The following is a 57671-nucleotide window of genomic DNA, read 5'->3' as shown; positions in this document are numbered from 1 at the left end:
AATCCCGATGCCCCGCCCCATGAAAAGGAAGGGATAAAGTTCCTTGGGAATCCATCTCCAAAAACATTGGCCCCAACTCCAACTACAGTTCCTGTGTTGAACATGGTATTGATGCCACACTTGGCATGGTCACCCATCATCAGTCCACAAAACTGCAATCCGGTATTGGAAAATCCGCCACGGGTATAATCCCACACTTTGACGGGTGCATAGTTGTTTTTGAGATTGGAGGTGTTGGTGTCTGCACCGAGATTGCACCATTCCCCGATGACAGCATTGCCCAAAAATCCATCATGGCCTTTGTTGCTGTAACCAAAAATCACCGAATTGGAAATCTCTCCACCCACTTTGGAAAAAGGTCCTACTGTGGTGTCACCCCTTAACTTGGCTCCCATATTCACAGTCGATCCTTCGCACAAAGCAAATGGTCCTCTAATCAATGCGCCTTCCTGAACTTCAGAATTCTTACCAATATAAATCGGCCCTCCCTCTGCATTAAGTACTGCTGCTTTGATTTTAGCACCTTCTTCGACAAATACCTGTGAAGGATTGTACACTATGGTGTGCGGATCTGAAATTTCTTTGGATATTCTCCCTGAGGTAATCAGTTCAAAGTCTTTTTGGAGTTCAGCCGCATTGTACTGAAAAATGTTCCAGGTCTTTTGGATGGAAATAAAGTCTGATTCATATTGAATCGCCTCATTTTTTTTTGCTTGCTCAGGTTGAAAAAGAGCTGGCTGCTCCGAATGGCAGGCAATCAGCATATTCTGTGACCAAAGGGATTGATTGGTTTTCAGACCTGCGACCATTTCCCAAAGTTCCTTATCAGGGCAAATTGCCCCGTTGACCATCAATGCGGGGGAATCGTTTTTGGGATATTTCTCTGAAAGATAATCTTGGGTATGAAAGCCTGATTTTAAATCAGAATATTTCTCCCACTTTTCTGAAATCTTCAAAATCCCTACCCTGATATCTGCAATAGGGCGGGTAAAAGTAAAAGGCAATAGCGAACCCCTGATTGCGGGGTCATCAAATAAAATCAAATTGTCCATGACACAAAAATAAAAAAGTCTCCCGGAAAACAACTTCCGGGAGACCTAAACCTGTTCACCTTAGAGATGAAATTATTTCTTGGCGTATCTCTTGTTGAATTTCTCAACCCTACCTGCAGTATCCAACAACATCTTCTTACCAGTGTAGAAAGGATGTGAATTGGAGCTTACTTCTATCTTGTAAACCGGATATTGCTTTCCGTCTTCCCACTCAATGGTCTCACTTGTTTCGATTGTAGACTTTGTGATGAATTTGTAATCACTTGAGGTATCGAAAAATACGACGTCTCTGTAGTTTGGATGAATGTCTTTTTTCATTGTATTGCTATTTATCTTGGATCGCTTTTTTGAAATGAGGCACAAAGTTATTTCTTTTTTGAAATGTATCCAAATTGAATGGATTAATTATTAAATAATATGACAATCCAAATGATTTCTGATATCTAATTTCCTTTGATTACAGTGTTGGAAGTCGGGAGACCGAAGATTGCATGATTCGAAATTTTAACCAGCTTTTAAATTGATTTTTTTAAATAAATGAAGGAAATTAACTCTTGTATTATGGGGAAATTCCCAAAAAACATTTTAAGGAAATAAAATGTGATTAGTAGATTTAAAAGACCTTCAAAACATATCAACTAGTAAATACAAAAAAATTAAAACTTTAATTATAATCCAACAAAATCATCCTTTTCACTAAATTAGTCCTATGGAAAATAAGGAACAAAACAACATGGTCAAAGAACCTTATTCCCATTACGGATTGTATACCTATGCAGATTACCTGACATGGGACATAGACCATATGGTAGAACTGATCAAAGGAAAAGTATTTAGGCAAGCAGCTGCGGCACCTAGAAGAATTCATCAGGAAATCTCTATAAGAATCTCATCACAATTATTTGCCTTACTTAAAGGCAAAGGTTGCAAAGTTTTCTCAGCCCCCTTCGATGTACGCCTTCCTGCGAAATCCAAAAAGCATGAAGACATTACCACTGTAGTGCAACCGGATATCTGTGTAGTGTGTGATCCGGAAAAGCTGGATGATTTAGGCTGTGTCGGTGCACCTGACCTGATTATGGAAATTCTATCCCCAAGCAATAATAAAAAAGAGCTCCAGAACAAATATGAGGTATATGAGGAAAGTGGTGTCAGGGAATATTGGATCATCCATCCATATGAGAAAACACTTTTGATCTATACGCTGACTGACGGAAAATATATTCCTTCCAAACTTTTTACTTTGGGGGATCATGTGACATCTGGATGTATAGATGGGTTTGTTTTGGATTTGGAGGAATTGTTTACTGGGCTTGATTGATAATGAATTCTTCTTATTATTAATTTGATCCGATTTAAAAACTCCTGCTGAACAAGGTGACCGAAGGCCCGGTAAACTCCATGGATGGATGCCTGGCTACAGGTACATAACGATCACCGAAATTATACCTGTCAAGTGCATGTCTAGTCAGGTTCCGGGCACTTCTCCTATATTGACTGGAAGCTATACCTAAGCCTATATTGGTAAAGATCAAAGGCATCAATAGGTTGCTTGGGGTGGAGGACTGGAACTGAGGAGAAATAATATAAGCAATCACCACAATATCCACCGCCAAACCAGTCATATCTAAGCCAAAACTGATTTTTTGTTGGTTCAGGGCTTTTCGATAATCTGCATAAACTTCTGGTTTTTCTTCCATCAGGGTTCTTATCCTCGCTTTATCCAATAGATTTGGACCATCATAGATATCAATTTTTTCTCCAAAGAAGTTTTGTCTGAAATCCATTTTCAGATAAACACTTCCCAATTGGTCCTGATTAACCAAATAATTGTGGTTTTCAATAAGGCCATTGATTTTTCTGACCCCTTGCCTGTTCATTTGCCTTCCGATCCCCGATGTGATTCCACCACCAATAGTCATAAAGAACCAATTTCTTACAATATCATTGCTCAGCCCGCTTCTGTTGTTATACACATAACCCAAGGCACCAAGAACTAGTGCTTGCCCACCAATCCCAAGAAAAGTACCTGAGATAGTCTTGGTATGGGTTTGCCCAAATAAATTGGCATCACCCGGCATGATCTCCATATATGCCCTCACCTCCCTGGAACCAGCCTTAGACCCTTCAATAAAATAAACAGGATTTCCAAAAAAGTTTTCCCTTAAACTGATGATTGGATAATCCTTGTATTTGCTTTCAGAGAAATATTCAAAGTTTGTGTCTTGGCCGTGCGATACTATTGAAAAAAAACATAAAAATAATACACTCAAGATTTTTCTGGATTTGAATAAAAATTGGGAATTGAAATGAAGAATACGGAAAGTCTTCAAAATGTTACTCCCAAAAAAAGATATACCAGTCTGATTATTTAACATACCAATAACAAATGATTAATATAACTTTTAACTAATATCAACTATAAATATAAAAAAATTAAAACCTTAATTAGAAACCCGACAAATTTAATTTTTTCCTAAATTGGAACTATGGAAAATGAGGAAGAAAATAACATAGTCAAAGAACCTTATTCGGGTTATGGGCTCTATTCCTATGCCGATTATCTGACTTGGGACATTGACCATATGGTCGAACTGATAAAAGGAAAAGTTTTTAAACAGGCAGCAGCGGCTCCAAGAAGAATCCATCAGGAACTGATAGTGAAAATAATTACAAGACTTGGAAATCTCTTAGCAGGAAAAACTTGTAAAGCCTATATCGCCCCCTTCGATGTTCGCCTTCCCGTCAAATCCAAAAAACATGAGGACATCCGAACCGTGGTACAGCCCGATATCTGTGTAATATGTGATCCGGAAAAACTGGATGAATTGGGCTGTGTGGGTGCTCCTGACCTGATTATGGAAATCCTCTCCCCAAGCAACAATAAAAAAGAACTTCAAAATAAATATGAAGTGTATGAGGAAAGCGGAGTCTTAGAGTATTGGATTATCCACCCTTATGAGAAAACACTTTTGGTATATACACTGTCCGACGGAAAATATATTCCTTCCAAACTTTTTACTTTGGGGGATCATGTGACATCTGGATGTATAGATGGGTTTGTGTTGGATTTGGAGGAATTGTTTGAGGGACTTGATGAGATTTAATTCTTTTTTTGGAAATTAAATAATTCAACAACAATAAATCTGTATATTGAATAATCGAAGTATCTGAGTTTTCTTAACCTCTTATTTGTTTTAAAACGTTGTTTTATAATATGAATGAAATATTAGAAAAATATAATCAGTTATCACCAGACCTTCAGAAACAAGTGAATGATTTCCTTGATTTCATGTTGGAAAAATACAAAGTTGAAAAAGCCTTTGATATGAAAAGTTGGAAAAATAAAATCTTAAATATTTCAACTTGGACAGATGAAGACGTCAAAGCATTTGATGAAGGTAGGCAGCATTTTAGTCAATGGAAGGTAGAAGAATGGTAGTTGATACTGGAATATTTATTGAAAATTGATCGAGTTTAGGGATATTTTTATCGCTGCAACTGCAATGATGCACGATTTGCCAGTCTTGACGAAAAATAAAAAACACTTTTCTAGAGTAAAAGGATTAATGATAAAGTAATATCTTTTTGAGGTTATTGGTAGTGATTGGAATGAAAAAATAATTTTTGTTAAATTTTTATTGATCAGCATCAATATTAGAAAATTTCATTTACTTTGTATTTCAAAGTACTTTTAAAATGAAAAATGCTGAAAAAGAATTAGCCGAAATCAAATCCATGATGGAGCGGAGTACCCGCTTTCTGTCATTGAGCGGACTGTCCGGAGTGTTGGCCGGAATCTATGCCCTTATAGGTGCCACTATTGCCTATTTTTGGATTTATTTCCCGAATCCACCTTATGGATTTCGTACCACCTTTATTGATGATTCCGTTGTTTTCCCCAAACTCATTGTATTGGCTTTGATCATTTTATCGCTGTCCATAGGAAGTGCATACCTTCTTAGTCAAAAGAAAAGTAAACGCATCGCCACCAAGCTTTGGAATCCGGCAGGAAAGCGATTCTTACAAGCTCTGTTCGTTCCGGTTTTGGTCGGAGGGATTTTTTGTTTGGCCTTGGTACTTAGGGGTTATCTGATTGTAGTCGCACCTTCCACATTGATTTTTTACGGTTTAGCTTTGGTCAATGCCTCCCAATTCACACTGGGTGACATCAAATATTTGGGATATGGCCAACTGATTCTAGGGATTATCTCTGCTTTCTTTCCCGGTTACGGATTGATCACTTGGGCTCTTGGATTTGGCGTGCTACATGTGATTTATGGATCGATGATGTATTATAAATACGACAGATAACGTGAAGGGGAATTACGATAAGGCTTTTGAAAATGTCATCCGGCTGCGGATCATGTCCATCCTGATGGTCAATGAGCAGTTTGATTTCAATTCATTCAAAGAGCTGTTGGAAGTGACTGATGGCAACCTTGCCTCTCACTTAAAAAATCTTGAGAATTCGGAATATATCATGGTAGAAAAATCATTTCAAGGCAGAAAGCCCCTGACAAATTATTCAGCGACTGATACTGGCAAGGAGGCTTTTAAATTACACCTTGAGTTTCTGGAAAATCTAATCAAGGAAAATAAACCTTAAAAAAATTTAAACACTTACTTTGAAATACAAAGTACTTTCAATCAATCTTATCATCTAAAACAAACAAAGCAATGAATCCTTCACCTTCAACCCATCCACTGTCCATCAAAGAATTGCTTCTACCTGCCGCACTTGGCGCAAGCCTTCCCTTGGCTTGTCTTCTTTTCTTGATCCTAACCAAAGAGGATATCTTCGAATCCTGGATGTATTACCCTCTTACCATTATTCCAATTGGAGGAGCATTAGCTGGAGCGTTTTTTTACCTGATGGGCTTCCAATGGTTTCCTACCGGAAACAGGAAACTGATCGCCATCATTTTCAGCACCATACTATACTTCGTAGCGATTTGGATCAGCGCAGTGATGGCTTTCGCAATCACCGGACATTGGGATTAAACTAAACCAAAACTTCACTTGCCTCTAACTATTAACATTTCAAATCATGGATCAAAATTCAAAAACACCCGCCTTAAAACCTGAGACTTTCGGTTTTGCAAAATCTGCCAGCATCAAATTATTGATCATTGGATTGATAGCCTTGGCCTTATTGATTCCTCAATCTTTCACCTTGGACTTGATTGAAGAAAGGCAACTTCGACTTTATGAAGCAGAAGAAGACATCCGGGGGAAATGGTCCCGGGAACAAACTCTCTTAGGCCCCTATTTGAGCTTGCCATACTTTGAATTGAAAGAAATAGTATCAAATGGTGAAAAGAAACTGGTTAAAGAACATAAAACAAAATACATCCTTCCCGAACAATTAAACTTGTCCGGAAACATTGAAGCACAATTATTACATAGAGGGATTTTTGATGTGGTTGTTTACACCAATACACTTTCATTTGACGCAAGTTTCGACTCGCTTGAATTGGAGAAGATGAATCTTCAAGCTGAAAATATATTATGGAATCAAGCCAGCATAATGATTGGCATCAGTGATCTGAGGGGAATCAGCGGAAGTCCACATTTCAAGGTCAATGAAAAAAGCTTGGTTATGGAGCCATTTTCTGTAGGAAAAGGAGAAAACAAAGGACTGCTGTCCAAAATTCACCTTGATTCCAATAATTCATCCCTAAGATTTTCTGGCGAAATGATCTTGAAAGGAAGCAAGGATTTTTCGATAATTCCTTTGGGTAAGACAACTAAATTGAATCTGACCGGAAATTGGCCGAGTCCAAGTTTTCAAGGTGAATTCCTACCGGAATCCCGAGAGATTACAGAAGCAGGATTTGAAAGCAATTGGAATATTTTGCATTTCAATAGGCCTTTTGGGCAAGAATTTGAAGGATATATTCCCGATTTAAGTCAAAGTGCCTTTGGACTTTCCTTGGTTAATCCTGTAGATCAATACCAACAAAGCACACGAACATCCAAATATGCCATACTAATAATCACATTGAGTTTCCTGGCGTTATACTTAATGGAACTGTTTACAAAATCACAAATCCATCCTATTCAATATACACTTATCGGATTTGCATTGGTATTATACTACACATTGCTAATTGCCCTTTCCGAGCACCTTGGATTTAGTAATGCATATTGGATAGCGAGTTTAGCTACAATAATTCTTCTTGGACTATATTCCCGTTCAATTTTTAATAAACTTAAAGAATCCGGAATCTTCTCAGCCATACTTTCCATATTCTACATCTTCATATTTATCATAATCAAACAACAAGATTTCGCATTGTTGATCGGAAGTATTGGGTTGTTTATCGCATTAGCCATTACCATGTTTATTTCCAGAAAAATAAACTTTTCTCATCTGGAAAATCAGAACCCCATCTGGTCAAATAAACCTGAAGGTCAAATTTCCCAATAAAAAATCCCTTAACTACAACCCTTCAACCCATGAAAGATTCCATCCAATCGCTTTGGGAAAATCCCAATCTACTCGAGAAACATTATCGAAAAAATAAATCCGAATTTAAGCGGGAATTTGTCCTACTCTATCCTAATTTTAAGGGGAAAGCAACCGCTGAATTTTGGAAGGAAAGGTTAAGCTACGATTCCGATTCCATCTCATGGGGAACTAAGAAAGAATTAGGGTTAGTAGCCCTTCTATCCCTTATTTCAGGCATATTCGCTAAATTCCCTGCAATCTTCTCTATTGATGAGGAATTCTTTTATCCAAGGAATACCAGCATCATAGTGTTCACTGCTTTAACAGTCTATTTTGTCAAAAAAAATAAATTATCCGTCAACAAAACAATCTGGATTTCAGCTTCGGTTTTGATCAGTTTGGTATACATCAATTTACTTCCAAACAATCCTGAAAGTAACACCTTGACATTGGCCTGCATCCATTTACCTCTGTTGCTTTGGGGAATGTTTGGATTATCTTTTTTGGGCAATGAACCTCATGGCTTTCTGAAAAGACTTGAATTTCTTCGATTCAATGGAGATTTGGCAGTGATGTCAGGGCTTTTGCTGATTGCAGGGGGGCTGATGACCGGGATTACTTTGGGCCTGTTTGAGTTGATAGGTCTAAAAATTCAGGAATTTTACTTTCAATACATCGTGATTTTCGGATTACCCATGGTTCCGATTATTGCTGCTTTTCTAACCCAAAACAATCCTCAATTGGTAAATAAAGTCTCCCCTGTCATTGCCAAACTGTTCAGTCCTTTGGTTTTGGTGATGCTTGTAGTTTATTTATCCGCTATTGTCATCTCAGGCAAGGACCCTTATAACGACCGGGAATTTCTTTTGATTTTTAACCTTTTATTGATTGGCGTGATGGTGTTGATCTTCTTTTCGGTAGCCGAAAGTGCCAACAGGCGGCAAAATCAATTTTGGGCCTGGATTCTTCTATTGTTGGCTATAATCACTTCAATAGTAAATTTGATCGCACTTTCAGCAATCATCTACCGCATTTCGGAATGGGGATTCACTCCTAATAGGGTGGCTGTGTTGGGTGCCAATGTTCTCATGCTCGTCCATCTTTTGATAGTCACAAAAAAACTTCTGGAATCTGCTATGAATAGAACTGAATCCTCAGCTGTTGGACAATCAATTGTGAAGTTTATTCCAGTTTACCTGATTTGGGCTATTTTAATGGTTTTTATACTTCCTCTTATTTTTGGATTTCAATAAAAAAAGCCAGAAACCAACCATAAGGGAGGTTTTCTGGCTTTTTACTTTCATGTTTACCAAACGTTATTTATTATTTCTCAAAAACAATTCCTTCCGGATTCGCCCCAAGTTCTTCCAAACTTTGACTGATGGATTTTACCATTGCTTCGGGTCCACACACATAAAACTCCTGTGAAAAATCGTTTACATGTTCTTTAAGAAAATCTTTGTCAATCCGTCCAAATTTATGGCCTGCCTTCACTTCCTGATCCAAAACAGAAATAAAATCCTTTCCTAACAAATCACTGAAATAGGACTCAAGGATTACGTCTTTACCGGTTTTGTTGGCAAAAAACAAACGGTTGCCTTTTATTTCACCTTTGGCCTGAAGGGATTTGAATATGGCTATAAATGGGGTAATTCCTGCACCTCCTGCTATAAATGTACCTTTACCTTTATATTGGATCGCTCCCCAAGCGTCATCAATTATTAATTCATTTCCTACCGAAAGTGAATCCAGTTTATTGGTAACCCCGTCATGGTCACGATATGATTTGATCACAAATTCCAAATGCTCATCTTCAGGTAAGGATGTGAATGTAAATGGCCGCTTTTCTTCTTTCCAGACTTCTTCGTTGATTGCCACCTCAGTAGCCTGTCCGGGTACAAAATCATAGTCTTGGGGCTTTTCTACTTTGAATAATTTGACATCATGGGTTAGAGGTTCAATATTTAAAATTTTCACAATATCTGACATGTTTATATTTTTTGGTCCTATAATAATAAACGACCCTGAGAGATTTTGTTTGGTTTTATATCCTAAAAGCCCAAAAGTAAGATCCTTTCATTTTCCCTTACTTTTTTTAGCTTTACAGCTTTAGAGCTTAACACCTAATGAAAAAACTACTCCTTTTCATTTCCGCCTTTTGGATACTCTTTGGAAACCAAACTTTTGGTCAGGGGGCCTATGTCCCATACAACCGGGATTATTACCACATATTAGAAAGATATGAGATCAAAAATGGTGTCAATAATGAGAGCTTTCAGACAGGTTTCAAACCATTTAGAAGGGATCATTTAGCTAGATTCTTAGATTCATTGGCATATATTCCTTCAAAAGAGGCTTTGGTACATTATTCCCAAGCTGACCAGTTTAATTTTGATTATCTGAGAAATGACAATTGGGAATTTATCAGCGGGGAAACAGAGAATTCCAAAAACCCCATATTTAAAAAGCTTTACAGAAAACCCTCAGACTTTTTGCACTATCGGGATGAAGTTTTTGATGTTCATCTCAATCCAGTCCTTTACCTATCTGCAGGATTTGAACCTGGGCAGGAAAATATGAGGTTCAGAAACTCAAGAGGCGTGGAATTGAGGGGAAGCATTGATAGAAAAGTGGCCTTTTACACCTATTTCACCACAACACAAACTATTTTCCCCTCTTGGGTAAAAGAATATACCGAACATAATGGGGCAGTTCCGGGGGAAGGTTTTTGGAAAAGATATGAAGGTGAGGGCTATGGTTATTTCTCAGCCATGGGACATATCAGTTTTAATTTTACCAAACATATTAAAGCACAATTGGGGCATGACAGGAATTTCATTGGAGAAGGCTACCGTTCCATGATATTATCTGATTTCTCAAACCCCTATGCCTTTGTCAAGATCAATACCAAAATCTGGCGATTCCAACTGACCAACCTTTGGGCGCAGCAGACGGCAGATATTATCCTTGATGGTCAGGGAAGACCTACGGATGGCCGCTACCCCCAAAAATGGTTTTCCCTCTATCGATTGGGTACCAACATTGGCAAAAACTTTAATTTGGGTTTATTCCAATCGGTTATGAAAAACCAATTTGATTGGAATTATTTGAACCCCATTATTTTCTATAGATGGGTAGAACATCAATTGGGCACTCCTGATAAAGTGATGATGGGCACTGATTTCAAATGGAATTTTAGGCCCGGCATGCAACTTTACGGACAGTTTGCTTTGGATGAATTTGTCTTTGGAGAATTCTTTGGAATCGATGGGAAAAACTCCAGTAGAAATAAACATGCTATTCAGGCTGGATACAAATACATAGAAGTTTTTGGAGCGAGGAACTTGGACCTTCAATTGGAATACAATCAGGTAAGACCTTATACCTTTCAGGAAAAATTCGATTTCCAATCTTACACCAATTACCGAACCCCACTGACACATCCATTGGGTGCCAACTTCAGGGAAGTGATAGGAATACTCAGATACCAGCCTGAATTTCTGCCAAGACTGTTTGGGACATTTACAGGGCTGTATCAGTTTTATGGGGATGATCCTTCCCCTGATGTGAATTATGGCAAAGATCTTCTTAAAAACAGAACCAATCCTAACACTGGAATCGGACTCTTCGGCAATGTCATTGGTCAGGGAATAGAAAACAGGGTGGTCATGGCCAATCTAAATCTTAGCTATATGATCAAGCAGAACGTGTTCTTGGATTTCAGCCAAAGTTACAGAAGGAGAACCGCACAGGATTTATCAGCTCCGGAATCCACTACTTTTACCCAATTTTCTTTGAGGATGAATATGGTAAGGAATGATTTTAATTTTTAGAGATTGTACAAAGTATAAAGTACCAAGTACCAAGAGGAGCCTTCTTTTGGATATGGAACTTGAATTGCGTTATATTCCTTAACTTGCGCGAAAATCAGAAAGTAGAGCATGAACACTTATCTCCGGATCTTATCATACGCAAGGCCTTACCGTCGATATTTTCCAATTTATGTGATTTATACGCTTTTGGCAATCATTTTCGGATTGCTGAATTTTACCCTTTTAAAGCCGCTTTTTGATGTCATCTTTGAACAGGTCGAACCTGCTGATTTGACCAAATTCCTGGAAAAGCCGGAATTTTCATTTTCCATTGATTATTTCCTCCACTTATTCAACTATTACTTTTTACATATTTCAGAAACCTATGGCAAGTTTGGCACCCTACTTTATGTCTGCATTATTATCGTAATATCGGTTTTCCTGGCCAATCTTTTCACCTACCTGTCAGGGGTTGTTTTGGCCAAAGTAAGGGCAGAAGTTATCAAAAAAATGAGAATGAATATTTTTGAGCAGGTCACCCAAATGCACATTGGCTATTTCTCTAATGAAAGAAAAGGCGACCTGATGTCCAAAATGACCAATGACATTCAGGAAGTGGAAAACAGTATTGTCCAATCCCTTCGTGTGGTTTTCAAAGAACCGGCGACCATCATACTTTATTTTGCTGTTCTTTTTTTTATGTCTGTCAAATTGACCCTTTTCACCATCATATTGATCCCTGTATCGGGTGCAATCATCGGGGGAATTACTAGAAGGTTAAAGAAAAATGCTATAGAAAGTCAGGAATCATTGGGCAGGATAGTCAATATTCTTGACGAGACCATTGGTGGTATGCGTGTTATTAAAGCTTTTGGGGCTCAAAAATATATCAGGAATAAATTTGATTCAGAAACAGACTTTTATTCTGATGTGAATATTTCAATGGCCAGAAAAAATGAACTGGCCTCCCCCATTTCCCAGTTTTTGGGTGTATCGGTGGTTGCAGGTATTTTGGTCTATGGGGGCAGTTTGGTATTGAGCAATAATTCTGATTTGGGTGCTTCGGACTTTATCACTTATATCATCATCTTCACTCAGGTATTGAATCCTGCCAAGGAAATCTCAAGGGCAGCTAGCAGTATCCAAAGAGGTCTTGCCTCTGCAGATAGGATTTTTGAAGTAGTGGATACCCCTAGTAATATTAACAACATTGAAAAGCCTATACTAATCGATGCATTCCATGGGTCAATAGTTTTCGATCAAGTATCATTCAGTTATGAGAAAGATCAGATTCTCAAAGACATCAGTTTCAAACTAGAGAAAGGCAAAACCATTGCTTTGGTGGGGCCCTCAGGAGGTGGCAAATCCACACTTGCCGATTTGGTTCCGCGTTTTTATGACCCTTCTGGGGGATCGATCACTATTGACGGAAGAGAATTAAAAACCATAGAAATTGGAAGTCTCAGAAAACAGATGGGGATTGTCACCCAAGAATCCATTCTGTTCAATGACACCGTATTCAACAATATTGCCTTTGGACTTGAGGGCATTTCTGAACAAAAAGTAATAGAAGCAGCCACAATTGCCAATGCACATGAATTCATAATACAATTGGAAAATGGTTACCATACGTCTATCGGGGAAAGAGGTTCCAAACTTTCGGGAGGACAGCGGCAAAGGTTGAGCATTGCAAGGGCGGTTTTGAAAAATCCACCCATCCTGATTCTGGACGAGGCAACTTCGGCTTTGGACTCTCAATCCGAAAAATTGGTGCAAGAAGCACTGACCAATCTGATGAACAATAGAACAACCCTGGTAATCGCCCATAGACTCAGCACTATCCAACATGCAGATGAAATTCTCGTTATCAAAAAAGGGCAAATTGTGCAAAGAGGAACACATCAGCAACTGATGGAGGAAGAAGGACTTTACAGGAAACTTTCCACAATGCAGTCTGTTTAGTATATTAGAGAAAAAATATTAAGACATAATCCTATGAGACAACTCAATAAAATCATGCACCTTACCGTAGCGCTCTTTTTTGCAGCTAGTTTGGTTTTTTTCCTGTCATTCAATAACCTCAAGGGGCTTTTCGGAATCGATGAACTCAACACAGGGACTGTGGTTTCATTCTTATTGGTAGGTACCGTTCTTTTCCTGATTGCTTGGGGAACCGGCAAGATGGTTAGAAACGGGTTGGAAGGAGAAATCTCTTTCAAAGAAAATGAGAAAAAGGAACTGAAGGCCAAATTATACGACTTGGAACAGGGAGTCAAACTTAAGAATATCGAAAGGAAAATTGATCAAGTGGAAGATGACAAAGACCCTTCAGGTATTAAACCCCGACAAAATTTTAAATAAGCCAATAATTTTTTGGCTAAAATTACTATCTTAGGAAACCGCTTAGGTTTCCTTTTTTTTATACCTTAAATTTTAAAATATGGTAGCAAAAACTTTTGGCAGTGCGGTTTCCGGTGTAGATGCCAAGCTTATTACAATAGAGGTAAATGTCGGTCAAGGCACTAGTTTTTACATGGTGGGACTTCCAGACAGTGCCGTTAAAGAAAGTCAACAGAGGGTAGAATCAGCACTTAAGTATTACGGTTATCGGATGCCCAGGCAAAAAGTCGTAGTCAACCTCGCTCCTGCTGACATCAGGAAAGAGGGTTCATCTTATGACTTACCCATTGCCTTGGGAATATTAAAAGCCTCTGAACAGGTACTTTTCCCTGAACTGGAAAACTATATTATCATGGGTGAACTATCACTTGATGGGAATTTGAGACCTGTTAAAGGTGCTTTACCGATTGCAATTGAAGCAAGAAAAAACGGTTTTAAGGGATTTATCCTTCCTGAAGAAAATGCTTCAGAAGCCTCTATTGTAAACAATATAGATATCATAGGAGTCAAAACCTTAGAGGATGCTATTCGTTTTTTGGAGGGTGAATTGGATATCCCACCGTTGATTACTGACACGCGGGACATTTTTTATAATTCATTGGAGCAGTTTGAATTTGATTTTGCGGACGTCCAAGGTCAGGAAAACATCAAAAGGGCCATGGAAATAGCTGCGGCAGGGGGTCATAATGTCATCATGATAGGTCCTCCCGGTGCAGGAAAAACCATGTTGGCCAAACGACTGCCTTCAATACTTCCCCCCTTATCTTTACAAGAAGCGTTGGAAACTACAAAAATCCACTCAGTGGCCGGTAAGTTGGGTAAAAATGCTTCTTTGATAGCCCAAAGACCGTTTAGGTCACCACATCATACCATCAGTGATGTGGCTTTGGTCGGTGGAGGAGGAAATCCCCAGCCAGGAGAAATCTCACTTTCTCACAATGGCGTACTCTTCCTAGATGAATTACCGGAATTCAAACGGACTGTTTTGGAAGTCATGCGACAACCTTTAGAAGAAAGGAAAGTGACCATTTCAAGGGCAAAAATCTCTGTGGATTACCCTGCTAATTTTATGTTGATTGCAAGTATGAATCCTTGCCCCTGCGGATATTATAACCACCCCGAAAAAGAATGTGTCTGCGGCCCAGGTATTGTTCAGCGCTATCTGAACAAAATCAGTGGACCATTATTGGATAGGATTGACCTACATGTGGAAGTGACACCTGTCAAGTTTGAAGAAATGACTTCCACCAGAAAATCAGAATCCAGTAAATCCATCCGAGAGCGGGTAATCATTGGCAGAGAAGTTCAGATAGAAAGATTCAAAAGCCAACCTGATATCTTTTGTAATGCCATGATGCCTTCGCATATGGTGAAGGAAATCTGTCATATCAATGAAGCAGGGAAAGCACTATTAAAAACAGCAATGGAAAGATTGGGACTGTCTGCAAGAGCTTATGACCGTATCCTCAAAGTTTCTAGAACAATAGCTGATTTAAGCCAAAGTGAAAATATAAAAGTGGAGCATCTTGCTGAGGCAATACAGTACAGAAGTCTTGATAGAGAAGGTTGGGCTGGTTAAAAATGTTTATGGGATTGAATTAAAAATTATGCCATTAATCAAATACTTTTGGGAAAATTTTCATTATTAAAAATCTTTACCTATTTTCAAACGCATACGAATGAGTTGTTTTTTAGTCACCCTTTTTAAGCTTACCCTTAATAAAATTTAAAGGCTGTTTTTGGACAGCCTTTATTTATCTAATGCCTGATTCAAATCCTCCAATAAGTCATCTAAATGCTCCAATCCTACTGAAACCCTAAGTAAGTTTTGAGGAGTTTTTGTATCTGGGCCTTCCACTGCAGCCCTTCTTTCAATCAGACTTTCTACCCCACCTAGGCTTGTTGCATTCGTAAAGTATTTCAAATGTGAAATTACCCTATCAGCGTCTTGAGCAGTTTCCGATACTTCAAAAGACAGCATGCCGCCAAAACCGGACATCTGTGCAGCTGCTGTCAGATGGTTAGGATGTGATAGCAGCCCAGGGTAATATACTTTATTTACTTTGGGATGTTGCTGCAAAAAGGTAGCCAATATCCCTGCATGTTCAGCATGCCCTTTCATACGATAAGGCAATGTTTTTATACTCCTTGTCAGCATATAACAATCAAAAGGTGAAGGAACTGCTCCTCCCACTTGCTGTACCATTTTTATCTTTTCCCATAACCCTTCTTTGGATTTTGTAATCAGGGCTCCACCAAGGATGTCACTGTGACCCCCAAGATATTTCGTAGTACTATGCATCACAATATCAGCACCCAACAACAATGGGTTTTGAAAAACGGGGGTGGCAAAGGTATTGTCACATGCCACTTTGATTTTTTTATCATTGGCAATCTCACAAATTCTTCTGATATCTGAAACCTGCAATAGTGGGTTGGAAGGAGTCTCTACCCAAATCAGATTTGTTTTTGAATTAATGGCATCCGCAACATTTTGGACATTTGTCATGTCCACAAATGTCACTTCAAGGATTCCCTTGAAAACATTAATGAGCAAACTCCTCAAACCATGGTACATGTCATCGGGAGCCACTATATGACTCCCAGGCTCTAAAGACTGAAAAACTGCCATTCCAGCAGCATTCCCCGAGGAGAAAGCCGCTGCAGCCGCTCCACGCTCCAATTTTGCCAAAACCTGCTCCAATGCAGAACGATTGGGATTATTTGCTCTGGAATATATAGGAGAGCCTTCTATATGTTCGAAAGTTGTTGAAAGCGTGATAGGTTGAACTGCAGGTCTATTTTTGTCTTCAATGATGGTACCTGCATGGATGGCAATAGTCTCTAATTTCATGGTCATGTTGTATTTAACGAATTCTGTCAACAGACCTTACCAGCATCTCGTCTTTTCTGATAAATCTATTTGCCAATAAATTCATGATCATCCCAGCAAAAATTGCCCAAAAACCGATCACAAATGCGCCATTTACCTCAGGATTGATCGTCTCATTGGCATTATGGGAAAACCAGATGATTAAACCCACATTAATGACCATGGCTAATGAATTCATCATGTTCAAAAACATCTGCCTTGTTCTGTTTTTGTATTGAAATAAACTGAATAGGGCCAATCCTATTGAAATAAATGCCAGTATGGCTATCGCAATCATAGAACTGGACGCTACTACTTCACCTGATTCAACATCGATTGTCGTCAAAGCCCAAGCTGTGAGCGTAGCCATTTGAGTCTGACTAGGGTTGACCTGATGCCAAATTGGAAATATCAATACCAAAACCATGGCCACAGCAACTAGAAACATAAAAACAGTCTGAATTCTTTGTATCATTTTTCAATTAAATTTTGACAAAGTAACAGGGTTATTTTTTGATTCGCAAGGAATGGATAAATGGTCATTTGAATTTGATAAGGAATGGTATCTTTGTAACACCAAAATGGAAAAATTCAGATACTTTCTAGAACTAGCCTACAAAGGCACGCGTTACCATGGATGGCAAATTCAGAAAAACGCGCATTCTGTACAGTCAGAATTGGAAAATGGAATCTCCACCCTATTGGGGGAACCTACTTCCATTATGGGCAGTGGAAGAACGGACACGGGGGTTCATGCGAGTCAGCAATTCGCACATTTTGATGCTTCAAAGGAATTGATTGAAAGGGATTTTATCAAAAAACTCAATGCCATTATCCCAAAAGATATTTCAGTATACTCTCTAAAAAGGGTTAAAGAAGACGCTCATACAAGATTTGATGCGCTTTGGAGAAGTTATATTTATAAGGTAAACCTTAGAAAAAATCCCTTTGAACAGGAATATTCTTGGCTGTATTATAAAAGTCCCGACATAGAAAAGATGAACGATGCTGCTTCAATACTCATGAGATATGATGATTTTCAGTGTTTCAGCAAAGTTCGAACAGATGTCACCCATTTCAATTGTAAAATAAAAGAGGCTTATTGGGAACAAATTGACCAGCAATTGTTATTCCATATAACTGCCAACAGGTTTTTGCGGGGAATGGTACGCGCCATTGTCGGCACTTTAATAGATGTGGGCACAAGCAACCTAAATATTGAGCAGTTTATTGCTATTTTGGAAAGCAAAGACAGGACTCAAGCCAAGTCTTCAGCGCCAGCCCATGGATTATACCTTTGCAAAATCATTTATCCTGAAAATTTATTTATCTAAATAAACAAACTTTTGAGCCTGGAAAAAGAAAATATCAAAAGCGGTGACATCATAGACACACAGGTATTGAGAAAACTTTACAAGTTTGTCAAACCCTACCAAAAACAATTTTTCTTTTTGGTGTTTTTGACCATAGCCCTTGCTATTCTGGCGCCTACCCGACCCTACTTTATCCAAGTAGCTATAGATGATTACGTTACCGTTGGGGATAGAAGTGGGCTTATCAGAATTATTTACTTACTCATTTTCTTGATGGTATTACAAGCCGCTGTACAGTTTGCTCATACCTACCTTTCGGGATGGATAGGTCAAGTGATCATCAAGGATATCAGAATCAAACTTTATAGACATTTGTTGAAGATGCGATTGAAATTTTTTGATAATACTCCAATAGGAAGGTTGGTCACAAGAAACATCTCAGACATAGAAACCCTAGCTGAAGTATTCAGTGAAGGCTTGGCCGCAATTATCGGCGATTTATTACAGCTGGTGACAATCCTTGCTGTGATGTTTTATGTGGACTGGAAACTCACTTTGGTGAGTTTGTGCACACTGCCATTATTGCTCATTTCTACTTACGTCTTCAAAGAGAAAATAAAATTTGCTTTCAATGAGGTGAGGAATGCGGTATCCAACTTGAATTCATTCCTACAGGAACATATCACAGGAATGAATATCGTACAGATATTCAACAGAGAACAACGGGAATATGAAAAATTCCAAGACATCAATAAGGAACATAAAAAAGCTCATATCAAATCTGTGCTCTATTATTCCATCTATTTTCCCGTAGCTGAAATCATTCAAGCCATAGGAATCGGATTGGTCGTTTGGTATGGGGCCACAGGAGTTTTTGACTTGGATATCAAAGTCGGGGTATTGATATCTTTCATCATGTACCTTCAGTTGTTTTTCAGGCCAATCCGAATGATTGCTGACAGATACAATACCTTACAAATGGGAGTGGTCAGCTCTTCGAGGATTTTTAAATTACTTGAAAGTGATGAGCAAATCCCCAATGAAGGCAACCTAAAACCTGAGAAACTGAAAGGAAATATCAAACTTGAAAATGTTTGGTTTGCCTATATTGATCAGGATTGGGTGTTGAAGAATATCAATTTTGAGGTCAAACATGGGCAAACCGTCGCTTTGGTAGGTGCAACAGGTGCCGGAAAATCATCTATTATCAACCTGATCAACCGATTTTACGAGATCAATCAAGGAATCATTAAAATTGATGATACAGATATTAGAGACTTTGAATTGGGATCATTGAGACGACACATTGGGGTGGTATTGCAGGATGTGTTCCTATTTTCAGAAACCATCTTCTACAACATCACATTAGGCAATCCTGACATCAGCAGAGAAGAAGTCATGAAAGCTGCCAAACTGGTCGGTGCCAAAAAGTTTATTGAAAGACTTCCCGGTGGCCTGGATTATAATGTCATGGAAAGAGGTGCCACACTATCAGTAGGACAACGCCAATTGATTTCATTTGTACGCGCCATGGTCTACAATCCCGAAATCATCATTCTTGATGAAGCAACCTCCTCTGTGGACACAGAAACTGAAGAGATGATACAAAAGGCGATTACCAAAATGATGAAAGGTAGAACTTCCATTGTGATTGCGCATAGGCTTTCTACCATCCAAAAAGCAGATAAAATCATTGTAATGCACCATGGTGAAATCAAAGAAATGGGAACACACGAAAGCTTGCTTGAATTGGGTGGATATTATTCCCAATTACATCAAATGCAATTAAAGACTATGGTTATTGGAGAAGGTCTTTAAAGGATGAGGGAAGCAGGATGAAGGACAAGGTAGACTTTTTGAATTTAGATTTTAGATTTGGTGAACTTCATGAAATAGGTTGACACCAAAAATTGTGAGTGGAGACACTCACTAAGGATTTTGAATGGAGACTCCCTTTTTGACAAAGAAAAAATCCCGTAGGGATGACCGAAATAATAGCCCGGCAATTTATTGCCGGGATCAAAGATAACACATCTCCAAAAATACCTTAGGTACGGCCGATTTGATGAATCCAAGTAAGGGTTTAGAGATATTTGTTCAGGAGCTTTTCCATTTCTTGTTGGAGTTTTTTGGCTTCTTTCCCAGCATCTTTTGCAAAGTCTTGATCTTTACCGGCATAAATGATCCCTCTTGATGAATTGACCAAAAGACCGCATTGGTCGTTCATCCCGTATTTGGCAACATCTTTCAGACTTCCTCCTTGCGCTCCAACACCAGGTACTAAAAAGAAATGTTCTGGTACTATTTTCCTAACCTCCGCGATCTTCTCTCCCCTTGTTGCTCCAACTACATACATCATATTATCAGGACTTCCCCAAGTGCTGCTTTTCTCCAATACTTCCTGAAAGAATAGTTTACCTGATTGTGAGGGAATCAGTTGAAAATCTGCACTGCCTTCATTGGAAGTCAAGGCCAAAAGAATTACCCATTTATTTTTAAATTCCAAAAAAGGCTTGACACTGTCTACTCCCATATAAGGAGCCACGGTAATTGAATCAAATTTCATTGCTTCAAAAAATGCTTTGGCATACAAACCCGAAGTATTTCCAATATCCCCTCTTTTGGCATCCGCAATGGTGAAAATATCCTTTGGGATAAACTCCAATGTCTTTTGAAGGCTTTCCCATCCTTTTGGCCCAAGGGCCTCATAAAATGCAATATTGGGCTTATAGGCCACTGCAAAATCAGAAGTTTGTTCGATGATTTGCTTGTTGAATTCAAAAATGGGATCTGATTCTTTCAATAGATGAGAAGGTATTTTGGAAAGGTCCGTATCAAGACCCACACACAAAAAAGATTCTTTATTTTTGATATTCTGAAAGAGTTCTTTACGATTCATGAAGTATAGATTTTCCCAAAAGTAGGGATAAAAAATATTCTAACCCCTTCCAGAAATTTAATTTCAGCGAAGATCAATAACTTCCACCTTTCCATATTTCTGTGGATTGAAAGTAAAATAAGCATCCGGCAGATCAACCTCAGTATTTACTGAATTAAATTTATATTTGAAAACGCCCCCCTGATCATCATATATTTCCCAACCTACTAAGTCTTTTTTGTTTTTGTCAACAAACAATTTGACTCTCTTGAAAGGTGCATTGGCCTTTTCAGCCAAAAGCTCTATTTCCTGAATCACGATTCCTTTTTCATTCTTTTCACCGATCAATCTATAATTATAACCTTTCTGATACATCGTGTAGACAGAAGAAGGTGTCAGTTCATCCTCCATATCACCCGCATTGTTGACTGTTACCTCTTTGTAATTCCCGGATTCTATGTATGTCCAAACTGTTTTGCCATTATTAAAAATCTCCTGCTCGGGTAATTTCAGATGGTACTTTTCACCTTTAATGGCTATTTCCCCATTTTGCGACTGACTTTTTCCATCCACCATTTCAGCATAAGAAAATTCAAAACTTGCTTCTAGGCCTTTCAAAGATTTATATTTCTGGCTTACACCATCCAAAATCGTTTTGGCCTTTGGATCCTTTTGTGCAAAAACACTAGAGGAAACCATAGCAGTTGTTAAAAAAAAGATAAGTATAAATAGGTTTTTCATTGTGATTGTAGATTATCTCCTCAGAATAAATCCAAAGGAATTACAGATTGTTCAATAACCGTTCCAAACTACCTTCATCCTGGACTAATACCTCTCTGGCTTTACTGCCTTCAAAAGGCCCCACAATTCCTGCTGCTTCCAATTGGTCAACAATCCTACCTGCACGGTTATATCCAAGTTTTAACTTTCTCTGGATCAAAGAGGTACTTCCTTGCTGATGCATTACAATCAACCTAGCCGCGTCATCAAAAAGTGGATCCCTATCAGCCAAATCAATACTTGCTAGGTTACCATCCCCATCTTCACCTTCAAACTCAGGTAAAAGATAAGCATCTGAGTAGCCTTTTTGTTCACCTATCCAATCGCAAATGGCATCGACTTCGGGAGTATCCAAAAAAGCACATTGCAAACGGGTCATTTCAGAGCCATGGGAGAGCAACATATCCCCCATACCAATCAATTGATCAGCACCTCCTGCATCCAAAATAGTTCGGCTGTCAATCTTGGAAGTCACCCGAAATGAAAGTCTTGCCGGGAAGTTTGCCTTGATGATACCCGTGATCACATTGACAGATGGTCTTTGGGTAGCCACAACGAGGTGAATCCCAATAGCCCTAGCCAATTGTGCCAAGCGGGCAATAGGAGCTTCAATCTCCTTCCCTGCGGTCATCATCAGATCAGCCAGCTCATCAATCACCAAAACGATATAGGGCATAAACCTATGACCTTTTTCAGGGTTTAGCTTGCGGGCTACAAACTTGGCGTTGTATTCTTTGAGATTCCTACAGCCGGCATCTTTGAGCAAATCATAGCGTTTATCCATCTCAATACACAGCGAATTCAAGGTATAGATTACCTTTTTGGTGTCTGTGATGATTGCTTCTTCTGCTCCGGGTAATTTGGCTAAGAAATGCCTTTCGATTTTATTAAAAAGCGTCAGCTCCACTTTTTTGGGATCCACCAAGACAAACTTCAATTGAGACGGATGCTTTTTGTACACCAATGATGCCAAAATCATATTCAATCCCACAGATTTACCCTGACCCGTAGCACCTGCCATCAGCAAATGTGGCATTTTTGCCAAATCCATCACAAAAACTTCATTGGAAATGGTCTTACCCAAAGCGACTGGCAGGTCCTTATCACTCCGCATAAACTTTTCTGTACCGATGACAGATCTAGCAGGAACCAATTCTCTGTTTTTGTTAGGGACTTCTATACCTATTGTTCCTTTACCGGGAATCGGTGCAATGATACGAATTCCCAATGCAGCCAAACTCAAAGCAATGTCATCCTCCAGATTTTTGATTTTGGAAATTTTCACCCCTGGATCAGGTACAATTTCATAAAGAGTAACGGTTGGACCAATTGTAGCTTTGATCTCTTGAATCCCGATTTTGAAATTGACCAGCGTTTCTACAATCTTATTTTTATTTTCCTCCAATTCCTGTCTAGAAACTGTGACTTTTTGGAAATCATAATCGTTGAGCAGGTCTAGGGTCGGATACTTATAATGTGGCAGATCCAGTGTCGGGTCGTAAGGGTCAAGGTTTTCAACTTCATCCGCTGTCTTTTCCTCGCCTTCTGATTTACTGACTGAAAACTTTTTTTCCTCCACACGGGATTCAATCTCAAACTCGTTGTCCTCTTCCAATAAATCTTCCCCTTCTATGTTAAAAACAGGAGAAGTGCCTATTTTTTTGTTGTCCTCTTTTTCAGATTTAATGGTCCAGCTACTGACATCTTCTTCAATTTCTTCCTCACTCAACTCTTCTTCTATTCCTAATTCATCTCTCTCTTCTTCAATTTCATCCTCAATGCTTCCTTCGAATGATGATCTTTCAGCAACTACCTCACCACCGGATCCAGTCTTGCTTTCGGTCAAAGACCAATTGAATTGATGAATATTGAAGTAAAAAACCAGAAAAATCAAAAGAGAGCCCACTATAAGGAGGATACTGCCCCAGCCCAGAAATTCATTTGACAAGAGTCCAAGTTCATATCCGAATCCACCACTCAGAAATCCGAGGGTATTGAAACCATCCGCCATCTGAACAAGGTAACCTGTGACCAATCCTATCCAAAAAACAAAGAACAATGCAAAAGCACTGTATCTCGATAAAGAAATTAAAGATTTTTTGAAGGCGAGTTTGAAGCCCAAAAGGAACAAGTAAGGGGGCAAAAGAAAGGCTGCCAATCCAAACCATCTGCGGATAAAAAGGTCAGACATTTGGGCACCGAATAATCCAAGCCAATTTCTGGTTTCAGCGGCTGTGCTCCTGATACCTTGTTCCAACTCAGAAGCGACAAGACTTTGATCAGCCTTACCGGAAAAGAGGTAACTGAAAAAAGCAAACAATAGGAAAATAGAGGCAAGAATAAAGACAATTCCCAAAGTCAATGGTATTCTCTTATCCTTGACAAAATCCATGGAAAAGCTGCTTGGTCTCTTTTCCTTAGCCTTGGTTTTAGGATCACTTTTCTTTCTAAATGTATTTGTTCTGGGTGTTTCGGAAGCCATATTGATTATTCTATCATTCCCAAATTAATGGAAGATCTCGGAAATATACAGATTTCCGAACAATCAGTCCCACAATTTGCTGAAAAGCCTGTTGCTTAAAATGTAAGCAGAAGATTCAAAATGATTTAAATTTTAACTTTTTTACCGCTCAAATATTTGGCCAAACCCTTGTTTATTTTTTTGACCAATCCAGGACCTTCATAGATCATCCCTGAATAAATTTGTACCAAAGACGCCCCCGCTTCCAATTTGTCAATGGCATCCTGTGCTGAAAATATGCCTCCAACACCAATAATAGGGAAAGCATTGTTGGACTGTTTAGCCAAAAAGCGGATCACTTCAGTACTCCTTTTTGCTAACACTTTTCCACTGACCCCTCCTGCGCCTATTTCTTGGATTTGCTTGACGTCTGTAGTCAGCGAACTCCGATCGATTGTTGTATTCGTGGCAATAACTCCATCAATTTTTGTTTCCAGAACAATTTCCACTATGTCATCCAATTGTCCCACAGTCAAATCAGGAGCGATTTTGAGAAGAATGGGTTTTGGTTTTTGCTTTCTCAAATTGGCTCTTTTTACTGCCATCAACAGCTTTTTAAGCGGTTCTTTTTCCTGTAAATCCCTGAGATTTGGAGTATTCGGTGAACTTACATTGACTACAAAATAATCCACATAGGGAAAAAGTGTCTCAAAGCAGTAGAGATAATCATCGACAGCTTTTTCATTGCTAGTCACTTTGTTTTTACCAATATTCCCACCTATCAATACATCTGAGTTTCTTTCTTTGAGACGGATAATGGCATCATCCACTCCCCCATTGTTGAAACCCATTCTATTGATCAACGAATCATCAGATGGAAGTCTGAATAGCCTCGGTTTGGGATTGCCTTCTTGGGGCTTGGGAGTGAGTGTACCTATTTCAATAAAACCAAATCCCAGCATGGCCATCTCATCTATCAATTTGGCATCTTTGTCAAAACCTGCAGCCAATCCAACCGGATTTTTGAACCTCAACCCAAATACTTCCCTTTCCAAAATTGGATTTTGATAACCGTAGATCCCTTCTATAGCGTTTTTAACCAATGGTAGGTTAAAGCTTTTTTTGATCAAGTCAAAAGTGAAATGATGGGCATCTTCTGCATTTTTTTTAAAAAGTAAAGGTTTAACGAGGGATTTGTACACTTTGCTGTCTTTTTTCAAAGCGCTAAATTAAACCAAATGGATTAAAAATAATACCTTTATTATAAGAGAATATGATTGCCTAAAATGAATTTATTCACCAATATTTCTTTTTTTTAGAAAGTTGGAAGTTGAGCGTCCGAACACATTCAAACTTTAGCTATTTAGAATATGATATTATTCTGTAACTACCTGAAAAATCCAATTCCGTTCATTAAAGGATCTTTTGATAAAGAAGAATGGAATTCCAGTAGCTGCTATTATTAATCCCGTTCCACTATGCGAAATTGTATTATCACTAAATGGTGTAATACCTACAACAACAGTTGAAATCAGAAGTTCTAACACCGTAACTGCCCCTCCAAGGGCAATTATTCCTACTCCTACTACTTTTGGTCCAATAGGGTTTGACTTAAATTTAGCAATTTCATTGATATCAACTTCCTGGCCTTTCACAAAAATTCTACCATCATTCAAGATCGCCATTTCCCCCTTAATACGCTTTCCGTCAAATGTTTTGATGATAACCCTTTTTCCATTATTGATATATTGAATATTTCCATTCGACTTATGGAACAGACCAAGCTGAAATTTTTCTACCTGTTGCCCAAACGAAAAACCTGTACCCAATAAAAAGAATAAAATGGTTAGTCTGAGTTTATACATAAAGTTTATAACAATGTGAATTCATTTCTTCGAAAACTAACTTTTTTTTTAAAGTATGCAAATCATCATATGTTATTTAACTTTTATCATTCTACCCTAAATTATCCCCGTGGATGAAACTCATTCAATACCTGCCTGAGGTAATCCCTGTCAAGATGGGTGTAGATTTCAGTGGTGGTGATGCTTTCATGGCCGAGCATCTCCTGGACAGCCCTCAAATCAGCCCCGCCTTCAATCATATGGGTAGCAAAACTATGCCGGAAAGTATGGGGGCTCACATTCTTCTTCAAACCTATCAATTCCACTTGCTTTTTGATAATCAGGAAAACCATCACCCGTGTGAGTTTTTTACCCCTTTGATTCAGGAAAACAAATTGTTCATGGCCTTTGGCCGGTGTCATGTGGTTTCGGACTTCCAAAATGTATATTTTCAAGTATTTTAAGGCATCTTTTCCAATAGGCACAAGCCGTTCTTTATTGCCTTTTCCAATAACCCTTAAAAACCCAACATCTTCATAAACATTCCCGATTTTTAAGTCCGTCAATTCCGTAACCCTCAAACCAGAACTGTAAAGCACTTCCAACATGGCTCTGTTTCGATGACCATGATTTTCACCTAAAGGAATACTTACCAAAATCTGATTGATTTCATGAAAACTTAAAGTATCCGGCAGTTTCCTCCCCAGTTTGGGTGCCTCCAAAAGCTGCGCAGGATCTTCAGAAATACTGTCCTCGTACATCAAAAAACGATAAAAAGCTTTGATTCCCGAGATGATACGGGCTTGGGTGTATTCTGAGATTTCAAGTTCGGCCAGCCCATTGACAAAATACCTCAAGTGTTGTAATTTAACCTGCGTTGGTTGTACATCTGGAAAATTATTCTCCATATACCTGCTGAGCTTTTCCATGTCCTGCTGATAGGCCAGTATGGAGTTTTTACTCAATGACCTTTCGATTTTCAGGTGATGTTGGAATTGACGGAGAAATGGGGTCCAAGTGGACATATGTTTTTTAAATTAAAATATCAATTGAATAATTGAAGGTTGCTACCTCTAGCTATATTGTCAAAATCTCTATCCATGTGCCAAAGTGGAATGTTGAAATGAATTGCAGTCCATGCAATCAAACAATCGTTGCTCTTTCTAATTGAAATACCTTTTTTCTTTAAAGAAAAAAATAATTTGGCAGCACCCTCTGCAGATAGGTAAGGATCAGTCGTGAGCTTCTGTAAAGCATCGAGTCTTTGAGCTAAATTTGTAAAATCATTTTCTGATCTACAACCCTGCAACAATTCTTGCATTATCGTCGGGCAGATGCAAACTTGATCATCAATGATCAAATCAAACATTTCTTTTGAAATAGTATCATCTGAATCATTTAAGTATGTAATCCATAATGACGTATCAATTAAAACCATAATCTTTCAAATTGTTCTCATATCCTCAAGACTACCCTCCCATTTTAATTTTCCGCGAAGGTCCGCCAATTCCTTCAATTTCAATATTCTTAAATATTGCCTCAGAGCAGTATCTACGACCTCTTTTTTTGTTTTGATCGAGGATTTTTCCAAAATCTCATCCATTAATTTTTCATCTATCTCAATATTTGTTCTCATGATGTAAATTTATATTATACACAAAAATAACACATTTTATACACATAAAAGTTTAATCCCCAAAAATCTGCATAATCGCTTTTTTACCGATAACTTTGACCTTTCAAAACCACTAACCTTCAATCACATTGAAAATCTGTATTATCAACGGTCCAAATCTCAATCTCTTAGGCAAAAGAGAACCGGAGATCTATGGCAGCACTTCTTTTGAAGATTATTTTGAAACACTGAAAACAAAGTTTTCTGATCTGGAATTACATTATTTTCAAAGCAATATTGAAGGTGAAATCATTGATAAGATTCATGAAGTTGGATTTGATTTTGATGCCGTCCTGATCAATGCCGGAGGATACACGCATACTTCTGTTGCCATTTCGGATGCGATCGCAGGAGTGACCACTCCGGTATTGGAAGTACATATTTCCAATATTTACAAAAGAGAGGAATTCCGTCACAAAAGCATCATCACAAAAGAATGTGTTGGCATGATATCTGGTCTTGGTCTTAAAGGGTATGAACTAGGCATCAGGTTTTTTCTAAAACAGTAGCTTCAGAAAATAATATCAAAATATCTTTAAGTAATAAATATCAATTTACAAAGCATTGAACGTCTAAAACATCAAGACTTTTCAAACTAATAGTTCATCAAATTTAGGAATCATGATCACATTTGCACCGGGACCTTCTAAGGTCTATGACAAGTTACCCCAATACATGCAGGACGCCTACCAAAAAGGAATTCTGAGCGCAAATCATCGTTCTGCTGTTTTCATGAATTTATACCAGGAAACGGAAACGCTCATGCGGGAGAAGCTTCATGTACCTCAGGACTACAAGTTACTTTTCACCTCCTCTGCAACAGAGAATTGGGAAATCATTTCCCAATCCATCGTGCAGTCTGCAGGATACCATATTTTTTCCGGTTCATTTGGCAAGAAATGGTTTGATTATGCAAAATACATTGAACCAAAATGCTTTGCTCATAAATTAGAAGCTGATCAAACCATTGATGTTGAAAATTTGGAAATAGGAGAAGCATATGATGTGATAGCCATTACCCAAAACGAGACTTCTAATGCCACTCAAGTGACCAATCAGACCATAGCAGCCATTGCAAATAAGTATCCTGAAAAGATGATTGCGGTGGATACCACTTCTTCAATGGGAGGAATTGAATTGGATTTTCAATTGGCAGATATTTGGTATGCTTCAGTACAGAAATGTTTTGGGCTGCCTGCAGGCTTGGGTATCTTAATCATTTCTCCTAAAGCCATTGCAAAGGCAAAGAATAAAGGCGAAAGAGGAAGATATAATAGCCTGAACTTTGTTCTTGAAAATGCAGAAAACTATCAGACGCATTACACCCCCAATGTTTTTGGAATTTATTTGTTGTATAGAGTTTTACAGGACATTCCTGAAATCCAGCATATAGACCAAAAAACAAGGGAAAGAATGAGGACTTTGGAAGACACCATTGCCAATACAGGAAAATTAAGAATGCTCATCCCAAATCCTGAAGCTAGAAGCAGCACTGTCTTGGCAATCACCGGAAGGGAAGAACTTATCTCAGAAGTCAAAAAGTCAGCAGAAAAAGAAGGAATGCAAATGGGTGGTGGATATGGTCCATTAAAGGCAAGCAGTTTTAGAATAGCAAATTTCCCTGCTATCTCTGATTCGGAATTTCAAAATCTGATCAATTTCTTAAAGAATTATTAGGCTTGATATAATTGAATATTTGTCAAAGCTTGATTCCAAGTATCAATATTTTGCCAATAAAGCACTAAAACTCCATGCTCAATTTTAAAGAAATATTTTCAGTCACTTTGATCCTTTTTTCGGTCATTGACATTCTAGGTTCCATACCGATTGTCATCAATCTCAGGAAAAAAGTAGGTCATATCCAATCGGGCAAGGCTACCCTTGCTGCAGGTGTTTTAATGATTCTGTTCTTAATAGTGGGTAAATCTATCTTAGGACTATTTGGAATTGGGGTAGAAGATTTTGCCATAGCGGGTGCTTTGATCATTTTTGCCTTGGGTGCTGAAATGATTTTAGGAATAGAGCTTTTCAAACCTGACCCAGAAGCTTCAACTACAAGTGCGTCCATAGTCCCCATTGCATTCCCATTGATAGCAGGTGCTGGCACATTAACAACCATACTGACACTAAAGGCCGAATATACACAGGTGAATATTGCTGTGGGGATAGTTATTAATCTGGCTATAGTATATGCAGTTTTGAAAAGCACTAATTGGCTGGAAAGAAAACTGGGTAAAACAGGTTTGGACGTCTTAAGGAGAATTTTCGGCATCATTCTATTATCCATTGCCATCAAGATTTTCAAAGGTGCTTTGTATACAGGTGAGATGATATGATTAATAAACCAAGTAGGTTTCATAACCAACTTGGTTTTCCTGTTTTTTCTAGGTATTCCCTAAAAAATCTACTTTTCTTTGCAACATGATTACAATCTTTACAGACGGTGCCGCCAAAGGAAATCCTGGACCAGGAGGATATGGCGTTGTTATGAAATACAATCAGCATCGAAAAGAACTATCAGGAGGTTTCCGACTCACCACCAATAATAGGATGGAACTCCTTGCTGTTATCCGTGCACTTCAAGAGTTGAAAGTAAGGGATATTCCCGTTTCCATTTACTCAGATAGTAAATATGTGGTGGATGCCATTGAAAAAGGTTGGCTTTGGGGTTGGCAAAAGAAAGGATTCAAGGACAAAAAGAATGTCGATCTTTGGAAAATTTATATCCCTTTACATGTAAGGTATAAGCCGAAGTTCGTGTGGGTAAAGGGACATGCCGGACATCTTGAAAATGAACGCTGCGACCAATTGGCAGTGTCTGCTGCAGAAATGCCCAATTTACCGGCAGATGAGGGCTATGAGAATATTTAATTTTGTATTCAGCAAAGATGGCAGTTATCTAGCTTTTCAGTGTTGGAATTACGAAGATTGCATGAATGGATAGTTTAGCCAGCTTTTATTTTAGTTACCCTCTTGACTGATGAGATAGCCGATACCCCAAAATCTGATCTATAATCCTTTGAAGAAATCGGCACACCGACATGAAAAACTCCACTTTCAATTTCAAACAATTTGCTGTGCAACAGGACAGATGTGCCATGAAAATCAGCACTGATGGGGTTGTTTTGGGAGCCTTTGCAGGTCGGGGATATCCCAAAAACATTTTGGACATCGGAACGGGTACTGGGGTTATTTCATTGATGTTGGCGCAGAGATTTCCAGAAGCGATGATTACCGGAATTGAAATTGACAAAGACGCTTCTGAACAGGCAACCGAAAATGTCCGCCAAAGTCCTTGGCCTGACAGGGTTAAAATTTTGCATCAAAGTTTTCAGGAATTCCAAAAGCAACATCAAGGCAAATTTGACCTGATTGTCAGCAATCCTCCCTATTTTCCTAAACACTTACTATCACCTGATCTAAAAAGAAACCTTGCGCTTCACAACGATAGTCTTACTTTCGGTGAACTAGCAAAAGGTATAGGAAGATTAATGGAGCAGAATGGCCATTTTTGGTTGATTTTGCCTCCAGACCAAATGAAAACAATCAATAAAATTCTAGAATTTTCGGGAATTCACACTATTGAAAAACTGGATTTAAGGGATAAACCGAATAAAAATATAATAAGGACTATACATGCTTTCTCCTATTCAAAATATGAAATAAAAAAGTCTGATATCCATATTAAAGCTGAATCAGGAGATTACTCAAAAGAATATTCGGAACTGTTAAAAGATTTTCTTACTATATTTTAGTTCATATATTAATCTCGTAGGAACAAATTGTTTTTTTAAATCCATTATTCCTGTATTTTTAGAACCAATTTTAAGAATAAATAAATGAATAAGAGTAAAATCGGTGTTATAAAATTGCTGGTCATTCTACTTGCTGTTTTTGCATCTTGTGAGGAAGAAATTATAGTTACTCCCTCCCTGATTACAGAAGAAGTAATCTACCTTAGTGGAGAGCGGGTCAGATTATTGGGAAGGGTCATCACAACTCAAAATGTCAATGCAAATGACCATGGTTTTTATGTTGCTGAAAATGAGGCATTCAATCAGCCGTTGATCATTTCTCTGGGAGAAAAAACTACCCCGGGTAGGTTTATTGGTGAAACTGAGGTCTTGAATATTGAAAGCACTTACTATGCCAAATCCTTTATCAATGTAGGTGGAGAGATTCAGTTCGGCAATGTCTTACAGCTCACCACACTATCACCTGAAGTTCAAAGCTTTGCACCAAATAATGGTCCTGTTGGAACTATCATTACTTTAACAGGAAAAAATTTCACTTCGGATACCCGTATATTAATAGGTGACAGGCCTGCCGAAATTCAGAGAATAGAATTTGAATCAAGAATAACAGCCAAAATTCCAACTGCAGGCACAGCGCCTAGGGAGAATGTGACTGTTATTGTTCAAGGCAAAGAAATTATACTTTCCCAACAATTCGAATACACCACGGGGGCATTTTCTAAACTTGCCAATCCTCCTTCATCCATCCGGCTGAATGAAAATATTTTCTTCCAGGACAATGAAGATTTATATTTGGGATTAGGAAGCGATGGCAATCAATCTTTAAATTCAAAAATCTGGAAATATAATTTAGGTAATGAGCAATGGACAGAGGCTTCTTATCAAGGAGATCCTCTTTGGTTGGCTTTTTCTACCAACAATTTTTTTGGTGGTGGAGCTAAAGAAGTTATAGCTCCCTATGTTACGAGCAGAGATTTTTGGAAAATACAGAATGGAAATTTTGAAAAATTACCGGATTTACCATTTGAGTCAATAGAATCACTCTCTTTTGAAACTGATGAAAACTTGTATGTAATTGGTGGCCTCCTTGGAAGAAATACCTTTAAATATTCTAAATCTTCTGGAGAATGGGCTAGCATCAATCCTATTCCATTTTCTGCAAATAAATCCGACCTACATTTCACCCACAAAAACAAGCTTTATGTGACCAACTCCGGCGATAAACAAATCTTTTTGTTTGATCCTGAAACGGAAGCATGGAGTTTATTCAGTACATATCCCGGAGACATTGTAAGTGGTTCAGGATTTGGAGTTAGTATAGGTGACCGTGTTTATGTAGGAATGAACAACAGGTCTCTACAGGTATGGGAACTCAATATGATTTCTGGAAATTGGGTGAAAAAAAATGATTTCATAGGCACACCTGCTGCAAGAAATGTAGGAGTATATTCAAATGCTGGGTTCATCTATCTGGTAAGAAGACTTGGTGCTACTGGTATATTAGAATTCTGGAAATTTGATCCAAATGGTCTTTAAAAATTGATATGATGAGAAAAATTTTACCATTACTATTTTTCCTTTTGCTAATAGGTATCTCTGCGATTGCGCAGCAAAAAAATATCGTGGGAAGAGATATTGGACAATTAAAAGATCTACAAATAAGTGGCAGGATCATAGATGAGATCACTGGTGAACCCTTAGTTGGAGCTACAGTTACTGTCCAAGAGATTACAAAAACAGAGATTACAAGTACCAATGGCACATTCAACCTGACATTGGATCGTGCTGAGTATACTTTGGAGATTAGGTATGTAGGCTACGAAACCGTGATATATCCATTTGTGGCTGTAGGAGATGGCAGGATAAGCCTTACGATGATTCAGGAAGACTTTACATTAGATGATGTGGTCATCTATGGCAGTGATCCTGAAAAAAACATTAGAAGTACCGATATGGGTGCCATAAGCATCAGTATGAATACATTGAAAGAATTACCCCCTTTTCTGGGAGAAGTGGATATTATTAGGAGTATTGCGACATTACCAGGTGTAAGTCAGGTTGGGGAGGCCTCTTCGGGGCTGAATGTACGTGGAGGTGGGGCTGATCAAAATCTGATTATGTTTGCAGGAGCTCCAATTTATAATCCCTCCCATCTTTTCGGCCTGTTCACGGCATTTAATCCTGACGTTGTCAATGATTTCACACTATACAAAGCAATTATCCCAACCAAATATGGAGGTAGAGGATCTTCCATATTAGACATTACTCCAAAATCAGGGAGTTTGACCAATTGGGGAGGTGATTTGATGGTCGGTACTGTTTCTGGTAAAATCGGAATTAACGGGCCTATAATTCAAGATAAAGTTTCTGCTAAAATTGGAGTTAGGGGATCTTATATTAATTGGCTACTGGGAGCACTAAACAATCCCGATCTGAGAACAAGCCAGGCTAATTTCAATGATGTGAATGGGATTCTGTATGGTGAAATCAATGACAATCACAATGTCACCTATAGCTTTTACCGTAGCTATGATGATTTTGCACTAGCCTCTGATACCACCATTTCATGGACAAATATGAGCCATACACTGGCTTATCAGGGTAAATTTTCTGAAAAGTTCTCTGTCAATGCCATAGGATTTTATACGCTTTATGATTTTACCATCTTCAATCAATCTGGGATCAATAATTTTGATCTAAAATCCGGGATTATAGATAATGGATTAAGGTTGAACTTCACTTATGCGCTGAGTGAAAGAAATAGGATTTCATTTGGAGGAGATACAAAAAACCTAACCATCAATCCAGGAGAACTGATCCCGGGAGTAGTAAATGGAGAGTCTACCATTCTTCCTCAATTAGTCCAGAGCGAATACGCAAGAGAGTCAGGTCTATACCTCCAACATGAACTTGAATTGGGGGAAAAATTTGGTTTTTCTTATGGTATGAGATATGACCTGTATCAATATTATGGACCAAGGACAGTCCGGGAATATGCTCCCAATCTTCCACTGAATTCTGGAAATGTTGTAGGTGAAAGGACTTATGGAGATGGAGAACTTATCCAGACTTATGATGGATGGGGTCCGAGAGTTTCCATGCGCTATTCTATCGATTCCAAAACCTCCATCAAAGGTGGTTATAACAAAATGTACCAATTTATCCATTTGATTTCCAACACTGCCACCATAGCTCCTACTGATGTTTGGAAATTGAGTGATCAATTTTTGAAACCACAGATTGTAGATCAGTATTCTTTAGGTATTTACAAAAACTTTAAAGGAAATATTTTTGAGACTTCAGTCGAAGTATACTACAAAGACATTCAAAATGTGGTGGAATACAAAGATGGTGCAAAGCTTTTGCTTCAGAATAATCTGGAAACAGAAATTATTCCCGGGGAAGGAAGGGCATATGGAGTTGAAGTTTATGCAAAGAAAAATCTTGGGAGAATTACCGGATGGGCCAGCTATACTTACTCTAGAGCTTTCAGAAGGGTCATCACCCCCTTCGAAGAAGAGATCATCAATGATGGGGAATGGTTCCCTGCCAATTTTGATAAACCACATGACCTTACATTGATTGGAAATTATAAAATGGCATCCAATGTTTCCCTATCTGCAACCTTCTCCTACAGTACAGGAAGACCGGTAACTTTCCCTGAAGCAAAATTTGATTTTGCGGGCAATTCCCTGGCATTTTTCAGAAACCGGAATCTTCAAAGAATCCCCGATTTTCATAGATTGGATCTTTCTTTGAATTTCCAATTGAAAGGTAAAGGGAAGTTTTATGATGGGGACTGGACTTTTGCTGTCATGAATGTTTACGGTAGAAAAAATCCATTCTCAATATTTTTCGCCGACCAGCCAGGTTCCCCTCCACAGGCCTATAGACTTGCCATACTTGGTGTGCCGCTTCCAACCTTGAGTTATTCAATGAAATTCTGATGAACATGCTAAAAAGATTGATTTATATATTACTGATAATCCCTATTTCATGTATTGATCCTTATAAGATTGATATCCCTCAAGGGGCTCAATTGCTGACAGTAGATGGATTTATTACAACTGATCCTGGACCACATCTGATCAGATTGACTAGAAGCGATACCTATGGGAGTGTTTTTGAGGGCCTGATTAGGCCTGTAATAAGAGCAACAGTTGGAATAAGAGATAGCGAGGGAAATGTCACCTTCCTCAATGAACTTGCCAATGATGGCATATATGCCACTCCGGAAGGATTTATGGCAAGAGTTGGGGTTTCATATTCCCTACAGATTGATTTACAGAATGGCAAGTCCTATACTTCTCTACCCGAAAGAGTAGAATCTGTACCTCAAATTGATTCACTTTCATACCAGTCAGTGAAATTTAATACCAATGATAGGTTAACTGATCTCATCGGCGTTCAGGTATTTGCCCACTTCCGTGATCCAAGCGATCAGACTAATTTCTACTATTGGAGAAATGGCCCCTCCACATTTGTATTGGTAGCAAACCCCGAATTGCATACTTTATCCCCTAATCATCCTACCAATCCAAGGGGTCCGGATCCTAAGGACTGCTGTGCGACTTGTTACGTACAGGATGAATCAAGAATCCAAAGATTTACACTTGCTTCCGATGATAATTTTAATGGACTATCTCAAAGACTCCCCGTACTATTTATTGAAGATGATGGATTGAGATTCAAACAAACATATAGAGCAGAAATACAACAAATATCTGTTTCAAGTGATGCGCATAGGTTTCTAAGGTTGATAGAGCAACAGACAAACCTTACCGGAAGTGTATTTGACAATCCTCCAGCAAATATCAGGGGAAATATAATTAGCCTTGATGATCCGGATGAGGTGGTATTGGGGTATTTTATGGCAGGGTCGGTAGATAAAAAACAAGTCTATATTGAAAAAAATAAACTTGAATTTCTTCAAACTCCTAGGATAATTCCAGATGATTGTCTTACTGTAAGCGGGGCTCAACTGAGTCCCCCATCAGATTGGAACCCATAATAATATTTATTCCAATCGTATCAATTACAATAGGTATTCATAAAGGTGTCCAGAAAAGATAGGGTAAGAAAAAGTTAGAAACAGACTTTTTCTTACCCTATACAATTAATACAGGATCAATGTAAGATCTAAATTAGTATCACGATTAAATCAATAATGATATTGCATTTCAAGTGGCCTCAAACAATCATTCACTAAACTGCTCTGATTTTTTCTTCAAATTCAATTCCTGTTTTTTCTAAAGCCTCCAAAATGGGCTCATAAATCTCGGGGAGAACTGGGACATGTAAGCCCCTTACAATGATTTTACCATCCAAAAAGAGGTCTACAGCAATTGCTAAAGGTAGACCCACTGTCTTCGCCATTGCTGTATATTCCTGATTTTCCCCTTTGCATACCAAACTTGACACTACTTCCTTCATGCCCTTGGGAGTTTCAATCCCCAGTAAATGCTGCATCACTATCATATCCCTGTCTTGAAAATCCAGTTTCCATTTTTCTTTCAAAATCTCTTCCAAAATTGCCGCCGGGCTTCCATCAGTCTTTGGTAATGGCTCATTTGAAAACATCCCCAACCATTCTATTTTTCCGAGAATTTCATCATTTATCCATGGCAGAAGATCCTGAAGCTTTTCCTCCAAATTTTTTGTCTCATGATAAGGCAAAAAAGAATTGAAAAACATCCTGTGTGAAAACCAAGAAGGCAATTCCATCTTAAAGGAATCGTCTGTAATCCCTAATTGTACAAAAACATCCCAACTTTCACAAAAACCAGTTCTTCTTAAAGTCCCTCTTAACAAAGTAGAGATATCATCAAGCCCATAAATCTTTCTATAGCTCAAAGAATCTCTGTTTGGATATCCTTCAAAATCTCCCACTTCGTCAAAGCTGATGTTTTCCAGTCTCTTATAAAGCATGTGATAGGGAATATATTTGAGCTCTCCATTTTGGATAAACCGAGATGTTCCCTGACCAGCAAGAACAACATTTCTAGGGTTCCAAGTGAATTTATATTTCCAAGGATTATTCTCACTTTCTGGTGCTAGCAACCCTCCTGTATAGGACTTGAAAGAAAAAATCCTATTTCCTGCTTTTTTTTCATCATTTATTATTTTCATTGCAGACATGTGGTCTAATCCTGGATCTAATCCACATTCATTCAAAAAAAGCAGGTTTTTGGCTTCAATTCCATTTTTCATTTGCCTCATTTCCTCAGACTCATAGGAAGCGGAAAAAAAATGTTTCCCCAATTCCAGACAATCCTTAGCGATGATAGGATGTAAAAAGGCCGGAAGCATTGAAATCACCAAATCAGATTCCCCGATTATGGCTTTCCTATTCTCAGCTTCATCCAGATTTATCTTAATTGCTTTCCCTGATTGATGATTCTTAAGCTTTTGAGAAGCAATTTCTTCAGAAACATCAGCTACTATAATATTTCTATTTTTTGCTACAGCTGTTTCTAAAAGATAGTCAATTAAATAAACGGATGATTTACCTGCACCTAGGATTAATATTGTCTGCATGCTGAATATTGAAGTTAAAATTACAGTTCGAAGTTGTAAAAAAACAAGGAAGGCTAAAAATCTAACATCATAATTAAATGTAAAATAACAATTACGGATTTTTTTTTGTTATTTCATTTCGATTTTTAAATCAAAAAATGAACAGAAGAATAGAGTTAAAAGTAAGTTTGGAGGTAATCCAAAAAAAAGATTGGTCTGAGGAGGAAAATATATTGATCTCTAAGGCCAGCAGAATTTTAGAAATGGCTCATGCCCCATATTCAGGATTTCTAGTCGGAGCTGCCTTACTTCTGGAAGATGGTTCTATTTTTGTGGCCAACAACCAAGAGAATGTTTCTTTTCCGGTAGGTGTCTGTGCAGAGAGGGCTGTCTTGAGTTATGCTATGGGAAATCACCCTAAGCTAAGACCTATAAAATTAGCAATAGTTGCCAAAAGAAAAGGTGAAAAAAAGAATGCGACCGTAACACCATGTGGACTATGCCGTCAGACTATCAATGAATATGAAGTCAAATTCGGGCATCCTATAGAATTGTTAATGCTCAATCCTGACGGGGAAATATTAAAAGCATCTGGTATAGACCAGTTATTACCTTTTAGGTTTACAGATTTAAATAGTTAATGAAATATAATTTCAAATATCAGCATACGTCTCATTACAGAACATCCCATGTAGTCAATAGAAATGAAAAGGAAATTCTTATTGCTCTTCACGGGTACGGCCAATTGTCAGAATATTTTCTCAAAAAATTCGAACCAATATTCAAGGAAGACAGATTGATTTTAGTGCCTGAGGCCACCAACTATGCTTATTTGGAGGGTTTTGCTGGTAGAGTCGGGGCCAATTGGATGACACGACATGAGCGGGAAACTGCCATAAAAAACAACAATGAATATCTCAATGGGCTTCTTGAAAATATCCTTTTAAAATACAAAAATAAACCAATCATCAAGGTCCTAGGTTTTTCCCAAGGGGCTGCCACGGCTACAAGATGGGTCAGTCAATTGGCTTTATCAGTGGAGACGCTAATACTTTGGAGTGGGGGATTTGCCCATGACCTTAATTTCCAAGAAACCGGAGAAAAACTAAAGAATACAGAAATCATTATTGCCTTAGGGAATAATGACAGTCTCATAACACCCGATTCCAAAGAACAACAAGATGAATTTATTTCCAAGTTACCTTTTGAAGTCAAAAAGCTTCAATTTGATGGTGGACATGACTTAAATATTCCTTTACTCCAAAAGATTTTTGAATAAAACAGACATCACCAATTATACCTGAAGAAAAATGTTTGATTTGAACTGCGAGTTATTTAATTTTCTTAAAATTTTATCTGAAATACATAATGCTTACCCTATCTGAAAAAGAAGTTGAGAAAATAGCGGCCAAGCTGCTAAAAGGGATGATTTGTTTTTTCCAATTGGACAATAAAAAAATTCACCATTTGCCTGATGATGAGGACTATTTCAATTATGATCTTACTCCTGAAGAGGAAGATATTCTGGATGAAATAGACGACAACCCTGACAATTTTGCAGAATTCACAAAGATGGAACCTAATCAGGAACATCAAGTGATGGAGAATTTCGCAGAGAGAATAGTGAAAGAAAGAAATTTTCAGGACGAACTCTTCAATGCTTTAAGTAAACCTAAAGCAGCTACAGGTTTTAAATTCTTAATCGATAGCTCTGGGAAATATTCTGAAAGGTGGCAAGAATACCGCATCCAAAAATACAAGGATTGGGTCAAAGAGCAGGTTGACAGCTTCAACTATTCCGAAGAATAAATGAAGCCACTTTTTTCTGGTGGCTTCCCTTATTTCTCTCCTTTTCTAGTTTGTCTTAATCCATCTCCAAATGGTTTTGTAATCGACTTTGGTACCATGAATCAGTATGCCAATTCGGTAAATTTTTCCGGCTACCCAAGTACTGAACAAAAACCCTGTTATCAGCAATCCCATAGAGAGCGCTAAGTCCCAAAAAGGCACGCCATAACTTACCCTTCCCATCATGGCTATTGGCGAGGTAAATGGAACTATAGACAGCCAGAAGGATACATTACTATTTGGGTCATTTAATACAAAAACAAAAAGACCCATATACCCAATCAAAAGTGGTATGGTAATGGGCAGCATAAATTGTTGCGCTTCTGATGGTGTATCAATGGCAGCACCAACAGCGGCAAAAAATGCTCCGTAAAGCAAGTACCCTCCCAGAAAATAAAATACAAAGGTCAAGGTCAATTGGAAAAAATCTATTCCCTGAATCGTTTGAATTATTTTGTAAATATCATTATCTCCATTGATCATTTGACTCATTTCAGGGTTTGCAAGATCCATGATCTGCTGTTGAGGCATCTGCATACCAAAATAGCCGATGATTACAGAAGAGATTCCTCCTATCAAAACCACCCATATCAGAAATTGGGTGAGACCTACAGCGCCGATTCCGATTATTTTACCCATCATCAACTGAAATGGCCTGATCGAAGATATAAGGATTTCAATGATCCGGCTGGATTTTTCCTCGATGACGCCCTGCATGATCTGATTTCCGTAAATAAAAATAAATATATAGATCATAATTCCTGCCATGAATCCAATGGCATAATTGACTGTTGCATCAGTGATCTTTTCATCTCCTTTATTATCCAAAGTAATGGATTGAATAGCCACCTTGGTTCTGTAGGCATTGATGACTTCGGGATCAATCCCTGATTCAAAAAGTCTTTGCTCTTCAATTCTTCTTTTCAGATTGGATTCAAGAAATGAGATCAATCCCATACTTGGGTTTTTTTCGGCATAATAGGTAATCCCAACAGGCCTAGTAAGGTCTAAATTCGGTATATACAAAAAGCCGAATCTTTCTCCATTTTGGACCATTGACTTTGCATCCTCCAATGACGTATTGGAAAATGAAAAAGCATATTGCTCCGAACTCTCAAGAAAAAACAAGTTATTATCATCTACGACTTCTATAATCCTTAAAGCGGAACTGGAGGATTCACCAACAGCTATCCAAAGAAACAAGCCCATAATGGCCGGAAAAACCAGTGGGGTCAGAATCGTAGCCAAAAGAAATGATTTCTTTTGGACCCTTGAAAGGTATTCCCTTTTGATGACCAGCCAAACTTTACTCATTTGAATATTCTTTTACCTGTTGGATGAAAATTTCTTCCATACTGGGAAGTATTTCCTGAAAACTGACCACTTCCCCGTAAGACATCATTTTGAGAAGCAATTGGTTTGGGGAGTTTTGCCCAAGAGGCAATGTAAATGTGGCAACTCCATTTTTTAAATGTGCTCCAAACTCCAATGGCAGACTATCATCACTACTTATAAGACTAACTTTATATTTATTAGGTCTGAATTGTTGTTTGATATCTTCTAGACTACCTTCTAGAATTTTATAGGACTTGTGGATCATCGCAATTTGATCACACAATAGTTCTACAGATTCCATCCTATGGGTCGACAAAACCAGCGTAATCCCCTTATCCCGCAACTCCAGTATTTCATCTTTAATGATTTCAGCATTGATAGGATCAAAGCCAGAAAATGGTTCATCCAAAATAAGCAGCTCAGGCTCATGGATAATCGTTGAAATAAACTGCACTTTTTGAGCCATTCCTTTTGAAAGGTCATCAATCCTCTTGTCCTTCCAGGAATTGATATCCATTTTTTTCAGCCAATAAGTCACCTTTTCTTTAGCAGTGGCAGCAGGCATACCTTTTAGTCGGGCAAAATAGATCAATTGATCCCAAACCTTCATTTTTTTGTATAGACCTCTTTCTTCAGGTAAGTAACCTATTCTAGAAATATGTTTTGGATGCAATTTTTCTCCTTTGAACAGAACCTGTCCCTGGTCAGCTTCTATAATTTGATTGATAATTCTGATCAGGGTTGTTTTTCCAGCCCCATTTGGCCCCAACAACCCAAAAATTCCTCCTTCCGGAATACTTAAAGAAACATCACTTAAGGCCTTGTTTGGCCCATAGGCTTTATTCAAATGTTCGATTTCGAGGATAGCCAAAGAATTTTTTTTTGGTAAAATAATAAAACTTAGGAGCGTATTTTACTTTAAGGTAACAGATCCCACAGAAACATCAATATTGAAGGTCATTAGATTCTTGCTATTTTCTTTATAGGTTCTGCTGACATATGTTTTGTTACCTATATCTTTTAGATGTTTGGGAATATAAGTTCTGCACATAGGAGTGGATTTAATTTTGACAATAAAAGGTTGGCTATCGTCAGGCAGTTCAAGATTCACTTTTCCTGCTCCCACCATTGCTTGAATATTGCAGGATTCAGGCATATTATCTGAGAAAGAAAGATTAAGTGTGCCATAGTTAGCCTCAAAAATCATCTCCTTGGCATTGGTATAATTAAGATTGAAAGCTTCAAGATTACCCATATTGATGGTAACCATGATGGTATCCATCTTTACTGAGTTTGCAGTCTTTTTGCTATAATCGAGTATGATATCAGCACTAGTAGACTCTATAATGCAGTTGGAGATTGGCAAATGAGAAAAGTCAAGATTGGCAAGACCAATTCCAAAATAAAAATGAAGATCGTAAAGAAAATTGGAATTCAACCCAACAGACCACTTGTGTTCAAAATCGTCATTAGAGCTTGAAAAGAGCTTGTAAGATAGACTTTTTCCCAGATTTTCTGATTCAACATTTCTATGAACCAAATTGGCATAGAGAATTTCATCCCTGATTTCATGAAAAAATGAGGGCAAAATATTTACTTTAGATAAATTTGATTTGATATACACAGACTCATCTCCTTGTTTTCTTTTGATCTCAGATACACCTTTGTATACATTGAAATCCAGATAAACAAGATTGTACCCACGCCTTTCTTCAATTTTAAATTCTTTGGTGATTTGGGCCGTAAGCTGGAAAATAACCCCCAAAAAGAGTCCTATAATTAAGCTAAATCTGTTCAGCATACGGTAAGGTTACGGCGATCCATTTAAAAGGTTCTTGAAGACATAAAAAAAGCCAGATTTTTGTCTGGCTCCAAATTTTTAGAAAAATTCTTTCATTTTATCGAAAAAGCTCTTTTCAGAATTCCCTGGATCTGGCTTGAAATTATCTGAATCTTTCAGATTCTCTAAAATTTGTTTTTCATCTTTACTAAGTTGTTTGGGTGTCCAAACATTCACATGGATTAGCTGGTCCCCTATGCTATAACCATTGATATCTCTAATTCCTTTTCCTTTCAATCTGAGGATTTTTCCACTTTGTGTGCCTGGATCAAGCTTAATCTTTACTTTACCATCTATGGTGGGCACTTCAATCTGGGAGCCCAATGCCGCATCTATGAAACTTACATATAAGTCAAACACTACATTGTTGCCATCCCTCTGAAGAGTTTCGTCCTCTATCTCCTCAATCACTATCAGTAAATCTCCTGGAATTCCACCTGCAGTTTCATTCCCCTTACCAGACATACTCAATTGCATACCATCAGCAACACCTGCCGGGATGTTAATGGATATTACTTCCTCTTTCAGAATCAATCCTCTGATATCGGCCTCACTTGGCCTCTTATCCACCATCTGACCGTTGCCGCCACAAATTGAACAAGTGCTGGCTGAAACCATTTGACCCAACATGGTATTGACCACTTTTTTGATCTGTCCTGATCCCTGACAGGAAGGGCAGGTTTTGAAAGTAACACCATCAGCGATGATATGGCGTTTTACTTTGATTTTCTTTTCGACTCCGTTGGCAATTTCCTTAAGGTTGAGTTTAAGCTTTACCCGAAGGTTAGTTCCTTTTTTTGTCCTTCGGCCACCTCTGCCTCCACCAAAAAAAGATTCAAATCCTCCACCACCGAAAATATCTCCAAACTGTGAAAAAATATCTTCCATATTCATTCCACCGCCACTATAGCCACCACTTCCACCTAGACCCTGATGTCCAAATTGGTCATAACGCTGACGCTTATCTGGATTACTCAAGACTTCATATGCTTCCGCTGCTTCCTTAAATTTTTCTTCCGCTTCAGGATTATCAGGATTTTTATCAGGGTGATATTGTATTGCTAATTTCCTGTATGCTTTTTTTATTTCTTCAGGAGCAGCACCTTTACTTACCCCTAATATTTCGTAATAGTCTCTCTTTGCCATATTCTATTTTTATGCTCCAGTCACGACTTTGGCATACCTGATGACTTTATCACCGAGGGTATATCCTCTTTCCACTACATCAATGACTTTACCTTTCATACCCTCTGTTGGAGAAGGGATTTGAGTAATTGCTTCTTGGGTATCTGGATCAAATGTTTTACCAATGAGATCATCCATAGGTTTCAAACCCTTATTTTCAAGTATTTTAACAAGTTTCTGAAATACCAATTGATTTCCATCTCTAACTTTCACAGGATTATCTTCGTTCTCACTAGCCTTAAAAGCTCTTTCAAAATCATCAATGATTGGAATAATTTCAGCCATCAAATCCTGAGAAGCCGTCTTTACCAAATCCAAGCGCTCCTTAGAAGTCCTCCTTCTATAATTTTCAAATTCCGAATAAAGCCGGACATATTTATCTTTTAGTTCAGCTACTTCTTTTTGTAATTTTTCTTCCAGAGATAATTCACTAGTTTCAGCTTTTGCATCAGAAGTGACTTGCTCTTCCCTGGACAGCTCCTCTTGATTTTCTTCTTGCTCTTCGGAAGTGAAATGTTGGTCGTTGAATAACTCTTTCTCAGCCATCTGTTTTAAAATTTTTTAATTCTTAACAATTCATCAATTTGTTTGCCATTGCACATTTTCTGACAAACTGACATTTATCGACTATGAATAGCCTGCCATAACATGTCTTTTAATTTATCCAGGTTATATTGAGATACCGATGAAATGAAAACTGAGGGTATGTCTTTGGGTAAATCCGCTTTCATTTGGTCTATCAATTCATCGTCCAACATATCGGATTTTGTCACGGCTAACAGTCTTTTCTTGTCCAAAAGTTCAGGATTGAATTTTTCCAATTCTCCAAGAAGGATCTTGTACTGAACAGATATACTATCAGCATCTGCTGGAATCATAAATAACAAGATAGAATTCCTTTCTATATGTCTCAAAAATCTCAACCCTAATCCCCTTCCTTCTGATGCACCTTCTATAATCCCGGGAATATCCGCCATAACAAAGGATTTATCATCCCTGTAGCCTATTACTCCAAGATTCGGCACCAATGTAGTAAAAGGATAATCACCAATCTCAGGTCTTGCGGCAGATATACTTGACAAGAGTGTTGATTTACCAGCATTGGGAAAACCTACCAGCCCAACATCCGCTAGTAGTTTCAATTCAAGAATAATCCACTCCTCAATCCCGGGTTCGCCCGGCTGTGCAAAGTGCGGAGCTTGATTGGTTGCTGTTTTGAAGTGATCATTGCCCAATCCACCTCTGCCTCCTGCTGTAAGAATCACCTCTTGTCCATCTTCAGTGACTTCGAATCTGGTTTCCATTGTTTCGGCATCCTTGGCAACAGTCCCCAAGGGCACTTCCAATATCACATCTACTCCGTCTCGCCCTTTTCTTCTACCTCCCTCTCCACCTTTACCATCCTCTCCAATAACATGCTTTTTATATTTAAGATGGAGAAGGGTCCAAAGCTGAGCACTTCCCTTTAGAATGATATGCGCTCCTCGGCCACCGTCACCGCCATCAGGACCACCTTTTGGCACGTGCTTTTCCCTTCTGAAATGAACGGAACCTGCACCACCTGCTCCTGATCGGGAGCAAAATTTTACATAATCTATAAAGTTGGAATCAGCCACTTTCTTATTTTTTTCTAACAAAAACGGCTAAGCTCCAAGCTTAGCCGAACAAATTCAGATACAAAGGTACAAAATATTCTATATCAGAACTTATCAATTACTTTTTGGATATCCTCAAAAATACCTTCAATTGTACCAACACCATTTATTTTGGTGAATTTACCCTGCTTTTCATAATAAGTTGCAACAGGCAAAGTTTCATCCAAATAGACTCTTATTCTAGTTTCGATTTTTGAATCATCCTGATCATCTGAACGTCCCGAGGTCTTTCCTCTCTCTCTTATTCGTTCTTTTAAGATTTCTTCCTTCACATCCAAAGCTATCATACCCGAAATCTTAATATTATTTTTTCCCATTAATCTGTCCAAAGCTTCTGCTTGGGCCACAGTTCTGGGGAATCCATCAAAAATAAAACCGTTCGTATCTTTGGTATGTGTGATTTTATCTTCTACCATTCCTATCACAACCTCGTCAGGCACCAGCCTGCCTTCATCCATATATTTTTTTGCCAATCGGCCAAGGTCAGTACCTTCTCCTAAATGCTTCCTAAACAGATCCCCAGTGGACAGGTGTGTCAGGTGGTATTTAGCAATTATTTTTTCACTTTGGGTTCCTTTACCTGCCCCTGGAGGGCCAAATAACACAATGTTAAGCATGATCGGTTTCTTTTGTTTATATAATGACAACTATTTTAATTGGTATAAAGCAGGCAGATTTCTTCCCAATCCATCGTAATCCATTCCATAGCCCACCACAAACCTATTTGATATTTCAAATCCCAGGTAATCTACTTTGATGTCATGAACCAAAGCATCAGGCTTCAAAAGTAAAGAAGCCACAGCAATTTTTTTTGGTTTTTTGTCCCTAATTAGTTCCAAAAGAAATTTCATGCTTAATCCAGTATCAATAATATCTTCGACAAGAATTACAGATTTCCCTTCTAAGTCTAAATCCAGTCCCATCAAATGTTTTATTTCACCACTTGACTCTGAACCTATGTATGAGGCTACTCGAATAAAAGTAACTTCAATGGGAACTTTGATAGTCTTGGTCAAATCTGACAAAAACATAAAAGCACCATTCAAAACTCCTATCAGAACCGCCGGACCATCTGAAAAATCTTTTGATATGTCAGCACCCAATTCTTCAATTCGCTTTTTCAGCGTACTTGCACTAATATAAGGTACAAATTCTTTATCTTTTATCAATACCATATTAAGAAATAAAAATGCCCTTTATGCAAGGGCATTACAAATATAAAAAAAAAAGCTTGGCCTCCTTGGATTAAGTTGCTAATCCTTATAGATGTTTCATCAAATATTGATACATAGCTAACATAGAGTCCAAATCAATCCGTGACACCTTCTCTGATGGTGTATGCACGTTGTCTTCGGCAGCTCCTATAAAACACCAATCAATCGCATACGGTGAATGTTGTATTTCCCTCCCATCACTTCCACCCGAACCTTCAACCTCTAATTGGAAAGGGATACCGCTCACTTCTGCTAATTTGATAATTCTGTCCAAATACATCTTCCTAGGAATGAATTTATCACGCATAGAGATCACTACCCCACGATGATGATCAATTCCTTCTGTAATCCATGTAATGTCAGAAACCAAAGCCTGTTTAATCGGAGCGGTCTCTTGGATAAACTTTAATAAAAATGGAACGCTGCCCCCTCCATGCTCTTCATATGTAGTGAAAACAACCCAACCATTTTCAAGCGATTCACACATATTAAGACAATTATAAATCCCCAATCGATTATCGAGGTATGCTGCCTGAATAAAATTATCATTAATCTTAATATTTTGGGCAAATGATAGTAATGTGCCTCTTTCAATTAACCTCGGGAAATCATGAAACAAATCCCCATCAATTTCAACTAATCTACATGATATCGGACCTAAACCATCCTCACCAATCAATTGAAAATCGCTTTCTACCTCAGGCCCTCCAATAGACACAAGCTGATTTTCATACCTTACAGTAAAACCTATAGTATCTATGTGAGAAAATACTGCTGTCCTTGGGGTCCCGAATTTCAGCAATAAACAATCATGAAACTTTTCTCCATGAAAAATTTCAGGCTGAACCTTCCACATACTTTTCCGTTCATTAATATATTCGATCAAAAATTCTGTCATTGGACGTTCATTACCTGCGACACTTTGTATTTTCAGTAACTTCTTGAGAAGGTCCATATTAGATGAAATTATGTATGGTTTAACTTAGTTTTACAAATATGAAAATTTGAAAAGATTTTTGATAAAGTTTAAAGTTTTAAAATATTAATATACATTTGTGAATAGTTTAAAGTTTATAAATTTGAAATCAAATCAATTAAACACTCAAAATCTGAACGTAAAAAATTTTTTATGATGAAAAAAATACTACTATCGACAATCATGGCTGGGTGTGTTGCCTTATCGGTTAACGCCCAAAGCGACTACAACAAGTGGTCACTAGAATTAAACGGAGGATTTAATCATGCACAGGCTCCGTTAACACCAAACTATTTCTCACCCATTGGTTTGGGTCATGTAGACTTCGGTGTAAGATACATGTTCAATGACAAGTTTGGAGCAAAACTTGATTATGGACTTGGATCTTTCAATGAGAAAGGTGATACTCCTGCATTTTCAACCAATTACTACAGGTTGAACCTACAAGGTGTAGCCAATTTGGGAAGAATAATGAAGTGGGAATCTTTCACAAGAACCTTCAATCTCTTAGGACACCTTGGAGCAGGTATTGGTCAAGTTAGACCTGATGCCAATCCATTAGATGATAATGTTTATAACATTATGGGTGGTCTAACAGGACAGATTAAATTAGGTGAAAGAGTTGCTTTAACAGGCGACATCAGTACGATCGTTAACGGAAGACAAACTGTTTCTTTCGACGGTAATACTAACGTTGGTCCAAATGATCCAAGTTTCCAGGGACCTAAAGCCAATTGGTGGACAGGAACTATTGGATTAAATTTCTATCTTGGTAAAGCATCTACTCATGCTGATTGGTATGTGGAAGCAGATAAATACGCCACCAAAGCAGAATTGGCTCAGCAAATCGGTGAAATCAAGGATATGTTGAAAGATTCTGATGGTGATGGTATTCCTGATTATCTTGACAAGGAGCCTAATACTCCTTCTGGTGCAAGAGTAGATAACATGGGTAGAACCTTAGATTCTGATGGAGATGGTATTCCTGACCATTTGGACAAATGTCCTTTTGCTCCTGGACCTGCATCAAACAATGGATGTCCAATTGAAGAAGAAGCTAAAGAAGTTGATTACTTCAAAAAGGCTATCAATGAAGGTTATGTAAATGTTTATTTCGCTTTTGACAGTGCTAAGCCATTAGGTTATTCAGCTTCTGCAACAAATTATGTTGCTAATTTCTTGAAGAGAAATCCTGGAGTGAAGTTGGAAGTTAAAGGTTTTGCTGATGAGTTAGGTCCTGAGGATTATAACATGAAATTGTCAGAAAGAAGAGCTAAAGCAGTATATGATCTTTTGATTTCAGCAGGTATTGATGCATCCAGAGTTACCTACAAAGGATATGGCGAAGATACAAGTGTAGATAAACAATCAGCCGATGCTAGACAATTGGCCAGAAGAACAAGTTTCGAAGTACAATAAATTTAAATAGACTTATGAAAAAGCCCGATTCTTAAGATCGGGCTTTTTTTGTGCATTTGAATCTGAACAATATAAGATTAAGCTAAATTTTCGATATTTGATTTTCATGATAATTACAGACAGGTAGCCATGTTTATACTTGATAAAAACAATACGATAGCCAATCATTTTCTGTACGAGTTGAGAGATAAAAATATCCAAGTTGACCGGCTTCGTTTTAGAAAAAACCTTGAAAGACTCGGTCAAATTATGGCTTATGAAATCTCCAAGTCTCTCAACTATGCTGAGAGAACAATTGAAACTCCGTTGGGCAACAGCAGTTTATCATTAGTTAAAAAACAGCCTGTTTTGATTTCAGTAATGAGAGCATCTATTCCTTTTTTTCAAGGTTTTCTCAACTATTTTGACGCGGCAGACAGTGGCTTCATCGGCGCTTACAGAAAAGATGAGAAAGCAGGATCTTCAGAAATAGAGATTAATTATTTATATCAAGCTGCACCTAGCATAGAAGGAAAAGAAGTTATCATTATTGACCCCATGCTGGCCACAGGCAAATCTTTTATTAAAACTATTGAGAACCTACTTCTCACACATGGACGTCCTTCCAAAGTCCATCTAGCATGTGTCATTGCAGCACCTGAAGGAATTGAATACCTTAGAAATCAATTGACGATACCCTACTCATTGTGGATATGTTCAATTGATGAAAAATTAAATGATAAATCATTTATAATACCTGGATTAGGGGATGCTGGAGATTTATGTTTCGGGCAAAAAATTTGATAAAATCATGGATTACCTGTTTTTAGTATTTGGGCTAATTATATTATTGGCAGGAGGGAAATTCTTAGTTGATGGAGCTTCTGGTTTAGCTTTAAAATTCGGCCTAAGTCAGGGTCTGATAGGCCTTACCATAGTGGCCTTTGGCACGTCTGCACCTGAATTACTCGTAAGTATCAATGCAGCAATCAAAGGCAATAGTGACATTGCCCTGGGCAATGTTATCGGATCCAATATTTCAAATATTTCCCTTGTCTTGGGAATAAGTGCAATGATCTTTCCAATTACCATTTTAAAGACAGTAATCAAACTGGATTATTTGGCAGCCCTCCTCAGTTCTGTTCTGTTTTATGTAATGGCCCTGAATGGCACCATTTCCCGTTGGGAAGGATTGATATTGTTTATATTATTAATCCTTATCAATTTATATTTTTTCAGAAAACTGTCGGGTAAAGACCAACTTACATCAGAAGATATCTCAATTACTTTAAATCCCCTTTGGAAGACTCTTTTATTATTGGTCGTAGGTATTTTAGGATTGTTTTTTGGCTCTGACATGTTGGTGGACAGTGCTGTAAATATCTCCACGAGTTTAGGTATAAGTGAGCGGGTCATCGGGGTGACAATAATAGCAATTGGAACAAGTTTACCGGAATTGGTCACTTCCGTAATAGCAGCGCTCAATAAAAAAACAGATATCGCAATTGGGAATATACTCGGAAGCAATATTATGAATGTATTGGCAATCATCGGCATAACAGCTTTGATCAGCCCAATTCACGTTTCAGATATATTTTTAAAAAAGGATTTTATTTGGATGATTGGTTTTACTTTGATTTTATTCCCCATACTCAAGTCAAAATTGATAGTTTCAAAAATCGAAGGATTCATACTATTTGCTTTATATGTGCTCTATTTGTATGTAATTATATGATCGCTTATCTCATTAAATTTATTTCTATCTTTTTTGTATGTCTATTCAAATTCATTGGAGGACCTGTACTGGGTGCTGCAGCTGGATATAACCTTTTAGAAATTGTCACAGTAACGGTGGGTGGCATGATGACTTCGGTAATTGGCATGACCTATTTGGGAGACTGGTTCAAATCCCATTGGAACTTAAGACTGACACAAAACCGAAAAAAATTCACGCCGAAAACAAGACGCATTGTCAGGGTTTGGAAAAAATTCGGTCCAATAGGTATCGCTGTACTTACTCCTGTAATCCTGACACCGATAGGAGGAACAATAGTTTTGAATGCTTTTAATGTGGATAAGAAAAAAATATTTTTTTACATGTTGCTCAGTGCCTTGTTTTGGGCTTTTATTTTAGGTTTTTCAATCCATTGGTTATTGAATATCCCGTTTTTTGACTATTTACTCAGGTAGGTCCTCATCTGATAGAATCTCAATATCTTGAATCAATACCCTTTTAGATATTTCCTGACCAGTCAGGGTTGCGGCGAGTCCTCCCATAGCGGTTTCTTTATACCTGCTTTCCATACTGGATCCAATTTCACCCATTGCTTCGATGCACTCATCTACAGGTATTACCGCATTGACTCCGGCAAGCGCAATTTGGGCAGAGCTATTGGCTATCGCCACAGCACTTGCATTTCTTACCACGCATGGAATCTCAACCAGACCTGCAACTGGGTCACAGACCAAACCTAACATACATTGAATAGTGATGGCCACTGCATTGAATACCTGATCAACAGAACCTCCAAGACAGTGGACAATCGCTCCAGAAGCCATTGCAGCGGCCGAACCTGTCTCTGCCTGACATCCCCCGACTGCACCTGCAAGACTTGCCTTTTGCTCAATAATCAAGGCAATACCAGCGCCGATTAAAAGACCTTCAAGTATTTCTCTGTCATTCAAAGAATGGATTTCCTGCAAAGTGTATAATGCTCCTGGCAAAATCCCTGAAGCTCCTGCAGTGGGGGCCGCAACCACTCTTCCCATACAGGAATTTACTTCCTTCGCGGCCAAAGCACGCGATATGAGTTTTTGAAATTCTTTGGAAAGAACGGCAACCGGGAAGTTGTAAACCTTTTTCGCACCATTGTTGATCATCCCTGACTTTGAAGTCATGTCTTCCGACAGTCCCGAATCAACTGCTTCTTTCATCACCTCAAAAGCCTTTGCAAGACCTAACCAGATCTCTTCTTCTGTAACCCCTTTTTGGGAAACCTCATATTGTAATACAGATTCATAAAGGTTAAGGTGATTGGACTCGCAATATGCCTTCCAACCTTTAAAACTTTCAAAAAGAAAACTCATTGTTATTTGGGTTTATACAAGGAACAAATTTGGACATTCTATATCACAAAAAAAAGACCCTCAATTTCAAGAAATGAAGGTCTTCCATGGCATTTGATCAACTCACCTGACTTCGACTATTTTTACCTTAAAGCGAATAGGTTCTTTTGGCCTTGCTATTTGATTGATAAAACCCTTTTCAAAAAGATCTTTTCTGATTTCAAAAGGAAAAACCTGAGTGGCATTCGTGAAACCCATATCAGATGGTATGAGCATTTCTAATTCCATATCATTCTTCACTCCTTTCAAACCCAAATTCAGAAATTTCAAATTCCCTTCATTACCTATTGTTGTCTGTATAGGGACATTAGTCGCACTTTCAGCTATGGGGTCAGTGTTATCTAGCTGAAACAATTGGAAAGAGAATCGGACAATATCATTGTTGGAAGAAACTTTTGAATCTTCTTCACCTTCCGCCAAGGTCCTTAAATAGATACCATCCTCAGTTTTTTCAAATCCCTCCAATTCATTTTCTTCTATATAATCCTGAATAAAACCCTCCTCAATAGCCTTCAGCTCAGTTTCAGAATAAGTGTCTACAAATTTCATTTTGATCACCAAATTGGAATTTGGCTGAATCAGTTGTTGGTAGCTGTAATTTTGGTATCCTAAATAGGAAGGGACATAGAGCATTAAGGCTTCTCCAGTTTTGGACAGTCCTGAGGCAAAATTCATAGCTCGGGGAACTAGTCCACTGTCATTGTGGACATATAGTCTAGGCCTTTTGCTTTCATCCAAATAACTTTCGATCAATTGATCGTCTGTGGTTCTAATTTCATAATAAACGCCAACGACTTCGTTATTGATTATTTGATTGCCCGTTGCATTGACCACTTCTTTTTTATAGAAATAACCTACTGGGCTTTCAATGGCATCTATAGCATTTCTGGAAAGATATTCTTTAATTAGCCTGTCGTCCTTATCCATAGACTTTTGAACATCAGACTCAACCTCAGGAAAACAGGCTGTCAGGCCATGCATGACTATTCCGATGAATACCGGAAGAACTCTAATTTTTGTCATTATTATTTTTTATTTGAAAATTCATCCTCAAATTAATCCCTCCTATTGAGAATTGTTGGTTGCTAAAGGTTTGGTTACCTAAAGAAAATTTATAAAACGGTTCAATAGAAAGGAAAGTGCCGTTTTTCAAATTTTGCTCATATCCGAATCCAAAATTGAGCATTTGACCCGAATCAATATTTCCGGAATCTGTACTTGGACTTTCCGTCTGGGTATAGGTCTGTAAGGCGGGTTGTATTCCCACAAAATTCCCCTGGTTCAGATTTGCTGTGCTGAATGTAGTGGTGTTCTGCTGGTTTATATACATCATATTGGAAAATCCGGAAATAAAATAAACATCAGCATTTGTATTCTCCAAAACTTTGTATTTGAGATTGATCGGAATCTCCAATTGCCCAAAACTTAATTCTGTCGACGCATTAATAAAATTCCCTGCGAATGCTGCTCTTGCAGACTCAGCAGATGACGCTTGATCGAGGGATGAGGAAAAAACGGCATCTGAGGAACTCATGGCATTTCTACTAGAAGAAGTCGGTGTAATCTGCTGCCTCGCATAAGCCAATCCGACATCAAGTTTCAATCTTTTGGAAAAAGAAAATTCTGACATCATTCCTGCTCCTAAACTTAGGGTTTGTGTAGCGTTGGAAATTGTTTGCGGGGCTACTAACACGCCGAGTTTGACAGGATTATTCTTGTGGTCATTCTTTGCCAATGCCTGCTTTGTTTCAATTTCGGATTTATCACCCAACCAATTTTTAATGTAATCAAGAGACTTTTGCTCAGTGTCAGAGTTTTGGTCAAATGTTATTTTTTTTTGTGAATCAATAAGAGATTCTATAACCTTTGAATCCATATTAAATTCATTGTATGATTCATTATTACCAGCAATAATCGGTATTGAATGCAAGGATTTCATGTCCTTATTTTGGATAACTTTCGTATCCATTTTATCATAACCTACTTGAGGTGTTTCATTATTGGTGATTTTCTGTTCTCTTTTTACCTTTTGATTCGACTCTAGAGCTGAGCTTTTTTCAAGTTCATTTTCAATTTCCTCATATTGATCTTCTTTCAAGAATTGGTCGTCGGCGTCAATTGGGGCGTTGGACGTCAGCAACTCGGTCGGATCATCATTTGGATCAACTTTCGTGATTTGCAATTGATTCAGAAGTAATATTCCCAAAACTAAACTGGCAGCAATGCCCATCCACCAAAAGGCTCCTATTCTTTTAAATGCTTTATTCTTGCGACCAAAATAAAGTTTTTCGAATTTCTCGAATTCCTTAGGATCCAATGGCTCCTCTAGTTGTTGAAAGGAGACTTTAATCTTATCAACAAGTCTTTTATCGAATTGCTCCTTCATTTTTTATTTCATTTAATTCTTTCACTTTTTCACGCAACTGTTTTTTGGCTCTGGCCAGGTAAGTCCTGGATGTGCTGGAGGGGATTCCAAGTTCAGCACCGATTTCATTGTGGGAATACCCTTCTATTTCGTACATATTGAATACAATTCTCAATAGCTCTGGCAATCCTCTCAATATCTCAAGAATGTCCTGGGTAGACAGTCGATCAATGATGTCAAAATCAGATACCCCAGCATCAGCTTTTTCAATATCCATCACAGCAAAATATTTTACATTTTTCCTGTAATAATCAATTGATGTATTGATCAGTATTCTTCTGAACCAACCTTTGAAGGATTTGTCAGGACTATATTGAGCTAACTTATCAAAAGCCTTCATAAAGCTATCGTTGACAATCTCACAAGCCTCTTCTCTGGAATTGGAATACCTCAATGCAATGCTCATAGCATACCCATAGAAGTGCTTATATAGCATTTCTATGGATTTTGAATCTCCATCTTTTGCTTTTTGGATCAGGTGTTTTTCCAAAGATATAGGTTGGTTTTCAGGCCCTTTGATACTAGACGCAATACATTGACAAAACGCTACAGGATTTTTCAATTAAATTTCAAATCAATTTCCACATGCATTTTTAATTATATTAACATCCTCCATAAGGAATTAATAGCAGCAGTTTTTTAAAGTTAGCTTAAACTCTTACTTTTATTTTTGGTTTGATAACATAGACACAAAATTACCGTTATATTCATCAACGTAATTATGATGAAATCAATAAAATACATTCTACCTGTTCTGTTTCTGGGTCTTTATTATTCAGCTAATGCCCAAAGGGAGGATGCAGGAGATTATGAATATGAAAGTGAAATCCTTTTTGGAGTCAATAAAAACACAAACGGTGGACTTATCGGAGGCTTTGCTTTGAAAATGGGTTTTAGAATTGACGAAACAAATTTTCAGTTTTTTGGCCTTGACCTTGCCAATGTCAAAGATCCGAAAGAAGTCCGCTACAACACTGTTTTAGGGAATTCTTATATATTCGGAAAATCAAACTATTTATATTCCATAAGGCCCTATTATGGTAGAGAGTTAATTGTTTTTAAGAAAGCTCCTCAACAGGGGGTTCAGGTGTCAGTTCTGGGTGCCATTGGCCCAAGTATTGGCATCATCGCTCCTTATGTCATTGAATACGCTGTCAATAGGTTAGAAACAGTCAGAGAGCAGTTCAATCCAGCCGTTCACCAAAGCCGTTTTAATATCATTGGGCCAGGTAGAGTTTTTGAAGGTATAGGTCAGTCAGACATCGCATTTGGTGCTAATGCAAAAGCAGCAGTTAATTTTGAGTTCGGTGTATTCAAATCAAATGTTACCGGTCTGGAACTAGGTTATCAATTAGAGGGTTTCACCAAAGAAATCCCTTTAATCCCAACCATTGAAAGTCAGCAATTATTCCAATCTGTTTATTTCACCTTCTTTTACGGGTTTAGGAGATAGTTATTCCGCTGGTTTTATAGGAATTTCGGGATGATACAATATTGTCTTACTCCTTCAACAATAAATGGCAGATTTTATACGAGAAAGGCTTGAATTAATTTAACTAAAACCAAAGACAGTTCAAAAAAATAGAATGTCATGATCAAACTTGGCAAAGCAGGGTTAATTTTGAATTTCAATAATGAATAGAAAATGATCGAACTACCAGTAATATCCGAAGAGGCAACAAAACGTAAAAAACCTGATTGGTTGAGGGTTAAATTGCCTATAGGAAAAGAATACGCAAAAGTCAGGAAATTAGTGGATGAACATAAGCTCCATACCATCTGTGAAAGTGGTAATTGCCCGAACATGGGCGAATGCTGGGGTGCAGGTACGGCAACTTTTATGATTTTGGGCAATGTATGTACCAGATCTTGTTCTTTTTGTGCAGTAGCTACCGGTAGACCACCTGAATATGACACAGATGAACCAAGGCGAGTAGCGGAAGCTATCCAACTGATGGGTGTTAAACATGCCGTTATCACTTCAGTCAACAGAGATGAACTGAAAGACAAAGGTGCTGAGATTTGGTATCAAACAGTGATGGAAACAAAAAAGCTTTCCCCTCAAACTACCATCGAAACCTTGATTCCCGATGTCAAATCAAACTGGGATGCCCTTTATAAGATGATCAGTGGGGGCCAAGAAGTAGTGTCCCACAATATGGAAACTGTAGAGAGCCTATACCGTAGGGTACGCCCACAAGCCAAATATAACCGATCACTTGAACAGATTAAGCTTACCAAAGAATTTGGGAAGAGAACCAAAACAGGAATCATGCTTGGCTTGGGAGAAAAGAGAGATGAGGTACTCAAGGCTATGGATGACTTGGTAATTCATGGTTGTGATATTCTGACTTTGGGACAATACCTCCAACCAACCAAAATGCATATTGAGGTTGCTGAATTTATACATCCGGATGTATTTGCAGAATATAGAGAAGAGGGATTAAAAAGAGGGATCAAATATGTAGAGTCCGGACCTTTGGTAAGATCTTCTTACCATGCAGAAAGACATGTCAATGTTTAAAAAATAAGAGGATGGGCAAAAACCCATCCTTTTTCTTGATTTGACTTTCTAACTTATTTTAAATAAGCAGAAAGCATCCAAACAGTTTTTTCTTTTGCAGTGATATAATCACTCATTAATGATACAGTACCTTCATCATTTTGTTCTCCTGCTGATTCTAATACAGAACGCTCCAATTTCAATAAAATATTTAAATTTTCTTTGACAATTTCTACCATTTTTTTGGAATCATGAATCTCTTTGGCTTCTTTAATTTCAGCGTTTTCAATGTATTCACCGAAAGAAGAAAAAGGTCTTTCTCCAAGTGTAAGAATTCTCTCAGCTGTTTCATCT

60 protein-coding genes (1 of these 60 running past the window's edge) are annotated in these 57671 nt (G+C 38.0%); 31 read left to right on the top strand and 29 right to left on the bottom strand.

Annotation, left to right across the window (positions count from 1 at the left end; genetic code table 11):
- Positions 1-1052, bottom strand: the 5' portion of a protein-coding gene (locus HMJ38_RS19565) for a GlmU family protein (protein WP_194976126.1). 148 nt of this gene lie to the left of the window's left edge; 1052 of the gene's 1200 nt are visible here — the first part of the coding sequence; the start codon lies at positions 1050-1052; its stop codon lies beyond the left edge, outside the window.
- Between the two features lie 72 nt (positions 1053-1124).
- On the bottom strand, positions 1125-1370 hold the full coding sequence (locus HMJ38_RS19560) for a type B 50S ribosomal protein L31 (protein WP_194976125.1): 246 nt from the start codon (positions 1368-1370) through the stop codon (positions 1125-1127).
- Between the two features lie 391 nt (positions 1371-1761).
- Here HMJ38_RS19560 and HMJ38_RS19555 point away from each other — a divergent pair, with 391 nt between their 5' ends.
- The gene (locus HMJ38_RS19555) at positions 1762-2373 is read left to right on the top strand and encodes a Uma2 family endonuclease (RefSeq protein WP_194976124.1); all 612 of its coding nucleotides are present in this window, start codon (positions 1762-1764) and stop codon (positions 2371-2373) included.
- A 34-nt stretch (positions 2374-2407) separates the two neighbouring features.
- Here the strand turns inward: HMJ38_RS19555 and HMJ38_RS19550 are convergent, their stop codons facing one another.
- The gene (locus tag HMJ38_RS19550; protein ID WP_194976123.1) at positions 2408-3325 is read right to left on the bottom strand and encodes a hypothetical protein; all 918 of its coding nucleotides are present in this window, start codon (positions 3323-3325) and stop codon (positions 2408-2410) included.
- 216 nt (positions 3326-3541) lie between these two features.
- On the opposite strand from HMJ38_RS19550, the gene HMJ38_RS19545 reads away from it, so the two are divergent.
- The 7 genes from HMJ38_RS19545 (at position 3542) to HMJ38_RS19515 (ending at position 8759) form a co-directional block, all read left to right on the top strand.
- Positions 3542-4159: a Uma2 family endonuclease gene (locus HMJ38_RS19545; RefSeq protein WP_194976122.1), complete on the top strand. Its 618-nt coding sequence runs from the start codon at positions 3542-3544 to the stop codon at positions 4157-4159.
- A gap of 110 nt (positions 4160-4269) precedes the next feature.
- The gene (locus HMJ38_RS19540) at positions 4270-4494 is read left to right on the top strand and encodes a DUF2281 domain-containing protein (protein WP_194976121.1); all 225 of its coding nucleotides are present in this window, start codon (positions 4270-4272) and stop codon (positions 4492-4494) included.
- Between the two features lie 257 nt (positions 4495-4751).
- Positions 4752-5366 (top strand): hypothetical protein, encoded by a 615-nt coding sequence (locus HMJ38_RS19535; protein WP_194976120.1) that lies wholly within the window; start codon positions 4752-4754, stop codon positions 5364-5366.
- A gap of 1 nt (position 5367) precedes the next feature.
- Positions 5368-5661 carry a winged helix-turn-helix domain-containing protein gene (locus HMJ38_RS19530; protein WP_194976119.1) on the top strand — a complete coding sequence of 98 codons (294 nt, stop codon included), beginning with the start codon at positions 5368-5370 and terminating at the stop codon, positions 5659-5661.
- A 71-nt stretch (positions 5662-5732) separates the two neighbouring features.
- Positions 5733-6056 (top strand): hypothetical protein, encoded by a 324-nt coding sequence (locus HMJ38_RS19525; protein ID WP_194976118.1) that lies wholly within the window; start codon positions 5733-5735, stop codon positions 6054-6056.
- A 46-nt stretch (positions 6057-6102) separates the two neighbouring features.
- A complete protein-coding gene (creD, locus tag HMJ38_RS19520; RefSeq protein ID WP_194976117.1) occupies positions 6103-7485 on the top strand; it encodes a cell envelope integrity protein CreD in 1383 nt (460 codons plus the stop codon).
- Positions 7486-7514: 29 nt separating this feature from the next.
- A complete protein-coding gene (locus tag HMJ38_RS19515; protein ID WP_194976116.1) occupies positions 7515-8759 on the top strand; it encodes a DUF4153 domain-containing protein in 1245 nt (414 codons plus the stop codon).
- 70 nt (positions 8760-8829) lie between these two features.
- On the opposite strand, the gene HMJ38_RS19510 is transcribed toward HMJ38_RS19515, so the two are convergent.
- A complete protein-coding gene (locus HMJ38_RS19510; protein ID WP_194976115.1) occupies positions 8830-9495 on the bottom strand; it encodes an FAD-binding oxidoreductase in 666 nt (221 codons plus the stop codon).
- A 137-nt stretch (positions 9496-9632) separates the two neighbouring features.
- Between HMJ38_RS19510 and HMJ38_RS19505 the strand changes: the two genes are divergently transcribed.
- The 4 genes from HMJ38_RS19505 (at position 9633) to HMJ38_RS19490 (ending at position 15297) form a co-directional block, all read left to right on the top strand.
- A complete protein-coding gene (locus HMJ38_RS19505) occupies positions 9633-11339 on the top strand; it encodes a hypothetical protein (protein WP_194976114.1) in 1707 nt (568 codons plus the stop codon).
- 108 nt (positions 11340-11447) lie between these two features.
- On the top strand, positions 11448-13280 hold the full coding sequence (locus tag HMJ38_RS19500) for an ABC transporter ATP-binding protein (protein WP_194976113.1): 1833 nt from the start codon (positions 11448-11450) through the stop codon (positions 13278-13280).
- 33 nt (positions 13281-13313) lie between these two features.
- Entirely contained in the window at positions 13314-13679 is a 366-nt protein-coding gene (locus HMJ38_RS19495) for a hypothetical protein (protein WP_194976112.1), read from the top strand.
- Positions 13680-13758: 79 nt separating this feature from the next.
- The gene (locus HMJ38_RS19490; protein ID WP_194976111.1) at positions 13759-15297 is read left to right on the top strand and encodes a YifB family Mg chelatase-like AAA ATPase; all 1539 of its coding nucleotides are present in this window, start codon (positions 13759-13761) and stop codon (positions 15295-15297) included.
- A gap of 171 nt (positions 15298-15468) precedes the next feature.
- On the opposite strand, the gene HMJ38_RS19485 is transcribed toward HMJ38_RS19490, so the two are convergent.
- Positions 15469-16572 (bottom strand): trans-sulfuration enzyme family protein, encoded by a 1104-nt coding sequence (locus HMJ38_RS19485; protein WP_194976110.1) that lies wholly within the window; start codon positions 16570-16572, stop codon positions 15469-15471.
- A gap of 13 nt (positions 16573-16585) precedes the next feature.
- Positions 16586-17065 carry a DUF4293 domain-containing protein gene (locus HMJ38_RS19480; RefSeq protein ID WP_194976109.1) on the bottom strand — a complete coding sequence of 160 codons (480 nt, stop codon included), beginning with the start codon at positions 17063-17065 and terminating at the stop codon, positions 16586-16588.
- Between the two features lie 106 nt (positions 17066-17171).
- Here HMJ38_RS19480 and truA point away from each other — a divergent pair, with 106 nt between their 5' ends.
- Entirely contained in the window at positions 17172-17924 is a 753-nt protein-coding gene (gene truA / locus HMJ38_RS19475) for a tRNA pseudouridine(38-40) synthase TruA (protein WP_194976108.1), read from the top strand.
- 12 nt (positions 17925-17936) lie between these two features.
- Positions 17937-19721, top strand: coding sequence for an ABC transporter ATP-binding protein (locus HMJ38_RS19470; RefSeq protein ID WP_194976107.1), 1785 nt, complete (start codon positions 17937-17939; stop codon positions 19719-19721).
- Positions 19722-19986: 265 nt separating this feature from the next.
- Here the strand turns inward: HMJ38_RS19470 and pyrF are convergent, their stop codons facing one another.
- The 8 genes from pyrF to HMJ38_RS19430 all read right to left on the bottom strand — a co-directional run bounded on the left by pyrF (position 19987) and on the right by HMJ38_RS19430 (position 27502).
- Positions 19987-20802 (bottom strand): orotidine-5'-phosphate decarboxylase, encoded by an 816-nt coding sequence (gene pyrF, locus HMJ38_RS19465; RefSeq protein WP_194976106.1) that lies wholly within the window; start codon positions 20800-20802, stop codon positions 19987-19989.
- A gap of 63 nt (positions 20803-20865) precedes the next feature.
- Positions 20866-21522 carry a LolA family protein gene (locus HMJ38_RS19460; protein ID WP_194976105.1) on the bottom strand — a complete coding sequence of 219 codons (657 nt, stop codon included), beginning with the start codon at positions 21520-21522 and terminating at the stop codon, positions 20866-20868.
- A 40-nt stretch (positions 21523-21562) separates the two neighbouring features.
- Positions 21563-24043, bottom strand: a complete 2481-nt coding sequence (locus HMJ38_RS19455) for an FtsK/SpoIIIE family DNA translocase (protein WP_194976104.1) — start codon at positions 24041-24043, stop codon at positions 21563-21565.
- Positions 24044-24168: 125 nt separating this feature from the next.
- Positions 24169-25224 carry a quinone-dependent dihydroorotate dehydrogenase gene (locus tag HMJ38_RS19450; protein ID WP_194976156.1) on the bottom strand — a complete coding sequence of 352 codons (1056 nt, stop codon included), beginning with the start codon at positions 25222-25224 and terminating at the stop codon, positions 24169-24171.
- A gap of 174 nt (positions 25225-25398) precedes the next feature.
- Positions 25399-25887, bottom strand: coding sequence for a hypothetical protein (locus tag HMJ38_RS19445; protein WP_194976103.1), 489 nt, complete (start codon positions 25885-25887; stop codon positions 25399-25401).
- Positions 25888-25988: 101 nt separating this feature from the next.
- Positions 25989-26891: a site-specific tyrosine recombinase XerD gene (gene xerD, locus HMJ38_RS19440; protein ID WP_194976102.1), complete on the bottom strand. Its 903-nt coding sequence runs from the start codon at positions 26889-26891 to the stop codon at positions 25989-25991.
- 20 nt (positions 26892-26911) lie between these two features.
- Complete coding sequence (gene vapC, locus HMJ38_RS19435) at positions 26912-27304, bottom strand: type II toxin-antitoxin system VapC family toxin (protein WP_194976101.1); 393 nt, start codon at positions 27302-27304, stop codon at positions 26912-26914.
- A 6-nt stretch (positions 27305-27310) separates the two neighbouring features.
- Positions 27311-27502 (bottom strand): type II toxin-antitoxin system VapB family antitoxin, encoded by a 192-nt coding sequence (locus HMJ38_RS19430; RefSeq protein WP_194976100.1) that lies wholly within the window; start codon positions 27500-27502, stop codon positions 27311-27313.
- 128 nt (positions 27503-27630) lie between these two features.
- Here HMJ38_RS19430 and aroQ point away from each other — a divergent pair, with 128 nt between their 5' ends.
- The 8 genes from aroQ (at position 27631) to HMJ38_RS19390 (ending at position 36307) form a co-directional block, all read left to right on the top strand.
- Positions 27631-28050, top strand: a complete 420-nt coding sequence (gene aroQ / locus HMJ38_RS19425) for a type II 3-dehydroquinate dehydratase (protein WP_194976099.1) — start codon at positions 27631-27633, stop codon at positions 28048-28050.
- Between the two features lie 112 nt (positions 28051-28162).
- Positions 28163-29218 carry an aminotransferase class V-fold PLP-dependent enzyme gene (locus tag HMJ38_RS19420; RefSeq protein WP_194976098.1) on the top strand — a complete coding sequence of 352 codons (1056 nt, stop codon included), beginning with the start codon at positions 28163-28165 and terminating at the stop codon, positions 29216-29218.
- A gap of 74 nt (positions 29219-29292) precedes the next feature.
- Complete coding sequence (locus tag HMJ38_RS19415) at positions 29293-29877, top strand: MarC family protein (RefSeq protein ID WP_194976097.1); 585 nt, start codon at positions 29293-29295, stop codon at positions 29875-29877.
- 85 nt (positions 29878-29962) lie between these two features.
- Complete coding sequence (gene rnhA / locus HMJ38_RS19410; protein WP_194976096.1) at positions 29963-30412, top strand: ribonuclease HI; 450 nt, start codon at positions 29963-29965, stop codon at positions 30410-30412.
- Positions 30413-30582: 170 nt separating this feature from the next.
- Positions 30583-31296, top strand: a complete 714-nt coding sequence (locus tag HMJ38_RS19405; RefSeq protein WP_194976095.1) for a tRNA1(Val) (adenine(37)-N6)-methyltransferase — start codon at positions 30583-30585, stop codon at positions 31294-31296.
- An 84-nt stretch (positions 31297-31380) separates the two neighbouring features.
- Positions 31381-32832: an IPT/TIG domain-containing protein gene (locus HMJ38_RS19400; protein WP_194976094.1), complete on the top strand. Its 1452-nt coding sequence runs from the start codon at positions 31381-31383 to the stop codon at positions 32830-32832.
- A gap of 8 nt (positions 32833-32840) precedes the next feature.
- Positions 32841-35243 (top strand): TonB-dependent receptor, encoded by a 2403-nt coding sequence (locus tag HMJ38_RS19395; RefSeq protein WP_194976093.1) that lies wholly within the window; start codon positions 32841-32843, stop codon positions 35241-35243.
- Positions 35243-36307 carry a DUF4249 domain-containing protein gene (locus HMJ38_RS19390; RefSeq protein WP_228780159.1) on the top strand — a complete coding sequence of 355 codons (1065 nt, stop codon included), beginning with the start codon at positions 35243-35245 and terminating at the stop codon, positions 36305-36307. The genes HMJ38_RS19395 and HMJ38_RS19390 overlap by 1 nt, the downstream gene beginning before the upstream one ends.
- Before the next feature lie 194 nt (positions 36308-36501).
- On the opposite strand, the gene HMJ38_RS19385 is transcribed toward HMJ38_RS19390, so the two are convergent.
- A complete protein-coding gene (locus HMJ38_RS19385) occupies positions 36502-37833 on the bottom strand; it encodes a saccharopine dehydrogenase C-terminal domain-containing protein (protein ID WP_194976092.1) in 1332 nt (443 codons plus the stop codon).
- Between the two features lie 137 nt (positions 37834-37970).
- On the opposite strand from HMJ38_RS19385, the gene HMJ38_RS19380 reads away from it, so the two are divergent.
- The 3 genes from HMJ38_RS19380 (at position 37971) to HMJ38_RS19370 (ending at position 39621) form a co-directional block, all read left to right on the top strand.
- Entirely contained in the window at positions 37971-38453 is a 483-nt protein-coding gene (locus HMJ38_RS19380) for a cytidine deaminase (RefSeq protein ID WP_194976091.1), read from the top strand.
- On the top strand, positions 38453-39091 hold the full coding sequence (locus HMJ38_RS19375) for an alpha/beta hydrolase (RefSeq protein ID WP_194976090.1): 639 nt from the start codon (positions 38453-38455) through the stop codon (positions 39089-39091). The genes HMJ38_RS19380 and HMJ38_RS19375 overlap by 1 nt, the downstream gene beginning before the upstream one ends.
- Before the next feature lie 89 nt (positions 39092-39180).
- Complete coding sequence (locus HMJ38_RS19370; protein ID WP_194976089.1) at positions 39181-39621, top strand: UPF0158 family protein; 441 nt, start codon at positions 39181-39183, stop codon at positions 39619-39621.
- Between the two features lie 45 nt (positions 39622-39666).
- Here HMJ38_RS19370 and HMJ38_RS19365 read toward each other — a convergent pair whose 3' ends face one another.
- The 9 genes from HMJ38_RS19365 to HMJ38_RS19325 all read right to left on the bottom strand — a co-directional run bounded on the left by HMJ38_RS19365 (position 39667) and on the right by HMJ38_RS19325 (position 47844).
- Positions 39667-40974 (bottom strand): ABC transporter permease, encoded by a 1308-nt coding sequence (locus HMJ38_RS19365; RefSeq protein ID WP_194976088.1) that lies wholly within the window; start codon positions 40972-40974, stop codon positions 39667-39669.
- Positions 40967-41866: an ABC transporter ATP-binding protein gene (locus HMJ38_RS19360; RefSeq protein ID WP_194976087.1), complete on the bottom strand. Its 900-nt coding sequence runs from the start codon at positions 41864-41866 to the stop codon at positions 40967-40969. Before HMJ38_RS19360 ends, HMJ38_RS19365 begins: the two co-directional genes overlap by 8 nt.
- Positions 41867-41908: 42 nt before the next feature.
- Positions 41909-42796 carry a hypothetical protein gene (locus HMJ38_RS19355; protein WP_194976086.1) on the bottom strand — a complete coding sequence of 296 codons (888 nt, stop codon included), beginning with the start codon at positions 42794-42796 and terminating at the stop codon, positions 41909-41911.
- A gap of 78 nt (positions 42797-42874) precedes the next feature.
- Positions 42875-43981, bottom strand: coding sequence for a molecular chaperone DnaJ (gene dnaJ / locus HMJ38_RS19350; protein WP_194976085.1), 1107 nt, complete (start codon positions 43979-43981; stop codon positions 42875-42877).
- Between the two features lie 9 nt (positions 43982-43990).
- The gene (locus tag HMJ38_RS19345; protein ID WP_194976084.1) at positions 43991-44566 is read right to left on the bottom strand and encodes a nucleotide exchange factor GrpE; all 576 of its coding nucleotides are present in this window, start codon (positions 44564-44566) and stop codon (positions 43991-43993) included.
- A gap of 74 nt (positions 44567-44640) precedes the next feature.
- Entirely contained in the window at positions 44641-45636 is a 996-nt protein-coding gene (obgE, locus tag HMJ38_RS19340) for a GTPase ObgE (RefSeq protein ID WP_194976083.1), read from the bottom strand.
- Between the two features lie 83 nt (positions 45637-45719).
- On the bottom strand, positions 45720-46292 hold the full coding sequence (locus tag HMJ38_RS19335) for an adenylate kinase (RefSeq protein ID WP_194976082.1): 573 nt from the start codon (positions 46290-46292) through the stop codon (positions 45720-45722).
- 30 nt (positions 46293-46322) lie between these two features.
- Positions 46323-46850, bottom strand: coding sequence for a hypoxanthine phosphoribosyltransferase (gene hpt / locus HMJ38_RS19330; RefSeq protein WP_194976081.1), 528 nt, complete (start codon positions 46848-46850; stop codon positions 46323-46325).
- Positions 46851-46935: 85 nt separating this feature from the next.
- Entirely contained in the window at positions 46936-47844 is a 909-nt protein-coding gene (locus HMJ38_RS19325) for an aminopeptidase (protein WP_194976080.1), read from the bottom strand.
- Positions 47845-48021: 177 nt separating this feature from the next.
- Here HMJ38_RS19325 and HMJ38_RS19320 point away from each other — a divergent pair, with 177 nt between their 5' ends.
- The 4 genes from HMJ38_RS19320 (at position 48022) to HMJ38_RS19305 (ending at position 51453) form a co-directional block, all read left to right on the top strand.
- The gene (locus HMJ38_RS19320) at positions 48022-49284 is read left to right on the top strand and encodes an OmpA family protein (RefSeq protein ID WP_194976154.1); all 1263 of its coding nucleotides are present in this window, start codon (positions 48022-48024) and stop codon (positions 49282-49284) included.
- Positions 49285-49413: 129 nt separating this feature from the next.
- Positions 49414-50067, top strand: coding sequence for a uracil phosphoribosyltransferase (gene upp / locus HMJ38_RS19315; protein ID WP_194976079.1), 654 nt, complete (start codon positions 49414-49416; stop codon positions 50065-50067).
- 7 nt (positions 50068-50074) lie between these two features.
- A complete protein-coding gene (locus tag HMJ38_RS19310; RefSeq protein WP_194976078.1) occupies positions 50075-50998 on the top strand; it encodes a calcium/sodium antiporter in 924 nt (307 codons plus the stop codon).
- Positions 50995-51453, top strand: a complete 459-nt coding sequence (locus tag HMJ38_RS19305) for a hypothetical protein (protein ID WP_194976077.1) — start codon at positions 50995-50997, stop codon at positions 51451-51453. The genes HMJ38_RS19310 and HMJ38_RS19305 overlap by 4 nt, the downstream gene beginning before the upstream one ends.
- On the opposite strand, the gene sdaAA is transcribed toward HMJ38_RS19305, so the two are convergent.
- The 4 genes from sdaAA to HMJ38_RS19285 form a co-directional block, all read right to left on the bottom strand.
- Complete coding sequence (sdaAA, locus tag HMJ38_RS19300; protein WP_194976076.1) at positions 51442-52350, bottom strand: L-serine ammonia-lyase, iron-sulfur-dependent, subunit alpha; 909 nt, start codon at positions 52348-52350, stop codon at positions 51442-51444. The genes HMJ38_RS19305 and sdaAA overlap by 12 nt on opposite strands.
- Before the next feature lie 102 nt (positions 52351-52452).
- Entirely contained in the window at positions 52453-53412 is a 960-nt protein-coding gene (locus HMJ38_RS19295; RefSeq protein WP_228780157.1) for an FKBP-type peptidyl-prolyl cis-trans isomerase, read from the bottom strand.
- Entirely contained in the window at positions 53399-54775 is a 1377-nt protein-coding gene (locus HMJ38_RS19290) for an outer membrane beta-barrel protein (protein WP_194976075.1), read from the bottom strand. Before HMJ38_RS19290 ends, HMJ38_RS19295 begins: the two co-directional genes overlap by 14 nt.
- A complete protein-coding gene (locus HMJ38_RS19285; RefSeq protein WP_194976074.1) occupies positions 54756-55304 on the bottom strand; it encodes an RNA polymerase sigma factor in 549 nt (182 codons plus the stop codon). The genes HMJ38_RS19290 and HMJ38_RS19285 overlap by 20 nt, the downstream gene beginning before the upstream one ends.
- 234 nt (positions 55305-55538) lie before the next feature.
- Between HMJ38_RS19285 and HMJ38_RS19280 the strand changes: the two genes are divergently transcribed.
- Together HMJ38_RS19280 and lipA are read left to right on the top strand one after the other, a co-directional pair.
- On the top strand, positions 55539-56267 hold the full coding sequence (locus HMJ38_RS19280; RefSeq protein ID WP_194976152.1) for a hypothetical protein: 729 nt from the start codon (positions 55539-55541) through the stop codon (positions 56265-56267).
- Positions 56268-56459: 192 nt separating this feature from the next.
- Entirely contained in the window at positions 56460-57338 is an 879-nt protein-coding gene (gene lipA / locus HMJ38_RS19275) for a lipoyl synthase (protein ID WP_194976073.1), read from the top strand.
- Between the two features lie 53 nt (positions 57339-57391).
- Here the strand turns inward: lipA and HMJ38_RS19270 are convergent.
- On the bottom strand, positions 57392-57671 hold a 280-nt coding region (locus tag HMJ38_RS19270; RefSeq protein WP_194976072.1), incomplete at its 5' end, for a Dps family protein.

This window comes from Aquiflexum lacus (assembly GCF_015476655.1).
GTDB classification, from domain to species: domain Bacteria; phylum Bacteroidota; class Bacteroidia; order Cytophagales; family Cyclobacteriaceae; genus Aquiflexum; species Aquiflexum lacus.
The sequence above is the reverse complement of the archived record's forward strand: the minus strand, read 5'-3'. Positions and strand labels throughout refer to the sequence as shown.

What these genes read in the sequence shown, in the direction of transcription:
- HMJ38_RS19560 (WP_194976125.1), bottom strand. Translation starts at nt 1,370, where the DNA reads ATGAAAAAAGACATTCATCCAAACTACAGAGACGTCGTATTTTTCGAT.
- truA (WP_194976108.1), top strand. Translation starts at nt 17,172, where the DNA reads ATGGAAAAATTCAGATACTTTCTAGAACTAGCCTACAAAGGCACGCGT.
- HMJ38_RS19535 (WP_194976120.1), top strand. Translation starts at nt 4,752, where the DNA reads ATGAAAAATGCTGAAAAAGAATTAGCCGAAATCAAATCCATGATGGAG.
- HMJ38_RS19380 (WP_194976091.1), top strand. Translation starts at nt 37,971, where the DNA reads ATGAACAGAAGAATAGAGTTAAAAGTAAGTTTGGAGGTAATCCAAAAA.
- HMJ38_RS19295 (WP_228780157.1), bottom strand. Translation starts at nt 53,412, where the DNA reads ATGACAAAAATTAGAGTTCTTCCGGTATTCATCGGAATAGTCATGCAT.
- HMJ38_RS19430 (WP_194976100.1), bottom strand. Translation starts at nt 27,502, where the DNA reads ATGAGAACAAATATTGAGATAGATGAAAAATTAATGGATGAGATTTTG.
- HMJ38_RS19540 (WP_194976121.1), top strand. Translation starts at nt 4,270, where the DNA reads ATGAATGAAATATTAGAAAAATATAATCAGTTATCACCAGACCTTCAG.
- HMJ38_RS19510 (WP_194976115.1), bottom strand. Translation starts at nt 9,495, where the DNA reads ATGTCAGATATTGTGAAAATTTTAAATATTGAACCTCTAACCCATGAT.
- HMJ38_RS19390 (WP_228780159.1), top strand. Translation starts at nt 35,243, where the DNA reads ATGAACATGCTAAAAAGATTGATTTATATATTACTGATAATCCCTATT.
- HMJ38_RS19495 (WP_194976112.1), top strand. Translation starts at nt 13,314, where the DNA reads ATGAGACAACTCAATAAAATCATGCACCTTACCGTAGCGCTCTTTTTT.
- sdaAA (WP_194976076.1), bottom strand. Translation starts at nt 52,350, where the DNA reads ATGAGTTTTCTTTTTGAAAGTTTTAAAGGTTGGAAGGCATATTGCGAG.
- HMJ38_RS19490 (WP_194976111.1), top strand. Translation starts at nt 13,759, where the DNA reads ATGGTAGCAAAAACTTTTGGCAGTGCGGTTTCCGGTGTAGATGCCAAG.
- HMJ38_RS19515 (WP_194976116.1), top strand. Translation starts at nt 7,515, where the DNA reads ATGAAAGATTCCATCCAATCGCTTTGGGAAAATCCCAATCTACTCGAG.
- HMJ38_RS19405 (WP_194976095.1), top strand. Translation starts at nt 30,583, where the DNA reads ATGAAAAACTCCACTTTCAATTTCAAACAATTTGCTGTGCAACAGGAC.
- HMJ38_RS19345 (WP_194976084.1), bottom strand. Translation starts at nt 44,566, where the DNA reads ATGGCTGAGAAAGAGTTATTCAACGACCAACATTTCACTTCCGAAGAG.
- pyrF (WP_194976106.1), bottom strand. Translation starts at nt 20,802, where the DNA reads ATGAATCGTAAAGAACTCTTTCAGAATATCAAAAATAAAGAATCTTTT.
- dnaJ (WP_194976085.1), bottom strand. Translation starts at nt 43,981, where the DNA reads ATGGCAAAGAGAGACTATTACGAAATATTAGGGGTAAGTAAAGGTGCT.
- HMJ38_RS19290 (WP_194976075.1), bottom strand. Translation starts at nt 54,775, where the DNA reads ATGAAGGAGCAATTCGATAAAAGACTTGTTGATAAGATTAAAGTCTCC.
- HMJ38_RS19395 (WP_194976093.1), top strand. Translation starts at nt 32,841, where the DNA reads ATGATGAGAAAAATTTTACCATTACTATTTTTCCTTTTGCTAATAGGT.
- HMJ38_RS19455 (WP_194976104.1), bottom strand. Translation starts at nt 24,043, where the DNA reads ATGGCTTCCGAAACACCCAGAACAAATACATTTAGAAAGAAAAGTGAT.
- xerD (WP_194976102.1), bottom strand. Translation starts at nt 26,891, where the DNA reads ATGTCCACTTGGACCCCATTTCTCCGTCAATTCCAACATCACCTGAAA.
- HMJ38_RS19310 (WP_194976078.1), top strand. Translation starts at nt 50,075, where the DNA reads ATGGATTACCTGTTTTTAGTATTTGGGCTAATTATATTATTGGCAGGA.
- HMJ38_RS19355 (WP_194976086.1), bottom strand. Translation starts at nt 42,796, where the DNA reads ATGCTGAACAGATTTAGCTTAATTATAGGACTCTTTTTGGGGGTTATT.
- HMJ38_RS19325 (WP_194976080.1), bottom strand. Translation starts at nt 47,844, where the DNA reads ATGGACCTTCTCAAGAAGTTACTGAAAATACAAAGTGTCGCAGGTAAT.
- HMJ38_RS19500 (WP_194976113.1), top strand. Translation starts at nt 11,448, where the DNA reads ATGAACACTTATCTCCGGATCTTATCATACGCAAGGCCTTACCGTCGA.
- upp (WP_194976079.1), top strand. Translation starts at nt 49,414, where the DNA reads ATGTTTATACTTGATAAAAACAATACGATAGCCAATCATTTTCTGTAC.
- HMJ38_RS19545 (WP_194976122.1), top strand. Translation starts at nt 3,542, where the DNA reads ATGGAAAATGAGGAAGAAAATAACATAGTCAAAGAACCTTATTCGGGT.
- rnhA (WP_194976096.1), top strand. Translation starts at nt 29,963, where the DNA reads ATGATTACAATCTTTACAGACGGTGCCGCCAAAGGAAATCCTGGACCA.
- HMJ38_RS19370 (WP_194976089.1), top strand. Translation starts at nt 39,181, where the DNA reads ATGCTTACCCTATCTGAAAAAGAAGTTGAGAAAATAGCGGCCAAGCTG.
- HMJ38_RS19280 (WP_194976152.1), top strand. Translation starts at nt 55,539, where the DNA reads ATGAAATCAATAAAATACATTCTACCTGTTCTGTTTCTGGGTCTTTAT.
- vapC (WP_194976101.1), bottom strand. Translation starts at nt 27,304, where the DNA reads ATGGTTTTAATTGATACGTCATTATGGATTACATACTTAAATGATTCA.
- HMJ38_RS19420 (WP_194976098.1), top strand. Translation starts at nt 28,163, where the DNA reads ATGATCACATTTGCACCGGGACCTTCTAAGGTCTATGACAAGTTACCC.
- HMJ38_RS19400 (WP_194976094.1), top strand. Translation starts at nt 31,381, where the DNA reads ATGAATAAGAGTAAAATCGGTGTTATAAAATTGCTGGTCATTCTACTT.
- HMJ38_RS19365 (WP_194976088.1), bottom strand. Translation starts at nt 40,974, where the DNA reads ATGAGTAAAGTTTGGCTGGTCATCAAAAGGGAATACCTTTCAAGGGTC.
- HMJ38_RS19375 (WP_194976090.1), top strand. Translation starts at nt 38,453, where the DNA reads ATGAAATATAATTTCAAATATCAGCATACGTCTCATTACAGAACATCC.
- HMJ38_RS19480 (WP_194976109.1), bottom strand. Translation starts at nt 17,065, where the DNA reads ATGATACAAAGAATTCAGACTGTTTTTATGTTTCTAGTTGCTGTGGCC.
- lipA (WP_194976073.1), top strand. Translation starts at nt 56,460, where the DNA reads ATGATCGAACTACCAGTAATATCCGAAGAGGCAACAAAACGTAAAAAA.
- HMJ38_RS19415 (WP_194976097.1), top strand. Translation starts at nt 29,293, where the DNA reads ATGCTCAATTTTAAAGAAATATTTTCAGTCACTTTGATCCTTTTTTCG.
- HMJ38_RS19305 (WP_194976077.1), top strand. Translation starts at nt 50,995, where the DNA reads ATGATCGCTTATCTCATTAAATTTATTTCTATCTTTTTTGTATGTCTA.
- HMJ38_RS19445 (WP_194976103.1), bottom strand. Translation starts at nt 25,887, where the DNA reads ATGTATAAACTCAGACTAACCATTTTATTCTTTTTATTGGGTACAGGT.
- HMJ38_RS19460 (WP_194976105.1), bottom strand. Translation starts at nt 21,522, where the DNA reads ATGAAAAACCTATTTATACTTATCTTTTTTTTAACAACTGCTATGGTT.
- HMJ38_RS19485 (WP_194976110.1), bottom strand. Translation starts at nt 16,572, where the DNA reads ATGAAATTAGAGACTATTGCCATCCATGCAGGTACCATCATTGAAGAC.
- HMJ38_RS19335 (WP_194976082.1), bottom strand. Translation starts at nt 46,292, where the DNA reads ATGCTTAACATTGTGTTATTTGGCCCTCCAGGGGCAGGTAAAGGAACC.
- hpt (WP_194976081.1), bottom strand. Translation starts at nt 46,850, where the DNA reads ATGGTATTGATAAAAGATAAAGAATTTGTACCTTATATTAGTGCAAGT.
- HMJ38_RS19320 (WP_194976154.1), top strand. Translation starts at nt 48,022, where the DNA reads ATGAAAAAAATACTACTATCGACAATCATGGCTGGGTGTGTTGCCTTA.
- creD (WP_194976117.1), top strand. Translation starts at nt 6,103, where the DNA reads ATGGATCAAAATTCAAAAACACCCGCCTTAAAACCTGAGACTTTCGGT.
- HMJ38_RS19555 (WP_194976124.1), top strand. Translation starts at nt 1,762, where the DNA reads ATGGAAAATAAGGAACAAAACAACATGGTCAAAGAACCTTATTCCCAT.
- HMJ38_RS19385 (WP_194976092.1), bottom strand. Translation starts at nt 37,833, where the DNA reads ATGCAGACAATATTAATCCTAGGTGCAGGTAAATCATCCGTTTATTTA.
- HMJ38_RS19505 (WP_194976114.1), top strand. Translation starts at nt 9,633, where the DNA reads ATGAAAAAACTACTCCTTTTCATTTCCGCCTTTTGGATACTCTTTGGA.
- HMJ38_RS19525 (WP_194976118.1), top strand. Translation starts at nt 5,733, where the DNA reads ATGAATCCTTCACCTTCAACCCATCCACTGTCCATCAAAGAATTGCTT.